The organism is Actinopolymorpha pittospori (assembly GCF_014873875.1).
Classification (GTDB): domain Bacteria; phylum Actinomycetota; class Actinomycetes; order Propionibacteriales; family Actinopolymorphaceae; genus Actinopolymorpha; species Actinopolymorpha pittospori.
On sequence record NZ_JADBEM010000001.1, the window covers coordinates 2343311 to 2398331 of the forward strand.

A 55021-nucleotide genomic window follows, 5' to 3' on the forward strand; every position below is an offset into this window, starting at 1 on the left:
CCGTCGCCGAGACCGGCCTGGACCCCGCGGGCAAGCTCGCCTTGCTCGCGATGGTCGACGACTACGTCCACGGCAACGCGCTGCGCTCGGCCGAGGTACGCGCCGGGAGCGCCTCACCCGACGACGAGGCCGTCAAGGCGGCCATGGCGTTCGGCGAGAGCCTGCTCGCCACCGGGGAGTTCCCGCACACCGAGGGGCTGTTCGGCGGCGCCCGCCCCCAGGACGCCTTCGGCGAACTGCTCGGCGGCCTGTCCGAACGCGACCGGTTCCTGAACGGACTGACCACCCTGCTGGACGGTGCCGCGGCTCGGATGGGGCTCGCCCTGCCACGACGCTGACCGCCGAGCGGGAGCGGCCGGCGGCCCTGATCGCCGCGCCGAGTCCGCCACTCTCCGCACACCACTGGGGCAGAATCGGCCGGATGAAGTACGTGCTACTGATCTGCGACGACGAGACAGCCTCACCGACCAACGAGGAACTCGCGGCGGACCCCGTGCACAAGGCCTGGCTGGCCGACCTGAACCAGCGGGGCGCCAGGATCCTCGGCGCGCGGTTGCGTCCCGTCGTGGACGCGACCACGGTCCGGGTCCGCGACGGCGAGACCCTGGTCTCGGACGGGCCGTTCGCCGAGACCAAGGACTTCGTTGGTGGCTTCGTGATCCTCGAGTGCGCGAACCTGGACGAGGCGATCGAGATCGCCGCCGGTCATCCGTACGCGCGGTGGGGCGGCATCGAGATCCGCCCGGTCTGGGAATGACGGCGTCCGACGACGAGGTCCGAGCGGCCGTCGACGCCGCGTTTCGGGACGAGTGGGGCCAGGTGGTCGCGACCCTGATCGGGGTGACCAGCGACTGGGACCTGGCCGAGGACTGCGCACAGGACGCCTTCGCCGCCGCCCTGGCGACGTGGCCGCGTGACGGCATCCCGCGCCGCCCGGGCGCCTGGCTCACCACCACCGCCCGCAACCGCGCGACCGACCGGCTGCGCCGCGACGCCGCCGGCGCGGCCAGGCTGCGCCAACTCGCCGTGCTGGCCCGCGACCCCGAAGAGCCGCCGGTGGAGGAGATCCCGGACGAGCGGCTGCGGCTGATCTTCACCTGCTGCCACCCAGCGCTGCCGTTCCCGGCCCGGGTCGCCCTCACCCTGCGTACGTTGGCCGGCCTGACGACCGCCGAGATCGCCCGCGCCTTCCTGACCGCCGAGCCCGCGATGGCGCAACGCCTGGTCCGGGCCAAACGCAAGATCGCCGAGGCCGGCATCCCGTACCGCGTACCGCCCGCCGAGCTCCTGCCGCAACGGCTGGCCGCCGTCCTCGCGGTCCTCTACCTCATCTTCAACGAGGGCTACGACGAGGAGGACGTACGCCGGGTGTTGACGGCCGAGGCGATCCGGCTGGCCCGGGTCCTGGTCCGACTGATGCCGCACGAACCCGAACCAGCAGGACTGCTCGCACTGATGCTGCTGCACGAGGCCCGTCGCACGACCCGGACCGACGACCAGGGCGTCCTGGTCACGCTGGAGAACCAGGACCGGTCCAGGTGGGACCAGGCGTTGATCGCCGAGGGCGTGGCCACGCTCGACGAGGCACTGACGATGCGGAGTGCCGGGCCCTACCAGGTGCAGGCCGCGATCGCCGCCTGCCATGCCACCGCGCCCGACATGGCGAGCACGGACTGGCCGCAGATCGCGCACCTCTACGCCGAGTTGGCCCGGCTGGCGCCGTCCCCCGTCGTCGACCTCAACCGCGCGGTGGCGGTCGCCATGACCGACGGTGTCCCGGCCGGACTGGCGCTGGTGGACGAGCTCACGGCGTCCGGCCGGCTCGAGGGTTACCACCTGCTGCCCGCCACTCGGGCCGACCTGCTCCGCCGAGCCGACCGGACCGACGAGGCCAGGCGAGCCTACGAGGAAGCCCTGGAACTCGCGCCGACCGAGGCCGAGCGCCGCTACCTGACCAGCCGCCTCCGCGAACTCTGAGCATCCGCAAGACGTCGCGAATCTTTCCGCGGCCGATGTCGATCTGAGCCGGCCGCCTTCGTCGGTGGGGCGAAAGTCCACCGCAGACGAGGGGAAGAGTTCTCGTGAACACCGAAACGACCGCATCGGCGCCCAAGGTCGTCGACCGAGCCACCTACCAGGCCGAACTGGACACCCTGCGGAACCGCGAGAAGGCGCACACCCGCGAAGGCGACGCCATCGCGGCGGCCCGCCGCCGACTGCCCATGTTCGAGGTGGACGCCACCAGCCCGCTGATCGGCCCGGACGGTCCCGTCACGCTGCTGGAGGTGTTCGAGGGCCGCCGACTGCTGATCGCGTACTACCAGATGTGGCACACCGGCCACCCCGCCGCCGAGCAGTGCCAGGGCTGCACGTTCTTCAACAGCCAGGTCCGCGAACTGTCCTACCTGCACGCCTGCGACGTCACCTACGCGACGTTGTGCCAGGGCCCCTACGAGGAGAGCGTCCGCTACCGCGACTTCATGGGCTGGGACGTGCCCTGGTACTCGGCTCGAGAGTCCATCGACCTCCTGATGGCCGGGCGTGGCCCGTTCATGCTGGCGTGCTACCTGCGCGAGGGCGACCGGGTGTTCGAGACGTACTGGACCACCGGCCGCGGCGTCGAGGTGATGGACCAGACGTACGGCCTGCTGGACCGGACCGCCTACGGGCGACAGGAGGAGTGGGAGGACTCGCCCGCCGGCTGGCCCCGGATCGCCGGCGGCTCCTCCCGCACCAACGGACGTCCCACCGCCCAGTGGTCCCGCCTGGAAGCCGGACACTCCGACGACCTCGGCACCGTCGGGCACTAGGTCGTCTCCGGCGGATCGCCGGATCACCGACGACCCCGAGGGGCTGGCCGAGGCTCAGACACGCGGGCCGTAGAGCGCGGCGATATCCTGGGAGCTTGCCCATCGGCTGTAGGTGGGCGACTGCGGCCAGCCCTCGGGCGAGTCCTGCCACTCCTCCTGCCGGCCGTAGGGCAGGAGGTCGATCAGCGCGAAGCTGTGGCTGATCTGCTCGGTGCCGCGCCCGTCGGTGTGCCAGGTGCGATAGACGGTGTCGCCGTCCCGCAGGAAGACGTTGACAGCGAATCCGGCGCGGGGCGGCGCGCCGACGTCGGTGCCGAACGGGCTGTTCGCCGTCGAGTACCAGGTCATCTTGTTCCCGACCTGTCGCTTGTAGGCGAGTGCCTCGTCGATCGGACCCTGGGTGACGATGACGAACCGGGCGTCGTAGTTGTCCAGGAAGTCGAGCCGGGTGAACTGTGAGGTGAAGCCGGTGCAGCCCGGGCACTGCCACTGCTTGTCCGGGAACCACATGTGGTTGTAGACGATCAGCTGTGACCTACCGTCGAACATGTCCACCAGCCGGACCGGTCCCTCCTCGCCCTCGAGGGTGTAGTCGGGCATCTCGACCATCGGCATCCGGCGGCGCTGCGCGGCGATCGCGTCGAGCTCCCGGGTCGCGGCCTTCTCCCGGTCCCGCAGCGCATCGAGCTGGCGCTGCCAGGTGTCGGCGTCGACGATCTGCGGTACTGCGTTGGACGGCATGGGCGCTCTCCAGAGGATCATCGTCGTGTCCACGGCACGTGGCTTGTCGATAGAGACCCTGCCCGGTCGAGGAAGTCATCGGTTGCCGAAGAACTTTTTGGTGGCACAGCCGTGACCTCGACGGCGAGGCCCGAGCGCGACGGTGACCTGATCCCGGTCGGCCGGGTGGCTACTCGAGCCACACGATGTTGAAGATCCGGACGAGCTCGGCGACGTCGTTGACGTGGACGGCAAGCAGACCATGCCCGTTGCCGAAGACCGCCTCACGGAACGCGGGGTTGTCACCCGGCGGGAGCACCGTGACCCCGTCCCAGGGACGCTCGGCGAGGTCCGCGGCCAGGTGCACGAGAGCGTCGCGCGCGCGTTCGGGAAGGTCGTGGAACTGAGCGGCCGCACCGATGGCGAAGGCGACGCGGTAGGTCACGCCGGCGGCCACTCCGCGATCAGCTGCTCGATGGGCACGTCGTCGAGGGTGTCGCCGCTGCGCACGGCCACAAGACGCTCGCGGAAGCCTGGGTCGGCATAGGCCGCGGCACGCAGCCGCCACAAACGAAGGAGCGCGGCGAGTGCGGCGAACCCCTCCGGACGCCGCGCCTTCTCCACCGCCTCGGCGTACTCGGCCAGGAACGCGGCGTGGTAGTCGGCCGGAAGGACACGCAGGATCCGCGCCGGATCGTTGGGACCCGGCCCGTCGAACACCGGCTGCGCTGTCACACAAATAACTCTAGACCGTGCCCGCAGCCGCAAGCCAGCACGCACGGCCGAGGAACGGGCCTTCCGCGCCGACCTCGGGAACGCGCTGACACCGCTCTCATCTCTCGCCTCGATCCGTCGCACTCAGTGACCGGGCGGGCGACCCTTTCATCAGTAGCCTTCGACGCCCAGGCAGAACGGGTGCCCGGCGGGGTCGGCATACACGTCCCATCCGCCACCTTCTGGCAGCGGAGTGGCACCGAGCTGCACGGCGACGGCCGGGTCGTCCACATAGATGTCGAGGTGGATCTGCTGCGGGAAGGCACGGTCCTTCCAGCGCGGCGGCTGGTAGCGCTCGACCTCGCGGAAGCCCAGACGTGGGAGTCGGCCTTCGCGACCGATCAGCCACGAGTCCCGGCCCGTCTGTTCACCCGGCACGCCCAGCAGCCCCATGTAGAAGCGTGCCAGCGCCGCGGCGTCGGGACAGTCGATCTGTACGACCTCGATCCGTCCACGATGCTCGGCGGCTGCGGCGCTGGCGTAGAGACAGAAAGGGTGCCCCGACGGGTCGGCGAAGACGGGATGGTCGCCGCCCATGTCGGGCAGCCGAGTTCCACCGTGTTCCAGGACCAGCCGCTCGGCGGCAGTGAAGTCGTGGACAGCGATGTCGAAGTGCATCTGTGGGGGACAGGTCGAATCCGGCCAGCGAGGCGGGCGATAGTCGTCGAGCCGGGAGAAGGCGATGCCCGGCGGCTGCTCGTGGCCGATGAGGACGGACCCGTCGTCCTCGCTGTCCACCTCGCGCATACCGAGCAGCGCGCCGTAGAAGGCTGCCAGCGGACGGGTTTCCGCCGCGTCGATCACAGGCTGTGCGATCCGGTTGACCATGCCGAGACGATCTCAGCCGCACGGGTTCACGCGCAAGCTGCGAGCCTGCTGGTGCTCATTCGTTCGACATCGGTTTGCCTTTTCGCGGCGCGCATCAAATGCGGGCGCCAGGTTTTGGTCGCATTTCAAGGTGCCCTTTCCTGAAAGTTGCATGACCTTTCCCCGTATGGCCCACAAGGGATTGCAGCTTCACTTGACGGGCAAGGATTTCTTTCGCCGACTATTGGTGTAACCCGATCGAGAGGAGACGGCCCATGAGCGGCCTTTCTCGTCGCAATCTGTTCAAGGCGACGGCCGCCGCCGGCGCTGGCGCTGTCGTTCTCCCGGGTACTGCGATGGCAGGTTCGGTAGCCATGGACGGAGGAGATCCCGCTGCTGGCTACCTTGACGACGCGGAGTCGAAGGGCGCGAAGGGCCCGCGGGCGAAGCTGACGGGCCGTATCGTCCGGCCGAACGACCCCGGGTATGAAGAGGCGAGCCTCGGCTGGGACGAGCTTTTCGTTCACTATCCGCTGGTCATCGTCTACGTCCAGGAGACCCAGGATGTGGTCAACGCCCTCACCTGGGCGCGGCAGAACAACGTCGCGCTGCGGGTGCGCGCCGGTGGCCACAGCCTCGAGGGCTGGTCGAACGTGGACAACGGCCTCGTGATCGACGTCAGCGAGTTGAAGTCGAGCCACATCGACTCCGACCGTCGCATCGCGAAGGTCGGCGCCGGGCTCAACCAGGGCGAGGCGGTGGCCGCGCTCGGTGAGCAGGACTTCGCGGCGACCACCGGAACGGAGGCCAGCGTTGGCCTGGCCGGGGCGACCCTCGGTGGCGGATTCGGCTTCCTCACCCGCTATCTCGGCATGGCGTGCGACAGCCTGATCGGTGCCGAGATCGTCGTACCGTCGGGTGTCGACGGAGCCAAGGTCCTGGAGGTGGACGAGAAGCACCACTCGGATCTGCTGTGGGCGCTGCGTGGGGCGGGAAACGGCAACTTCGGGATCGTCACCTCGCTCACCTACAAGGTGGCTCCGCTGAAGGAGGTCGCCTACCTGACGGCGACCTGGGCGGGCCTGGGGGATCTGCAGGGAGTGTTCGACGCGTGGCAGTCCACGGCGCCCTACGTCGACAACCGGCTCGGCACCCAACTGGAGGTTCACAAGCCGGAGATCCTGTTCTTCGCCGTCCTGGCGGACGGGACTGAGGCGCAGGCGAGGAAGTTGGTGGAGCCGATCCTGTCGGTCGGTAATCCCGAGGTCACGATCCAGACCGGGGCCTGGGCCGACATCTACGCGGGGTTCCAGGTTCCGACCGCGGTGGAGCCGGCGAACTGGAAGTTCTTCTCGCAGTTCACCAGAAAGCCGTTCCCGAAGAAGGCGATCAGCATCATCGGCGAGTTCATGAACGACGCACCCACCGATGACAGCAACTTCTTCACTCAGGCCTTCGGCGGGGCGGTGCAGAACAAACCCGCCGGTGGCACGTCCTTCCCGCACCGCGACGCGCTCTTCTACTCCGAACCCGGAGCCGGCTGGGGAACTCGCGGAGAACCCGACAGCGGCGACGCGCTCACCCCGACGGCGCAGGCCTGGATCGCGGAGTTCAGCCAGGCGCTGCGGCCCTACGTGGACGGCGCCTACGTCAACGTGCCGAACATCGGCATGCAGGAATGGGAGAGGGCCTACTGGGGACGCAACTTCGCCCGGCTGCGCAGGGTCAAGGCGAAGTACGACCCCCACAACGTCTTCCAGTACGAGCAGAGCATCCCGCCCGCAACCCCCTGCTGACAGCCAGCGGCGTGCGTGAGAACGTCCATGCGTGGCAGGAGAGTCGTCCTCATCCGGGCGCGACCCTCCTGTCACGAGGGGCACGCTCAGGCTCAGGAGGGCTCGTGGTGAGCCGACTCATGCGTGAACGCGTCCACGCTTGTCACCCTCACGAGCAGATGGCGCGGGACACCGAGCAGACCCTGCCGTGCATCGGAGCGGACGCGACGTTCGTGGGGGCGCTCACTCAGTGATTTCGGGAGCATAGAAGGCCGGGAGTGGTTCCGGCCCGGTGTACTTCTGGCAGCTACACGGAACGGACTCGGTCCCGACCCAGCTTCCCCCGTCCCATCGCGCCACCTGGTTGTCCGCGTGACAGCGGCCCTTCTCGTCGTGGAACGAAGACGCGTGTCCGCACCCGCACACCGGCTGGACCTGCGCCACGCTCCGCCGCTGCCGGCCCAGACCAGGCAGGAAGCGACCGATCAGGATCCCAACCAGGAGTATGACGGCGCCGATGATCAGCTCCATGAAACGCTCCCTTCAAACAGGAGCAGCTTACGTGCCCTGCGGGCCGACCCTAACCGGTCAGGACCGGTCGCTCTCATGTCGTCAGCGACCGGCGAGGTCGAGGGCGGCGACCTCGCGTACGGCCCCGGCGACGGCGCGGAAGTCCTTGCGCAGGATCGCACCGTGGTTGCTGGGGACCTTCGCGCTGAGCTTGATGTTCGACTTGCCCGCGAACACGGGGTCGAGGCCGGCGCGGATCCGTTCCTGCTCGTCCCCCTTGCTTCCGAAGGACGACCCTGAGGCGAGCACATACCGCACCGGGACGGTGATGGTGTCGAGTACGGGGCCCAGCTCGCGCTCGCGGGCGATCTTGCCGACCTCGATGTTGCTGTTCGCCATCTGCTCGGCACTCATCCGCGGGGTCAGGCCCGTCGGGCGCAGCAGCAGCGTCAACGGGCTCATCCGCTTGAACATCTTCAGCATCCCCTGCTCCAGCTCGTCGGTGAGCCAGTCGTAGGGCTGCGCGCCGTCGACCAGGACCGCGCCCAGGCAACGGTCTGGATTTCGGTTGGCCCAGTGCGCCCCGACGAACGCACCGTAGGACCAGCCCACCACCAGCGCCCGGTCCACGCCCCTGGCGGCCAGAACGGCATCGACATCCCGGATGGCGGCCTCGAAGGAGTAGTCCGCCGACGTCCTCGACTTCCTGCCGCGGGCCCGCTCGTCGTAGGTGATGTGCCGCCACCCCGGACCCAGGTCGGCAATGACCCGCCGCCAGTACCCCTGAGTGGCGAAGTGGCCGTTGAGGTAGACCACCGGAACGCCGAGACCGCCGGTGTCGGTGACGGCCAGGGCCGTATCGTCAACCTGCACCATGCCGGTCCACGCTGAGCTGGTCGAGGAAGTGCTGTTCTTCATCATGCAGCCACTGTCCGCGTCGGGCCTGACACCACTCTGACGGCACCCTGACATGGCCACGTCAGCGGTCAGCAGCTCGAGTGGCAGGTGATCGGGGTCTCACTCGACAGCCGGGTCGGGCAGGAACTCGCGGACGTCCTGCGCGCAGCGGCAGGAGACCGCGATCTTCGCGGCCCACTCCAGGGCCGCCTCCCGGGTGGGGACGTCGACGACCACCATGCCGCCGATGAACTCCTTGCTCTCCGGGTAGGGGCCGTCGGTGATCGTCCCGTCGGTGGCGACCACGTCGTACTCCGGGTCGAGGGGCAGTCCGCCGCCGAAGACGAACACGCCGGCGTCTTTGGTCTCCTGGACCACCGCGTGGGCGGCCCTGCCCACCTCGGGGAGGTCCTCCTCGGGGACGTCCATCGCACCGTTGTTGAACGAGATCAGGTACCGCGCCATCTCATGACTCCTTGTCCCGGCGACCTTCCTCCGGCCGCCGCTACCCCTGCTACGAACGCCTCGCCCCGGATCCGACAGCTGCCGGCAGAAATTCTTACCGACCTCCGCCGGCAGCGGTCGCCGGGGCGCGTCCAGACCACCGGCGGTCTTCCGTCGACGAGGCCGGAGGGTCCATCGGGCCGGGGCAGCTCACTGCTTTACGCCCATCCTTCTGGGGCGGCTCGGGGCCAGGCTTGCCCCAGGACGTCGGCGGCGAGAGGAGCCCCTGGTCCGGAGGAAATGCACATGTGCCGGTAATTCGTCAGCGATCCCTTTCGGGAGGGGCCAGGAAGGAGCTTCGATCATGACCGGAGACGACGATGCACGCAGTCTGGGGCGAGGCGAGCTGAAGCCGCTGGCAGACCTTGTCGACCTGCTGGGCCTGGCCGGGCGGTTTACCGGAGAGGCGACCGTCTTCGGGTCCGATCCGGTCATCTGCTCGCCACACCGTCTCGGCGAGGCCTCCTGCACCGCGCAGCTGCTCATCGGTGTCGCGGGCGCCGCGATCTGGGAAGCCCGCGGCGGCGCACGCACCGACTTCTCCATGGACATCATCCACGCGCTGCACCACATGCACCCGACCCACTACATCGAGCACTCCGGCTACCCCAGCAGCGTCGGGGTCGAGTTCGTCGAGGTCAACGGCATCTTCCCGACCCACGACGGCGGCTACATCATGCTCGAGGCCGGGCCGCCGTACCAGAAGCTGCTCAACGGATACCTCAACTTCTTCGACTGCGGCAACAACAAGCAGTCCTTTGCCCGCGAGGTCGCCAAGTGGAACGCGGAGGATCTCGAAGAGGCGCTGGCAGATGCCGGCCTTCCGGCCTGCCGTGCGTTCACGCGTGAGGAGTGGCTCACCCATCCTCAGGGCATGGCAGTCACCGGGACACCGCCGATCGAGATCGTCAAGGTTGCTGACGGCGACCCGGTTCCCTTCCAGGAGCACGGAGATTCGCCGCTGGACGGCGTTCGTGTGCTCGACTTCACGCACGTACTCGCCGGGCCGCGCAGCGCCCGCACGCTCGCCGAGTAGGGAGCCGAGGTGCTCCACATCAGTTCGCCGTGGTTCGCCGACACCCTCCCTCAGCACATCGGTGTCGACCCCGGCAAGTACGACGCCTATCTCGACCTGCGCTACGAGGAGGACATGGCGAGGATGTGGGAACTGGCCGCCACGGCCGACGTGTTCGCATCCACCTACCGTCCGGCGGTGAACGAGCGTTTCGGCCTCCTGCCCGAACAGCTTGCTGCCAAGAGCGAACGCGGCATCGTCTACATGTCTGCCAACGCCTACGGACATTCCGGTCCGTGGAAGGACCGGCCTGGATTCGACCAGAACGCGCAGGTCGCATCCGGATTCGCGATGGCCGAAGGCCAAGGCGGCACGCCGAGGTTCTCCCCGGTCTTCTACCTGGCCGATCTGATCACCGGGTACTTCGCGGCCGCCGGGATGATGGCGGCGCTGCATCGACGTGCCATCGACGGTGGTTCGTACCAGGTGAAGCTGTCGCTGACCCGCAGCGCCATGTGGGCGCAGGAACTCGGCCTGCTCGACGTCGCCGACCAGGTCGAGGTGCCCGCGACCGATACCTACCCTGCGGAGACGGTCTCGATCGACACCGCGTACGGCTCCGTGACCGCACTGGCGCCGCCGCTGAGGTTCACCAACCTGAACCTGCCGACCCACCCGCGCCTCGTACCCTACGGCGCCGACCCCGCGTCGTGGCCGTCGCAGACTTCATGAGGGCCAGCGAACGTTGGGTGTTCCCGCCCGACTCGGCACTCGTCTCGGGCCTGGTCGATCAGGCGGTTCACCGCATCAGTTCGTCCACCGCGATGCGCGCGGAGGACGGGCAGCCCTTGGTGAACCCGTAGAAGGGGCCGAAGTCGCGGGTCGAAGCGAAGCCGATCACGTGCAGACCCGCCAGCGATGTTTCGAAGCCTTCGCTCAGGTCGGGGAAGCCATCGGTCGTACTCACCCGATGCGAGACGTTGCGAAGATAGGAGATACGAGACAGGTCTGCCTTGTAGCCGCAGGCGAAGATCACATGGTCCGCGATCAGAGTTCTCTGATCCGAGAGCCGCAGTCGAACATCGTGATCACCAGGCGTCGCGTCGATGACCGCGGAGTCGGGATGGCTGGTGACAACCTCCGCGGCGAGGCGTGGGGCGAGCCAGTGCTCGAGGGTGAGGCGGCCGGCTCGCCATAGTTCGCCGGCGATCCTGTTTCGTTGCTCCGCGGAGAGTCGCCGCCACCATCCCCGCTGGGCCAGCGTGTGGGCGATGTAGGGGTCCATGAAGGACCAGTCGACCTTGGCGAACTCGGGAACGGGATGCCGATGCACGACGTGCACCTGCTCGGCGCCATGGTCACACAGCAGCGCCGCCCATTCGTAGGCGCTCTGCCGCCCTCCGATGATGACGACACGGGCAGCGGCGAGATCCTCGAAGCCGACAAGCTCGCTCGTGTGGGATCGGAGCGTCGGCGGCACGTCCGCGTGCCAGCGCGGGAGGTTGGCGAAGTAGCACATGCCCGGGACGGCGATGACCTTCTCCGCTGAGATCGTCGAGCCGTCGTCCAGGGTTGCGACGAAGACTCCGCTCGGTTTGGTGAGGTCGGTAACCAACCGTTCGTCGACGTCGAGCGACGTGCGCTCACGGAACCATTCGGCATAGTCGAGGAAGACGGCGATGGGGATCGGGTCGAAGTCCTCGGGTCGCAGTTCCCGGTCCTCGAAGAATGCCTCGAAGGTGAAGGTGCCGGCTGCGTCGATGTGCCAGTCAGGACCCGAGCGCAGCAACATGTCAGCCGGCATCTGTTGCCGCCAGAAGGCCATCGGATGGCCGACGACGTGAGTGTCGATCCCGTTGTCACGAGCTAGGGCGGCGGCCGAGTAAGCGTACGGTCCCGCACCGATGACCAGCAGGTCTGTCCGCTTCGGCATAGATTCTCCCGAAGACTGGGATGCTTCCACGCTACCTCGCGCCGATTCACCCCACGGCAAACTCCCGACGGGGAGCTCCCGACGTCAAGCTCGCGTACGTGCCGACTGCATTTCCCGGCAGCGGACCGACCGTCGTTGGGGGTGGGCGCCCCGCCCGCCGACGGATCGTTCTCCAAGGCCGGCAAGGAGGAGTTTCTAGAGGTCGAGGGTCTCCAGGTCTACGGCGTTGGCCATGGCCTGGGCACCTCGGTCATTGAGGTGCATGCCGTCTCCGCTGTCCAGGGCGGGGAGGATGTAGTCGGGAGCTTCGGGATTCTCGACCGCGCGGGCCACATCGAAGAAGGCGTCGAAAGTGTCGGTGGTACGGATCCAGTCGTTCACTTCGCGTCGGGCGGCGATGCCCTCGGGGGTACTGATCCCAGGGGGACGGCGCCCGCGAAGGGGCCGATGGTGGCGGCGAGGATCTTCAGGTCTGCCTTGTGGGCGCGGTGAGCCAGGGCCTTGAAGCCCTCGATGAGGGCGGGGGAGGTGGCGGGAGGCTCGCCGGTCATGCCGGGGAGGCCGAGGTCGTTGATGCCGAAGTGGACCAGCACGTGGGTCAGCCCGGGAATCGAGAGTACGTCGCGGTCGAAGCGCGCCAGCCCGTGCTCGGCGACCTCGTCCCGCAGGAGACGGTTTCCGGCGATGCCCTGGTTGACGACCCATCCCCGCTTGAGGCGCCGGTTGAGGAAGTCCACGGAGCGGTTGTTCGCGCCGATCGTGGAGCCGACGCCCTCGAACCAGGAGTCGCCGAACGCCACGGCGATCGCGGTGTCGTCCGGAGTGAGCACGTCGACGCCCGAGACGTAGAACCTACCTTCGACCTGTTCAGCCGCAGCGAGTGCGGCAGACGTGACGTGGTTCCCGTCGACGATGTGAGCGGTCTCCGCGGGCTTGTGGGAGTAGGTGGCCAGGCCGGTCTCCTCAGGCAGGTAGAGGCTGAGGACCAGGTCGGCGCCGAGGGCAACGGACAGATCCACCGGGTCGCCGACGGCCTCTCCTGCCGGTGGGATGACGATCCGCTCGGCACCGTCGAAGGTGAGGGTGGCCTGCCCGTGCTCGGTGGCTACCGTCGCGGCGGCGATGGTCAAGGGGGTGCGGCCGTAGCGGTTTGTCAGGCGTACGCGGAGGCGTTCTCCGCCGCCGGCCATGTGGAGCACCTGACGCACCGTCTGGTCGGCGAATCCGCGTGGTCCGGTGAGTTGGATCTGCTCATAGGGACTGATCACTGCAGTGCGGAAGCCGGCGCTCCACATCATGCTCGCTCCATTCGTTGCTGTGAGTGCCGTCGGGATGCGTGACCGTTGCTGTCCTCCACTATGGACGGGATCACTCTCCATCGGGGAGTATGTACTTTCAAGTGCGTAGGGCACCATCGGGTGCGTAGGTCACCATTGGGTAGGAAGGCGTGGTCCATGCCAACGACAACGGCGGCTCAGAAGCGGGCACAGGCGAAGGTGGACTACGACGCGTTCCTGGCCGGCTGCCCCAGCCGCCAACTGCTGGACCGGATCTCCGACAAGTGGGTCGCGCTGATCCTGGCCGCGCTCGGCAGCGACGGCCAGGTCGGCCAAGGAGCCGACTGCGACGGTGGGCCGCGGTCGATGCGCTACTCCGAGCTGTCCCGCCGGCTGACCGGGGTCAGCCAGAAGATGCTCACCCAGACGCTGCGCTCCCTCGAGCGCGACGGCCTGGTCACCCGCACCGTGACCCCAACCGTGCCGGTCACGGTCACCTACGAGCTCACCGACCTCGGTCTCTCGCTCCATACCTTGATGCGCGGCATCAAGGTATGGGCCGAGGCGCACATGGACGAGGTGCTCGCCAACTGCGAGGAGTACGACAACCGCACCGCCTGAACGGTAAGCACCATCGCGCAACTCCGGCGATGGCCCGTCCCTCGCGCCAAAGTTGTCCTGACCTTTTAGGCGGCGGTCAGGTGTATCAACTCTGCTGCGGCGGGCGGTGCTGATTGGTGGCGTAAAGCGGACACGGCCTAGACGTCGGCCAAGCCGTCTGGGAACTCTTTCAGTCGTACATCGGCACATGCACACGGCAGCCGATCCGTCGGGAACGCGAGGACCCACCACGTGACTGTCTACCCGCTGCCCGCCAGTTCGCCAGCCGCACAGGGAGTCGATGCCCGTGGCATTGGCATGTTCCTCGACGCCATCGAGGCTGCGCCGGACATCGAACCTCATGGGCTGATCGTCCTGCGACACGGCCACGTCGTTGCCTCGGGCTGGTGGGCTCCGTACTCGCCCGACCGGCTGCACCTGCTCTATTCCCTCAGCAAGAGCTTCACGTCCACGGCGGCCGGCTTCGCCGTCGCCGAGGGACTGGTGCGCCTCGACGACCCCGTGGTCTCGTACTTCCCCGAGTTCGAGGCCGACATCACCGATCCGCGCAGCCGCGCCATGCTCGTGCGGCACGTGGCGTCGATGGCCAGCGGTCACGTCGCCGAGACGTTCGAACGGGCAGTGGGTCTCGATCCGGATGAGATCGTGCGCGGCTTCCTCCTGCTTCCGCCGGATCGTGAACCTGGCACGGTCTTCGCCTACAACCAGCCCGCGACGTACTCCCTTGCCACGATCGTTCAGAAGGTGACCGGCCAGACGTTGACGGAGTATCTCCGGCCTCGGCTGTTCGATCCGCTCGGGATCGGCGAGGTTGTGTGGCTCCAGCACCCCGCCGGCCGCGACCTGGGCTTCTCTGGCCTGCACGCCACCACCGATGCGGTCGCGCGGCTCGGCCAGCTCTACCTGCAGGGCGGCGTGTGGGAAGGCAAGCAGGTGCTTCCGGCCGCGTGGGTTGCCGAGGCGACGCGATCGCACGTTTCGAACGTCGGCGAGTCGAGTCCGGACTGGCAACGGGGCTACGGCTTCCAGTTCTGGATGTCCCGGCACGGGTACCGAGGTGACGGGGCGTACGGCCAGTTCTGCGTCGTACTTCCCGAGCATGATGCGGTGGTTGCGATGACCGCGGCGACCGTGGAGATGCAGGCCCTCCTGGACGCGATGTGGGAGCACCTCGTGCCGGCGTTGGGCGCTGCACCGCTCGAGGGCCGGGACGGCGAGGACGCGGCACTGGCCCAGCGGCTGACCCGACTCGAGCTCCCGCCGGCTCCGGGCAAGCCCGCGCCGCCCGCGGATCCCGGCACCTGGTCGGGTGCGGAGTTCGCCCCGGACGGCGGTGCGTGTGCGGACCAGCCGACCCTGACTCGGGTGGTGGTGGCGCCCGGAGACGACGAGGGTTGGCGCCTTTCCCTGGTCGAGGACGGCGGGCCGCTCGAGCTGTCGCTGAGCGCGACTGGCGCGCCGGACTGGTGCCTGGATGCGGGCCCAGACGCACCCGTTCCGACGGCGTTGTCCGGTGGATGGACCGACCCCGACACGTTGACCGTCGAGGTGGTGTTCCTGGAGACGCCCCACCGCCTGGTCGTCACGTGTTCGCTTGTGAGCCGTACGTTCACCGCCCAATGGCGCACGAGTCCGCTGCACGGAGGCCCGCTCCGCCGGCTCGGCGCAGTGCGTACACCTGGACGTTGACGCGGAGACACTCACCACCGCGCACCTGCCGGGGCGCGCACTCGGCTACCGCACGACACAACAGGCAAGCAGCCCGACACACCTCCCGATGCATGCGAAAGCTCGCGATCGAGCATAAGAGGCGCGAGAACAACGTCGTGCGGACGCGGGGGATGTCATGCACATGCAGTACTGGCGTGGGCGGCGGCCTTGTGTCAACCACTCACCCCGCCGGTTGAGGGTCAGCGGTTCCGGCGTCGTCGGGCTGGTTCTTGTGCTGGTGGCCACGGTCTCACTGATCGGCGCTTCGCCCGCGGCGGCCCAGACCTCCGGCGAGGTCCTGGCCTGGGGGTCCAACGACGTCGGCCAGCTGGGCACCGGCACGTCGATAGCGTTCTCCTCTGTTCCCGTCCAGTCCCCGCTCCCCGCTGGCGCCACGGCGACCGCCGTTGCGCCGGCGGGTCGCACAGCCTTGTTCTGACGTTGGCCGGTGGTGTGGTCGCCTGGGGCGGCAACCAGTCCGGCCAGCTCGGCATCGGTAACAACCAGAACGTCCCGGTCGCCGAGGTGGTCCAGATCCCGGATGGAACGATCATCACCGCGATCGCGGCTGGCGACGCTCACAGCCTGGCCCTGACCTCGACCGGCAGAGTTCTCGCGTGGGGCTCCAACGGCGAGGGAGAGTTGGGCAACCCGACGGCCGGCCCGACCAGCGACCTGCCCGTCGAAGTAGCCCTTCCGCAAGGGGTCAACGTGATCGCCATCGCGGCCGGTGGGGAGCACAGTCTGGCAGTCACCTCCACCGGCGGGATGTTCGCGTGGGGCTCCAACGGCTTTGGTGAACTCGGCATCGGCACCAGCGGCAGTCCCCACAGCACGCCGGTCGCCGTCCACCTCCCAGCTGGAACAGCCGTCACGTCCGCGGCCGCGGGCGAGAGCCACAGCGTTGCGCGTACCGCGACCGGCAGGGTGCTCGCATGGGGCTCGAACGAGATGAACCAACTCGGCAACGGGACCAGCGACGACGCCGATGTGCCGGTCCCTGTGGCGTTGCCCGCCGGCACGACGGTGACCGCGGTGGCGAGCGGAGCCTTCGCGAACCACACGCTGGCAGTGACCTCGGCGGGCAACGTGCTCGCCTGGGGATCGAACACGAACGGTCAACTGGGCATCGGCAACACCATCAGTCCCGACTTTCCCACCCAGACCCTACTTCCCGCCGGGACCACGGCCACCACTGTCGCCGCGGGCGCTGACCACAGCGTGGCAGGGACGGCCACCGGTGGGGCGCTGGCCTGGGGAGACAACAGCGCCGGCGAGGCGGGCAACGGTACGACCAGTGACGCCGTTCAGACCCCGGTCCCGGTCTCCCTGCCTGGCAACACGATCCTGACGGATGTCGCCGCGGGCGGGAGTCATGACCTGGCTGTTGCCTCGCCGTCCGCCGTTCCGGGACCGGACACTGGCGATGGCACCGCCGCTGCGACCGGCGCGGGGCGTGGAACGATCCTGGGCGCCGGTCTGCTGGCGTTGGCCCTGGCTGTAGGGGTTGCCAGCGCCATCCGGTCCGGCCGTCGGCACCGAACAGCCCCCGCGCGGGCCCCGGGATCCCAGACGACGTGAGATGACGGTCTCCGTCCCCCGGCCGTAGGAAGCGGCGGCGACGGCGATGCGCTAGCCGCTCCTTCTGGAGGGCTGCATCAAGGACTGCGACAGGAGGCCTGCACCGGAACCGACCGCGGTCCCCAACACCCATCCAGCCAGGACATCGGTCGGCCAATGCACGCCGAGATACACCAGGCAGCATCCGATGAGCACGGTGCCTGCCGCAACCACTACCCCGCCGAGGAGCCTCCATCGAGGAGTGACGGACGTCGTGGCCACCACAACGGCAGCGGCTGCCGCGGCCGTAGCCGCTGCATACGTCGAGGGCATCGCAGCGCCGCCGAGGTGAACGAGCGCAAGGTCCGTCGGCGGCCGTGCCCGGTCGATGACCTGCTTGACCCCCGCGGCCACAACTGTCGAGGCGATCACCGCGACTGGCACAGCGACGGCCGGACGGTACTCCCGACGAGCCACCACAACGCCTATCGCAAGCAGGGCGAGTACAGCGAGCGCTACGGCGCTGGTACCGATCCCCATCAGGGCATTCGCGCCACCCGTCGCCCAGCTTGTCCGGTGCGCGTCCACAAACCGCAGCAGCCCCTCGTCCAGCCACTCACTGACACCCATGACGGCAACCTAGCTTGGTCTGGGAGGCCGGGGCCCTTAGCCTGTCCCGGCTTGGCTCCGTAGCCTGCTCGCCGGGTCGCGAGGGTGGGCAGCAGTACGGTCCTCAAACCGCGGGTGGGTTGCCCGCCGGAACCAGTCGGGAGGACCGCAGTTGCTGACATCCCTCTACCATGTGCAGATTCCCGTAGGTGATCTCGACGCCGCAGTCGCGTGGTACGAGAAGTACCTCGGCTTCACCACGGCAGCGCAGCCTGACGGGCGCCACGCGTTCCTTCATTCCGAGGACGGCCCGTTCCTCATGCTGTGGCAGACCGACGACCCCGGGCGAGCCAGCTTCACCGTTGCGGGGGAAGCTTTCCCGGTTCTTCTCTATCGGACCACCCAGATACACCAGCTCCATGACAGGCTCGCGTCGTCCGGCGTGAGGATCACGACCTACCAGGACGATGGTCACCACTGGGTCCTGAAGTTCCTCGACCCGGAGGGCAACATGTGGGGAGCCTTGCAGGACAACTGAGCGGTGGTGACGGCAGGTCAGGCGGTCAGGCGGCGCGCGATCGCTGGGACGACGATCGCGGCGGCGACGAGGTGGGTGAGCATCAAGAGTGCTTTGGTGGGCGAGCTGGCGTCTGCGATCGCGTCCGGGACGAGGGAGAGGGCGGTCAGCACGACGGTCGTGCGGAGGAACGTGCGCCGCGGGTGCCGGGCCCAGCGGGCCAGTGCGACGGCGAGGACCAGGCCGATCAGCGAGAAGCCGGCCGTCAGTACGCCGAAGCCTGTGACCGGGATCGGGGCGCCGCCCATGTCGAGGCTGATCCCGACAGCGTGTCCGGCGGCGGCGACGGTCATGGTGGCGGCGCTGGCGACCGTTGCGGCGGCGAGCCCGGTGATGGTCAGGGCGCCGAGGCGGGGGGTGGCGACGTGGGTCGTGTTCAGCGTGGCGGTCATTTCTGCCTCCGGTGGGCTTGTCCGGCGGGCACCGTGCCCGTCTCTTACTAGGGCTTCGAACGGGACCGGCGCGGATCGACAGGTCACTCGAAGAATTTCTGAGCTTTTTTCGAGCCGCCGCCTCGACCGGCCACTGGGCACGAGTCGGTGGTGCCGAGTCTGAGCACGCCCAGCTACTCCCGTGCCGCCGATGTCGAAGGGACCCCACTTGTCGACTCGACACCAGGGCCGGCCGGCCGGGCGCGGCGGCGGCTTCATGTGCCCCTCACCCCTGCACGGCCGAGCTCTACCGCTGCGGACTCTTCCCGCCGATCGTCTTCACCGGCGCGAACAGCGCGACCACCCTCGACCGCTTACCGCGCGGTGAGACAGTCCGCTACTGCGAGCACGCCATCAGCCTCGGCGTCCGCGCGGGCAAGCTGGGCGACCCACGGGAGAGGAACCCTCATCACTGATGCGTGCCGCGTCCGGCTCTCAAGCCGAGTCGGGTGGCGCAGGCATCGAGGAGATCGTTGACGACCTCGGTGACCGGCTGGGTCGCGTCTACCCGAAGCGCTCCGAACCGCTCATAACTTTCATCCGCTCCTGCGTGCCACTCAAGGATGAGAGCGAGTGCCTCCGCTGTACCACCAAAGGCGTCACGGGGACGTTGAGCCAGCCGGCGGCGAATCGTCTGCGAGTCGACGAAGGTAGATGACCACGGCGAAATGACACCAAATTTCGCCCTCGTTCTCGGTTGAGCCACAGACGAAGCCGAGCTCGTCGCCGACCTCGGCAGCGATCCGGCGCACGGTCTCCGGCGGCACCCGCTGAGTGTGGCGGCTGTGCCACCCATCGCTGCGTTCAACCGCAGCGATCGGATACGGGACCTCGAAGCCGGAGCACTTCTCGAAGTAGCGCGACAGGTGGTCCTCGTCGGTGTCATAGGCGACGTAGCCACGACGACGCAGCTCCGCACGAACCGTTGACTTGCCGGCACCGGAAGTGCCGGTGACCAGGACGAGAGGCATCCCGTGGTCATGGCACGACACCCACTCACGAGGAACCCGGCGGGTTGAGCTGCAACACGGGCGACGATGAACGAAGAAGGCTTTGATTCTCTGCCGGCAGCTTGTCGGATCTGGCGCGGGGCATTCGTTGTAGGAATGAGCGCGGCCGGAGGAGGCCGCGGAGACAAGGAGTCGTGAGATGGCGCTGTATCTGACCTCGTTCGAAGACGGTGCGATGGACTTCCCCGAGGAGGCCATGCCTGACGTGGCCAAGGCCGCCCAAGCGATGATCGCGGAGGCCAGGGACGCGGGCGTGTTCGTTTTCGCCGGCGGCCTGGACTACGAGGTGGCGCCCGCTGTGGTCGCCACTGACGGGATGGTCACCGACGGCCCGTACCCGGAGAGCAAGGAACTCCTCGGCGGCGTCACCATCGTCGACGTACCCAGTCGGGAGGCGGCCCTGGAGTGGGGCGCGAAGGTGGCGGCCGGCTGCCTGTGTGCGCAGAAGGTCCGTGCGTTCTTGCCGAGGCGAGGCCGTGACGAGATGGCGCGGTACCTGATCTCGTTCGACAACGGTGCGATGAACTTCCCCACCGAGGAGGACTGGGCCGCGGTGGGCGAGTCCTCCCACGCGGTGATCGAGGAGGCCAAGGACGCCGGCGTGTACGTCTTCTGCGGAGGGCTGGATTACGACCCAGAGGACCGCGACGATACGCCGGCGTGGGTCGCCACGGTGGCCACCGACGGGTCGGTTACCGACGGCCCGCGTCCGAAGACCAGGGAGCCCCTCGGCGGGTTCACCGTCGTCAACGTGCCCACCCGGGAGGTGGCCCTGGAGTGGGCCGCGAAGGTCGCGGCCGCCTGCCGCTGTGCGCAGGACGTCCGCATGTTCATGCCCGATCCGGCCGTCGAATGGGATACCGCTGATGGCGACGCCGCCACCGTGTCGTACACAGCGGTTCGTGGAAAATCCGGTGTCACATCTGTTGCTACGGAACCGGAAACACCCTGACCCGGGACTATGACAGTTCACACAACCTTCGACGAATCCCTGCCTGCAGCGGACTGCTTGTCCTGCTCACTCCAGCCGCGCGGAGGGTCCCGGACCGAGCGAGGTGGCTGAAGCCTCCGGCCACGCGGAGAGGGCCGTTGATGAGGGTCGCCAGTCTTCTGGCGGCCCTTCTTTTCGCGCCCGCGCCCAGCCGCGCGCATCGATCACAGGGAGCGGCAGCAACGTGAGCGGGAGCTGGTGGGCTCCGACGTCACCATGACGATCTACGCCCACGCCACGTTGGAGGAGAAGCGGGTGGCGTTGCGGAGGCTCGATGAGCGAGGAACCGCCGACCTTCGTTTTTCAGGGCCACGGGCCACCAGAGTGACTGCGCCGAGGTCTGGGTTGTCACCGCGACCGGGCGTGCCGTCGTAGCGCTCGGGTGTATCAACTCTGCGGACAAATCCGTTTCGAGCGCTCGAAGTCGACGTAGCTGTTGCCAGTGCGACGCGCCGGTGCTTGCTGTTCGGTGGTGGTGATGGCGGGTCAGGCGGTCAGGCGGCGTGCGATCGCTGGGACGACGATCGCGGCGGCGACGAGGTGGGTGAGCATCAAGAGTGCCTTGGTGGCCGAGTTGGCGTCTGCGATCGCGTCCGGGACCAGGGAGAGGGCGGTCAGCACCACGGTCGTGCGGAGGAACGTGCGCCGCGGGTGCCGGGCCCAGCGGGCCAGTGCGACGGCGAGGACCAGGCCGATCAGCGAGAAGCCGGCCGTCAGTACGCCGAAGCCTGTGACCGGGATCGGGGCGCCGCCCATGTCGAGGCTGATCCCGACAGCGTGTCCGGCGGCGGCGACGGTCATGGTGGCGGCGCTGGCGACCGTTGCGGCGGCGAGCCCGGTGATGGTCAGGGCGCCGAGGCGGGGGGTGGCGACGTGGGTCGTGTTCAGCGTGGCGGTCATTTCTGCCTCCGGTGGGCTTGTCCGGCGGGCACCGTGCCCGTCTCTTACTAGGGCTTCGAACGGGACCGGCGCGGATCGACAGGTCACTCGAAGAATTTCTGAGCTTTTTTCGAGCCGCCGCCTCGACCGGCCACTGGGCACGAGTTGGTGGTGCCGGGTCTGAGCACGCCCGGGTATCCGCTTCGCGGGCCGACCGCACAGTGCCACCTGCGTGCCAGCGGATCTCGCTGAGCGTCCGTCTCACGCGGGGCGCGCTGGTCATGCTCTCCTGGGTCGTGATATCCAGTCCGCCGCCCATCGCAGAAGTCGGCTGGCGAGCGTGAGGACGGCGCTCTGCCGCGACCCTCCCGGGCGACGCCGGGCGGAGGCACAACCCAATCGTCTCCCCGATGAACCTGGCGTGTCTCGTGACGCTCGGTGGAAAGGTGAGTGGCATGAAGCTCACAGCCGTCGGCGGTGCCGGTCTGATCGGCTTGCAGGTCGTCCAGAACCTGACCGCGGCCGACACCAGGCCGTCCCTGCGGCACTGTCCACCGGCGTCGACCTGCTCACAGGGCTACCGTGCCCAGGTCCTGTAGGAGGACCTGCTCCGTCAGGGGCGCACGCCGTACTCCATCGTGCGTGCGACCCAGTTCTTCGAACTCATGAATACGGTCGTGTTCGAGACCTCCGACGAAACCACCGTTCGCCTGCCATCCACGCGCATCCAGCCGATCGCCACGGACGTCGACGCCGCGGACGTCGACGCCGCGGTCGTCGAAGTCTCCACCGCCCGCCGCCGCAAGGCATCCGCACCATTGCCGGGCACGGACGGCCCGGAGGATGAGCGGGAGGTAGGCCCGTGACTGGGGCAACGGGCAGGGCTGCATTGGTGACGGGGGCGAGCAGCGGAATCGGTGCGGCCACCGCGCGCCTTCTGGCCGCGCGAGGGATGCGCGTGCTGGTCAACTATGTCCGCAGTAGAACGGCGGCCGAGGAGGTCGTGGCCGGCATCGAAGCCGCAGGCGGCCAAGCCATGGCCATTCAAGCCGACGTGCGCGATACCGCGGCTGTCGAACGCCTGATCGAGCAGGCCCAGGCGGCATGGGGTGGTATCGACGTGCTCGTGCACAACGCGCTCACCCCGTATGTGATCAAGCCGTTCCAGGACATGACGTGGGAAGAGCTGGGCGGCAAACTCGACGACGAGATGCGCGCGGCGTTCGCGGTCACCAAAGCCGTCCTGCCCGCCATGACCGAACAGGGCTGGGGACGCATCCTCTACCTCGGCACCGGCCTCAGCCGCCGGCCCCGCGAAGGCATGATCGCACTCGGCACGGCCAAGGCTGCACTGAACCAGTTCGCCCGGTACCTCGCCCAGGAACTGGGCCCGCGGGGCATCACGGTCAACATCGTCGAGCCCGGCCCGGTGGAAGGCACCCGCATGGCGAATGTGCTCGAGGAGGAGCTCAAGCAGCGGCAGGTGGCCGCCACCCCTCTGGGCCGCCTGGCACGCCCTGGCGACGTCGCCCAGGCGGTCGCCTTATACGCCAGCGAGGACAACGCCTTTATGACCGGTACCACGGCCGCGGTCAACGGTGGGATGTCCATGTCCTGACGCCCCGCTGTCCACCGCGCACGGTTATGCCATCCCGGTCCGTGGTGTAGTGGGCTCAGTTGTTTCGGCCCGCGATGTGCACGCGCCGACGAACCTCGCAAGCCGCTGACCTGGGGGAATGTGGTGGGCAGGGGCGGGGTCGAACCGCCGACCTTCCGCTTTTCAGTCTCGACGGGGGCGGGGCGGCGCCGCGGAGGCGGCCCGGCTGGGGCAACGCCGGCGTACTCAGGTGTCCAGGGCGATCCGGGGACGTTGATGTCACCGTTGATGTCAGTTGACTGTCAGCGACGCATTGCGAGTGGGTTCTGCTACGCAGGTCACCTCTCAATTCGGAGATCGCCGAGCGTGGGCTGGTCCTTGTTGGTGTGGGCTATTGAGGGCTGGTAATGGCCGCCCGCCAGCACGTCAGGGGCACGTTGGGTCAGGGAGCGGCGCGCAGTGCCAGCGCCAGTCGCTGCCGACCGTCGACAACCCAGGAACCACGATCCGCCCGGTCGCCCAGCGCAACGCCGTCCATGGATCGATATCAGCCGTGCGGAATGACTCGAGCTCGGCGTGCCGGTTCGGGAACATCCGGGCGAGGATCCAGGCACAGACGTCCGAGGGCGGTTCGAACGGTAGCCCGAGACCGGCCGCGATGTCATCGGCATGTACAAGCAACTCGATGCAGCCCATGCCCGCGGTGCCTTCGGCGTCGGCCATCCCGAAGGGGTGGAAGCCCAGGTCGGTCGGTTTCGCGGCTCGTACTGCGGCTGAGAGGAGACGGCCGCTTGCCTCGAGGAGTTCCAGCACGTCGGCAGGGGTGGCGGCTTCCAGCGCGCGGGAGTAGAAGGTCACGTAGTGCGTCGACGCTTGGCTGGCGAGCTGCATCGCGTACGCCTGCATGCAGTGCGCGGCATGCTCCGCAGTGAGCCGGCAGGTCCAGTCCAGAGTCCCTGCCGGGGTCTGCCAGTCCTGGTCTGTTCCCGGCCGGAGCGCGGTGATCACGCTGTCGACTGCTCTATCGAGATGTTCGGCTGGTCGCAAAGGGACTCCTCCATTGGTTGGTTGGCCCAGAGGGTAAGGAGCCTCACGCCTTTGCACAACGGCTTTAGTCCTGGCCGAGCCGCAGCGAACGGGATGAATGAGACGGGAACTGAGACGGAGCGTCGGTGCCTCCGGTCGCTGGCCCTCGCACGCAGAACCAGCTTGGAAGGCTGGCGCGGGCCCCTGGTCGTGGCTGCTGTCTCGCGTAGCAGCTACCTCTGACAGACCGCTCATGACCGGTGCGGACCCGCCCTAATGGCACGTGAATGGAACGGCGGCGCCGCCCGGGAAGGGCTGAACCCTTGGCTGTCGACCGGCGTTCGGTGGAGCTGATGTCAAACGCCCCGGGGGGAGATCACCTCCGGGGCGTTTCCGCAGGTGGGCAGGGGCGGGGTCGAACCGCCGACCTTCCGCTTTTCAGCGCCAAGGACCCACGTCCGCCGGCATCCGTTGACGTACGTCCGTGCACGTCAGCGCTGTCCGAGAACACCGACGGACGACGGCGAACGAGGACGAATGAGACCACGTCTGAGACCAGCCACGACGTCAGCGGCGGATCGCAAAGTCGGGAGCGCGGGCCTTCCGTCGTGGCGTGGGTAACCCCCGAAGACCAACTCGACTGGCCGGGATTAGCGCCGAGCGGTCGGGTGGCCGATTTTCCGCGGCTGGGCAGAACTGCCTCGCCTGGTCCGCTCCGACTTGACGCGGACGCCTTCGTGGTGCGTTATTGGCGGCGGACGCGGTAGCGCAGGTGGGTGACGCGCCGGGCGAGGTCCTCCTCGTCGGGGGTGGTCAGTACGCGGTCCAGGGTGAGCTCGATGTGCGCTGCCGGAAGGTTGTCGAACAGCCGTCGTCCCTGCCCGAGCAGGACGGGTACGACGTGCAGCTCCAGTTCGTCGAGCTCCCCTGCGCGCAGCAGTGCTTGGGCCGCGCCGGCACCGTGCACCATCACGTCACCATCTCCGGCCGCCGTCCGGGCCTGTGCGGCGCACTCCCGCACACCGGTGACGTAGCGGACGCTGCCCGGCGGCGGATCGGATGGGACGTCGTGAGTCAGGACGAAGACTGGTACGCCATCGTGGTGGTCACCCTGCCAGCGGCGCGCGTGTTCGTACGTGCGGCGCCCGGAGATCACGGCACGGGTGGCGTTCACCTCGCTCATCACCTGACCGCTCGGTCCGGGCTCGTTGCGCCGGTCGAGCCAGTTGAAGAGCCGGAACCCGCCGATGCCCATCGGCGCGTCCATGCTGTCCTGCGGCCCGACGACGTAGCCGTCCAACGACATGGTCATGTACAGCCGGATGATCCCCATCGCCTCAGTCTCCCGTCCGCACGCGGTGAAGCACGCCAGGTCCGTCCAGGGAACGCAGCAGTTCCAGCTCGACGTGGTCGGGCGGCAGGTCTTCGAAAAGCCGACGTCCCTGCCCGAGCAGGACGGGGATCAGCTGCAGCTCCAGCTCGTCCAGCAGGCCGGCACGAAGGCGCGCCTGCGCGGTCGCGGCGCCGTGCAGCATGATGTCGCGGCCGCCGGCCGCGGCCTTGGCCTGCGCGACGCAGGACTCGATGCCGTCGGTGACGTAGCGCGCCGATCCAGGCGCGGGATCGGCGGGTGCGGCATGGGTCAGCACGAAGATCGGGACTCCGTCGTGGTGGTCGCCGGCCCAGCCGCCCGCGTGGTCGAAGGTGCGCCGACCGGTGATCACCGCTCCCGTGGCCATCGCCTCGTCGAACACGGTGGCGTTGGTCTCGTCGACAGGTCGGTGCGAGCCTGGATCGACGCCGCCGGCGCGCAGCCAGTCGTGCAGCCGCTCACCGGTGACGCCGAGTCCGTGATCCATCCCGTCGTCCAAGCCGGTGATGAACCCGTCCACCGACATCGACATATGCAGCACGATCTTGCTCATGGGTCATCGGTCCTTTCGGGTAGGTCGAACGGGGTGACGCGTGCAGTTAGTGGTCGAGGAAGGCCTGGATGTCGAGTTCGACCAGCGCGGTGTCACCGACGACCACCTTGCTGCCTTCGACCGACGACGCGCCCACGTTGAAGTCGGAACGACGTACCGACGTGCGCCGGAAAGCCCGACGCGGGGCTCGCCCTGCAGGCCCGTCTCGTCGATCCCGAGGAACTCGCATGCGATGGTCACCGTCCGGGTTACGTCGCGAATGGTCAGGTCGCCTACGAGCGTGAACCTGGTGCCGTCCCCTGCAGCTGCGATCTGCGTACTCGTGAATCTCATGGCCGGGAATCTGGCGGACTCGAAGAAGCTCGAAGACCTCAGTCGTCATCACGCATCTGCGTGCCGGTGTCTATGGGGGGGGTACACCGTCGGCTGCCACCGCTCGACGGCGGTCGTGAACGCCTCGGCCGCTGCCTCCTCGGCGATGTCGAGATCGCCGAAGTGCCTGGTCAGGGTGGCGACCGCCCGGGCACACTCCTCGTGGTGCACCCGATGATCGCCTTCTCGACGTCGCTCACTGGAATGGCCGCACCTCGATCTTCCGATCGCAAATCTTCGACGCCTCGGTGGCGAGCTTGAGCGCCACATCCAGATCGGGGGCCTCCCACACCCAGACGCCGGCGAGGTACTCCTTCGACTCCACGAAAGGCCCGTCGCTGAACACCGCCTGCTCGCCCCGGTTGTCGATGACCGTGGCCACGGTGGTGTCTGCGAGTCCGCCCGCGAAAACCCAGTAGCCCTCGGCGATCAGTCGTTCGTTGAACGCGCTGATGGCAGGCTGCCTGTCGGTGCTGCCGGGATTGCTCTTGTCATCGATCACGGAAACCAGGTACTGCATCTGAAGATCCTCTCCTGGGGTGTCAAGGCAGCGTGGTTCGGTGGCCAGGGACTTCAGGCCGTTGCATACCGCGGGCGCCCGGCCGGCCGGAGACCTGGATCGTCACGCCCTTCGAGTCGACTCGCGACTCGACCAGGTCGAGCGCAAGATCCGGGCCGGTCTCCGGGAACAGTCTCGCGCCCTGGCCGAGGATTACCGGGATCACGATCAGAGTCAGCTCGTCGACCAGATCGTTCTCCAGCAGCCACCGGGTCAGGGCGCCACTGCCGTGTACCTGCAGCTCACCCCCCGACTCAGCCTTCAGCTCTCGGACGGCGGCCGCGACGTCTCCGGACAGGACGGTGGTGCCCGACCACGCCGGATCGGCGAGTGTGGTCGACGCCACGTACTTGGGCCGTGTGTTCAACGCCCGCATGACGGGCTCCCAGCCAGGGACATGCTGTTCCGTCAAGGACCCCCACGAGTCGGCGAACAGCTCGTAGGTCCGCCGGCCGAGCAGGAACGCGTCGGCGCGCTGGTAGGTCTGGTTGATGAGCGCGTGGGTCTCGTTGTCACCCTTCCCCCGGGCCCATCCGCCGCGCTCGAATCCGTTCCGGCGGTCCTCATCCGACGCGTGGCCGTTTCCCTGCATCACTCCGTTATGGTGACCTGGGTCATGGTTGTCAGCTTCATGTTCCGCTTCCTTTACTTGGTGCCGGCCCCTGTGGGGCGTCACCCCTGCTACGGACACCACCACCCCGATCCGACACCGCCTCCTGGATTTCTTTGAGGAACTTTCCGGGACGCCGGTCGTCAGCGATCCGACAGCACGAGTTTCGCGGCGACAGCGCTCCACTACCGCAAGCGCGCCCAGCGCGGACAAGCCCTGCGACCAGATCGACCGCGAAGACCCTGACCAGTGCTGGCCGGCGTCGAACGGCTCGGGCTGCTCGCAATAGCCGGTCCAGCGATGGTGGGCGGCGTCGTAGGCAAGGTGCCCTCCACCGTTGGTGCTTCCGTTGGTGCTGGGACCGAGCAGCGCGTCGGGGATGTGCCGGTGCGGGCACGTCGACGGCCCGGAGCCGTCATCCCGGACCGCCCGGGTGGGTGAGGTCGTAGGCGCGTGAGACCTTCTGGGGACCACCATCCGCCACGCGTCCACGACGAGCTCGCGGGCCTCGGTCGGGTCCAGTGCAGCGAGCTCCGTGTGGACCCAGTTGAACCGCATGTCCGAGTCCGACGGCAGCCGGAACTTCTCCGGCTGGCCGGCGACGAGCGCGCCGCGCTCCTCTTTCGGGAACGCGAACTCCATCACCGCTTCGTCGAGGGAGAACGCGACGTAGACGATCTGCTTGACCCGGAACTTCAACCGGCCGCGCACGTAGACCGGATAGGAGCGTTCGAGCTGCGAGCCCAGTGCGCGAACATCCTCGATCACCGCCATGACGCGCCTCCCCACCCGAGGGCGAGGGCTGCCAGGTCGTGCGGGGTGCGCGCGGGATGCCGGTCGTCCTGGGTCGCTACGTCGACCTCGACCGCGACGCCACGCGCATAGAAGAGGTGCTGACCAGCGGTGAGCAGTCGCTCACGCGGCCCCGGGCTCGGTCTCGTCATCGATCCGTCATACCCCGTTGACAGCAGATCGACCAGGCCATTCCGTCGAAATAGACCGATCATTCCACTTGAAGGAGCGAAGAGCGATGACCACGCGGAGCACCGCCGACACGATCGCCCGCTTCAACGAGGCCTTCCGTCGCCGCGACCCCGGGCCCTGGCCGCCGTCGTCCACGACGACTGCCTGATGGTGTCGGCACAGCCCGCGCCCGGCGGCACGGCGTACGCCGGCAAGGGCGCGTCCTTCCGCCTTTCAGGTCCAGGCAGGCCAGGTGCTGTGAGTGGCCGACGCTCAGGATGGTCATGCTGCGGTGGCTGATGCTTGCCGCTGAGTGGGTCGGTTGGCGTCACGGCTGGCGTCCCGTCCGGATCTCGATTCGGTCGCGATCGGCGCTCCAGCACGCTCGTGTCGGCGCGCAGGGTGCTCGGCCTTCCTGTGATCCTCGGCGTGGTTTCAGCCACTCGATCAGAAGCCTGGGCCCTGACAGGATGGCCGGCATGTCCGCGTACCCACTGATCGAGCCCTACGACAGCGGTCAGCTCGACGTCGGGGACGGCCACTCCATCTACTGGGAGACGGTCGGTTTGCCAGCGGGAACTCCGGCGGTGTGGCTCCACGGCGGGCCCGGAGGTGGGTCCGCGCCCGGCCATCGGCGCCACTTCGATCCGTCCCGCTACCGGGCGGTTATCTTCGATCAGCGCGGATGTGGCCGTAGCCGGCCCCTGGCGAGTGACCCCGACGCTGACCTATCGACCAACACCACCGATCACTTGGTCCGCGATCTCGAGCGGCTCCGCACCCACCTCGACATCGATCGGTGGGTAGTGGCTGGAGTCTCTTGGGGAGTGACCCTCGGCCTGGTCTACGCCGAACGGCATCCCGAACGCGTACTCGGCATGGCCTTCGCCGCGGTGAGCGCCGGTCGCTGGCAGACAATGCAGTGGATGACGCGTGACATGGGCCGAGTGTTTCCCCGCGAGTGGGAACGCTTCGCCGAGCTCGTTCCCGAAGCCGAACGCGGAGGTGACCTGGCCGCCGCCTACGCCCGGCTGCTGGCCAGTCCCGACCCCGCTCTGCGGGAGGAGGCAACCCGGCGCTGGTGCGCATGGGAGGACACCCATGTATCGCTAGCCCCCGGACACCGACCGGACGTCAGTGTGGCGGACGTGTCCTGGCAGCAGGTCTTCGCCCGGCTAGTAACCCACTACCGGGGGCACCGCCGCTTTCTGGCCGACAACGAGGTGATGGCCAACCTGCACCGCATTAACCACATCCCAGCCGTGCTGATCCACGGCCGCTACGACGTATCCGGACCACTCGACACAGCCTGGGAACTGCACAAGGCCTGGCCCGCCAGCCGCTTGGTCGTCGTTGACGATGCTGGGCACTTCACCGGAAGCATGGGTCGAGAGTTAACAGCAGCCCTCGACTCTATGAGCCGCGTCCAATCCCCGTCGCAGGCTCCTTGAGCGGTCGTCAGGGTCATGAGGGTCGGAGGGTTTGGCCGGTCTCCTGGCTAAAGCCTTAGCTTGTCGTTTAACCTCTGGTCCTTTCGTCATGAGGTTGGTTGGTGTGTTTGCCGACGTTGTGGCGTGGTGCTTGTTGGCGGTTTTTACGGCCTGGTGGGCGTCCTGGGCCTGGCCGGCTGGGTTTTGGTGCGCGGGCGGGGACGGGTAGTTTCCGGTGGATGTTCCGATAGCCGCGGTGTACTTGTGCCGGTGTGAGCGGGCGGCCTGCTGGTTGGCGGGGTTCCCAGGGGCGACGGATGTGGTCAGTGCGATCGCGGGCAAGTCGTAGCTGGGTGTAGGCGACGACGATGAGCCAGGTCCAGCGGTCGGCCGCTTCGGGGTGGCGGATCTTCGGTTTGGTCCAGCCGAGGGTTTGTTTGAGCATGCGGAAGGTGTGTTCGAGATCGAATCGGCGCAGGAATGCCCGCCAGGCTCGGTCAACGGTTTCAGCGCTCAGGTTGGTGGATGATGTCCATAGCCACAGCGGTTTCGGGTCACGCTCGCCGGGCAGATGGTCGACGGACAACCGGATCAAGCTGCCCTCGGTGACCGGGAGTTCGCCTTCGTGGCCGGTCCAGGCCGCGCGGCGGGTGAGCCGCGGGTGTAGCCGGTTCCAGCAGCTCGCGGTTGCGGTGCCATACCGGGGTGTGTCGTTGGCTGTTGCCACATCGGGGGGCGTCCAGGTGTCGGGGTCGGGCAGTGAGAACTCGGGTCCGTGTTTGGGTGGGCGGCCGCCAGCGCCTGGTGTGCGTGGTGGTTTCGGGTGTCGCAGTACGCGGTCTGAGCGCAGCCGGCCCACCAGCTGCACGGGCAGGTCGTCCAGCAGATAAGCCAAACGCGTCACGTCGTAGCCGGCGTCGAACACGATGAGAATGTCTGGATCACCGGGCTGCCACTGTCTGGCTTGCACGAGCCGGGTGACGACGTCACGGACCTGGCGTGCGGTGGCCTCGGTTTCATCGTCGGTAGGTCCAAGCCGCACCACATCGAGGATCTGTGTCCAGGAGCTGGGTCCGCTCTCCAACACTGCGACGAAGGAGTACGGCCAGCCCGGGATCATCTGTGCCTGGTTCTTGCCGCGGCCGTAGGTGTGGCAGAACAGTCGTTCCGCACTGGTGTCGGCGTCCGGGCGTAGCCAGTTACTGACATCGACGGCCAGCACGATCCGCCCATCCCGGTCACGGGGAAGCGGCAGCCCACTCAGCGAGTAGCTCAGCCTGGTGATGTCGATCCGTCCGGCATTCAACCCGTCATACAGCGCGCCATGCCCGCGCCGGTGCTGTGCAGCAAGGCACAACTCGACCAGCGTGTTCACCGGTCCCTGCTCACACAACACGGCGTCGGCCAGCTCGAACAAGGCATCCGCACGCGCGGTCAAACAGTCATAGAACACGACCCGGAACCGGGAAAGATCCACAACAGTGTTGGTGTCCTGCTCGCCTGGACACGGTACATGAGGCACACTGATCTGCGCGGCCATCGCTTGCCACCTTCGGACGTTCTTTGGTCGGAACCCGAAGAGCATCAGGCGATGGCCGTTCCATCACCACAACGACACGCCGAACAAGGTCAGACCCGCACCCCGAGCAGGACTCGGGAGGTTAAACGACAAGCTTAGGCCCGGGCTCAGCCCGCAACAGCTGGGTCCCGCGAAGCGCGTACCTACGGAGTGGTCACGCAACAACGCCATCGACGCCCTACAACGAACCATCGACTTCCTCGACACCCACCTGAAACTGAAGTTCCCCCCGCGGAGCGGACACTCAACTTCTACGCGGCAAGGGTTGTGTGTGGACTGTATCTGAGGCGTGCTTCGAGTGGTGTGACGTAGCCCAGTTCGGGGTCCTTGCGGAGCCTTCGGCGGTTGTAGTTCACCTCGATGAAGGTGAACACATCGGCGCGGGCGGCCTGTTTGCTGAGCCAGACCTCGGTCCCGATCTCTGCTTTCAGGATTGCGAAGAAGCTCTCGGCGGCAGCGTTGTCGTAGCACGTTCCGACTCGACCCATGCTCTGGCGCATCGTCAACTTGTGTATCTCGCTGCGGAACTCGCGTGAGGTGTACTCGCTGCCGCGATCGCTGTGGAAGATGCAGTCCTCCTCTAAGTCGCCGCGGGCGTGGGCCATGCGCAGGGCGTCGATGACCAGATCGGCGCGGTGGTGGTCAGCCATGGACCAGCCGAGCACCTCGCGGGTCGCCAGGTCGATGGCGGTGGCGAGGTAGTACCAGCCCTGGGCGGTGGGCAGGTAGGTGATATCGCCGACCAGTCTCGTGCCGGGCCGCTTCGCGGTGAAGTCGCGGGCGATCAGGTCCGGCGCCGGCGCAGCCGTGGTGTCGGCCTTGGTCAGGCTGCGGCGCCGACGCCGTGTGATGCCGCGGATCCGGCGTTCTCGCATGATCCGCTCCACCTTCTTGCGATTGACCGCCCGCCCGCTGCGGCGCAGGGTGGCGTGCACCCGCGGGACACCGTAGGCCCCCATGGAGTCGCGGTGGATCTCGGCGATCTCGCCGGCCAGGACGTCCTCCTCCCGGGCGCGGGCCTCGGCGGCAGGCCTACCCGCCCGCCAGGCATAGAAGGAGGAGCGGGAGATCTCCAGCACTCGACAGATCCGCTTGACGCCCCAGGCATCGTGGTGATCCTCAACGAAACGGAAGCGGATCACCGTATCGTCTCCGTGGCGAAATAGGCGGCCGCCTTGCGGAGGATCTCGATCGTCTTCTGCTGCTCGGCGGTCTGCTTGCGCAGTCGCTTCAGCTCCTCACGCTCGGTGCTGGTCAGTGCCCCAGGCCGGCCCTCACCCCGGTCGGCCCCATCGCGGTTGACCCAACCGCGCAGCCCTTCCGGGCTGACCCCGAGCTCCCGCGCGATCTCGGTGACGGTCCGCTCCGGCGAGGAGCGCACCAGCGCGACCGCGTCCCGCTTGAACTCCTCGGTATACCGCTTACTCATGTTGCTCTTGGTTCCCACCTGGCACTACTTCCTCTGGGCTCACACGTCCCAGTCTCCAGGTGTCCACTCCGCGGGGGGAACTTCAAACAGCCAGAAGCCGAGGCGAAACGATGAGGTGATCAGCTAGCACATCGACGGCGGGGTTGTCTGCGTCGAGGTGCGTCGTTCAGTGACCGCTCTAGTTCAACTGCTGCTGCAACGCAGCCGAAGCCCGTGTTGTCATCGCACATGGCCGGGGCGGCCGCGTCGTTGACCAACGTTGGCGCATCGGTTTGGCGTAGGCGGCCTCAGCGCCCGGGGTGCAGCCCAATCGGTCTCGTCAAGCCCGGCGCGCAGCAAGGGCTGCAACGGCACCGTCCTATGCGACGATGGCGATCATGCCTGACGAACAAACGCCTGTCTCGGCTCGTCGGTCTGCGGCGGAGGGCTTTGTCAGTGAGGTCAACGCGCAGACAGGCAGTGACCTGCGGCTGGTTGGGCTGCCGGATCTGGGCACGCCCAGTGGTGCTGCCTACGTGCGCTGGCCGGACGGGCGCCCTGGCGTACTCACCCGGTCGATCCTGAGCCCCGACACGTTGCATGTCTTCGCCGACATCCTCGCCATGGCCTCGGCCCGCGGTGTCCCGGTGCCGCGGTATGAGCTGATCACTGCGCTTTCCCAGGGTTCGGCCGTCGTTCAGCAACGGCTGCCTGGTTCACCGCCGCGGCACATCGATCCATCGATGGTCGATGCGATGGTCGCTGTCAACGAGTCGTTCGCCGGACTCCTCGCCGACTGGCCGCAGGTGGAGGTTCCACAGCTGCATCTACGCCAGAGCGGTGAGGGCACGTGCCTCCACGAAACACTGCAGCGCTACGACGATCGCAGCAGGAGACTGCTCGGCTGGATCCGGGACGTCGCAACCACAGGTCCGGACCAGCTGACAGGTGATGACCTCGTGCACTGGGACTTCGTACCAGGCAACCTCTTGTTCGACCCGATGGGAGCCGTGACGGGCGTCGTCGACTGGTTCACTATCGCACGCGGTGACCGCCACTTCGGACTGATGAAGGTGCGCTTCAACCTTGGACACTTCGCCGCCGACGGCACGGGCGGCTACCCAACGGTGACCGCCGCGGCGATCAGTCGCCTGGACGATCTCCTCGATCAACTGCTGGAACCAGCCACGTACGACCTGTACTGGGCGCACTGGAGCCTTGCACTCGTCGACTGGACGATCCGCCAAGGCCAACAGTCCAAGATCGACGCCTACCTCGACCTCGCCAACACCCGCATCCGCTGACCCACGTCGCTGACGGGCAGCTCAATGCGTGTCGTCAAGGGCGCCAGCATCCACGCGGCGCCGTCACGCCGCGGCGGAGTAGCCGGCATCGTAAAGCTGATGACTTCGGAGCATTGCGTATAGGACGTTGATGCGTCGTCTGGCGAGGGCGATGACGGCCTGCTGGTGGGTCTTGCCTTCTGATCGTTTGCGGGCGTAGAAGGTCTTGCTCGCTAGATCGCTGGTCAGGGCGCAGAACGCGGACTGGTAGAAGATGCGCTTGAGTCTGCGGTTGCCGCCGGCAGCTCGGCGCAGGTAGCGCAGCTTCCCGCCGCTACTCAGCCACCTTCCGCCAACTCCGCCAAGCCCGCATTGACTGGCGGAGAGCACACCACGAATCCGCCGACCACCTCGAAGAGCACCAGGTCCTGGCGGTCGTTGGTGAACTCGTCTACACCGGCACCGGCTGGCACACCACCGGTGACGCCCTCCTCGCCAACACCGCCGCAGCCCTCGCCCGCGAGCAACGCCAAACCGGACGACTGGAGATCGCAACCAACGGTTGACACATCCAAGTGTCAAGCCCCGGGTTTCGTGGAGACTGATTTAGTTGGTTCCTGCCGCGGCCAAGACCGGGTTGGTCTGGGCGTGTGATGCCGTGCCGGCATCGGTCTGGGACGCTTTGGTGGCGTCGTGGTGGTGGCCATGCTGGGCGTCGGGCTGCTCGTCGTGGTCGTCAGGGTCGGTGGCCTGACGGGCCCAGTAGGCGGCCTCGTACTCGGCGGGCGGGACGTGCCCGAGCTCGCCGTGCAGGCGTCGTTGGTTGTACCAGTCGGCCCACTCCGCGACCGCGATCTCAAGGTCGTCGATCCCGCGCCACGGTCCCTTCCGCCGACGCGCTGGACCGCGGACGAGCTCGGCTTTGAACAGCGAGTTCAGCGCCTCGGCCATGGCATTGGTGTGTCCTGAAGGGAGCTGAGGTTTTCTGTTGTAGAAGGCAGAATGATCGGCAGTGACCATGCTGTTGCAGAGATGAAGGTAGGTCCTTCGGTATCGGTATACAGGTACTGGTGCCAAACCGCCGCGAGCTGCTGTGGTGAATGAGCCATGGTGGTGAACGTCCGCGGAAAAGCCGTCGTGAGAGGCGGCAGGTATGAGCCAAGAAGGCGAACGAGAGTGAACCATCGACGACGTGTCGTTAAGCCAGGTGGCATCAAAACTAGGGCCTTAATGCTGTCCTGGGATAAGTCAGAGGGAAACCTGTCTACTGCTCTGGCGGTGCCCGGCATGAAGATGGCGCGAGTTTGGCTTCGGCTCTGCAGCGGAACAGGAGAACTCCTCGGCACGACACGGGTTCCAGTGGATTGGAGCAGGAACCCATCGGGAGATCGGCAAGCGGCTAATCCGCGAGCCGCAGAGTACCGGGCACGTGCCAGGAGGGCGGAACGTCTCGTAGTAGTGATGAAGCGCCCGTAATGGGCGCGGAGCGAAGGAGACGTGTCGTCGAGTGTCGTCCAGCGATCAACCAAGCACGGGAGGAATTGCGTGGGCGAGACAAGATCAGCAGGTAAGTCGTTTGACATTCCGAGAACGCTGATATGGAAGGCATACCTGAAAGTCAGTGACAACAAGGGTGCGGCAGGGGTCGACGGGCAGTCGTTGGCAGAGTTTGAAGAGGATCTTCAGAACAATCTGTTCAAGCTCTGGAACAGGATGTCGTCGGGGAGTTATTTCCCAGCGCCGGTAAAGGCCGTTCCCATCCCGAAGCCGGATGGTGGCACACGGATCCTCGGAGTGTCCACTATCGCCGACCGGATAGCGCAGACGGCCGTGGCGATGATCCTGGAGCCGGACGTGGACCCCGTGTTCCACTCCGATTCCTACGGTTATCGTCCAGGGAAGTCTGCGCTGGACGCGGTGGAGGTGTGCAAGCAGCGGTGCTGGAGACGCCCATGGGTGGTCGATCTGGACATCCAGGGTTTCTTCGACAACGTTCCGCACGCTCAGATCGTCGCCGCGGTGGAGAAACACACCGACCTGCCGTGGGTTGTGCTGTATGTGAAACGGTGGCTTGTCGCGCCGGTTCAGCAGCCAGACGGTAGTCGTGTCGTTCCCGTCAAGGGAACTCCACAAGGATCGGCAATCTCACCATTGTTGTCGAATCTCTTCCTGCACTACGCGTTGGACTCCTGGCTGGCCAGGAAGTATCCGGTGGTGCGGTTCGAGAGGTACTGCGACGACGTTGTCCTGCACTGTTACAGTCAGCGGCAAGCGAAGTTCATTCGCCATGTTGTTGCCGAACGGTTGCTGGAGTTCGGGTTGGTCTGTCACCCGGACAAGACCCGCATCGTCTACTGCAAGCAGGAGGGGCGAGATGAGGAGTACCCGGTGACGAGCTTCACGTTCCTGGGCTTCGATTTTCGTCGCGCCCCTATCCGTCGCCGTGACGGCGTGCTGATGTGCGGGTTCGTCCCGCTCGTCGGCAAGGCTGCGTTGAAGTCGATGGCGCGGGTCATCCGGCAGTGGAAGCTGGGTCGCAGGACCAGTCTGAGTTTTCGGGGCCTCGCCGCGATGGTCAATCCCATCGTATCGGGGTGGATCAACTACTATGGGCGCTTCTACAAGTCCAGGTTGATGCACTTTCTAGAGCAGCAGATCAATCCCTTCCTGGTGAAGTGGGCGATGCGGAAATACAAGCGACTGCGCCGTGCCAAGGGAAAGACGCGCCGGAAACTGGCCGAGATAGCGTCAGCGTTTCCAGCGATGTTCGCTCACTGGAAACACGGCGCGATGCCTACTGGTTCGACGGTGGGAGCCCGGTGACGGGAGACTGTCACGCCGGGTTCTGAGAGCAGCGGCGGGTGAAATTCCCGCCGCTGACTCACCTCGTAGCTGTCTCCTCTACTTCCAACCGACGCGACCGCGTCGGCCTCCTCCAGCCGCTGGGTGTAGCGCAACGCGCGGTATTGCACGCCTCTGTCGCTGTGATGGACCAGGCCGGCCACGTCCTGACTGGCGTGTTCACGCCGCCAGATACCCATCTGCAGTGCATCCAGTGCGAGCTCGGTATACAGGCTGATCGACACCTGCCACCCGAGGATCATGCGGGAGTAGACGTCGAGCACGAAGGCCACATAGACCCACCCGTCCGCGGTGCGCACATAGGTCAGATCGGCCACCCACAACTGGTTCGGACGTGACGCGGTGAAGTCGCGTCTGACCAGGTCACAGGGTCGCTCGGTCTCAGCGGCCGGCTTGGTGGTCCGGGGGTGCTTGTCCCGGGTGACGCCACGGACACCTTCGGCGCGCATCAGCCGTTCGACCGTGCACTTGGCCACCTGATGGCCCTGACGGCGCATCTCGTGACACACCTTCCTCGCGCCGTAGACCTCCAGGTTCTTCACATGCACCTCCTTGATCTGCTCGACCAGGATCTGGTCACGGACAGACCGAGCCGACGGCGGCCGGGACTTCTGCGCGTAGTAGGTCGACGGCGCGATCTCAGCAGGCGTTCCCTTCAACGCCGTCAGGACCGGCTGGACGCCACCGTGCTCCGCTTCCACGGAGTCCACGAACTCGACCTTCAACGCCGTGTCTATCGACTCGGACGGTCCAACTCCGCCGCGAAGAAAGACGCCGCCGACTTCAGAATCGAGTTCGCCCGGCGCAGCTCACGGTTCTCCCGCTCCAGCTCCGCGATCTTGGCCGCGTCCGATGTCGTCGTCCCCGGCACCACCCCAGCGTCAACCTCAACCTGCTTCACCCACGTCCGCAACGCTTCCGGATGCACCCCGAGTTGGTCCGCGATCCGCTTCACCGCGCCCATCCGAGACCCCGGATCCTGCCGAGCCTCCACCGCCAACCGCGTGGCCCGCTCCCTCAACTCATCCGGGTACTTACGCTGCGCTGCCATCGTCCTCGTTCCTCCAGGCTTCGATGTCTCCATCTAACCCGGGGCGAGACAAAGTGCAGGAGACAGGAGAAAGGCTGATGGAACACCTGTTACTGACCACTGCCGAGGCGGCAGAGCGGCTGCGGATCGGCAAGAGCACGCTGTACGACCTCATCCGGTCCCGTCGTCTTCGAACTGTAAAGATCGGCAAGCGTCGTCTCGTGCCGGTCGATGCTCTGCCAGAGGTGATCGCTCTCCTGGTGGAGGAGGAGTCCGCGGCATGACCGAAAAGCTGCGAGAGGCGCGGAGACGTCGTCCGAACGGCAATGGCACCGTCTACCAACGCAAGGACGGTCGATGGGTTGCCCGCGCGTACCTGCTCATGCCAGATGGCACCACGGCCCGCCGGGACTACTACGCCGCGAGCGAGAATGCTGCGAACCGCAAACTCGTCGCAGCGCTCTCGAAGTCGCACCAGAGGATACCCGCGGAGGCGACGGGCTGGACGATCGAACGGTTCCTGCTCTACTGGCTGGAGCACGTCGTGCGGCCGGCTCGTAAGCCCAAGACGTATCAAGGCTACGACGTGGTGGTTCGCGTACACCTGATTCCGCAGCTGGGCCGCAAGAAGCTCCACCGGCTGACCGGGGCGGACGTACGCCTTTACCTGACCAGGCTCCGCAACACCTGCCTGTGCTGCCTGCACCGCGTCGACGCTCGACGGCCGAAAGAAGAGCGGAAGTGCTGTGCGGTCGGACGCTGCTGTCAGAAGCTCCCATCGGCTCGGCTCGTTCAACAGGTCCACGCCGTGGTCAGGAACGCACTGCAGGCGGCCGTACGAGAGGAGCTGATCGCCAGGAACGTCGCCAAGCTGGTCCAGGTCTCCGCCCCGACCTACGAGGTGAACCGCGGGATCGATGCCGACGAAGCGAGGACCCTTCGCGTCGTCGCCAAGAACGATCGCTTCTACGCGCTGTACATGCTCGCCCTCTACGTCGGTCTTCGGCGCGGCGAACTGCTCGGGCTGCGATGGGAGGACATCGATCTTGCGGACGGGACGCTCGAGGTACGGCGGAGCCTGCAACGGGTCGGTGGCCGCCTCCAACCAGTCACGCCCAAGACTCGGAGCTCGCGGCGAACCGTTCCCCCGGTCGGCATCTGTGTGGATGCCCTCACCGACCACAGAACGCGGCAGGAACGCGAACGGGAGGCGGCAGGCTCCGCTTGGGCCGACTCCGGCTACGTGTTCACCACGACCACTGGAACACCGGTCGAACCAGACAACCTGCGCCGCAGCTGGTATCCGATCCGAGAGGCGGCCGGCCTGGATGAGGCCCGGTTCCATGATCTGCGGCACAGCTGCGTGACGTTGCTGCTGGAGCTGGGGACGCCGCCGCACATTGTGCGGGACATCGTGGGTCACTCGGACATCGACGTCACGATGACGATCTACGCCCACGCCTCGCTGGAGGAGAAGCGGGCGGCGTTGCGGAGGCTCGATGAGCGGCTTCGGTAGATCCGCACCGGACCACCGTTGGCGTCACGGCTGGCGTCATCGCAGGTTCTGCGGTACACCCTGGATCGGGTTTCCGCAGGTGAGAGGTGGTGGGCAGGGGCGGGGTCGAACCGCCGACCTTCCGCTTTTCAGGGCCACGGAGCCACGTTCACCGGCCTCCGCCTGGGTACGTCTGCGCAGGTCAGCGCCATCCGCGGCCGTCGCCGAACGGTCCCGGACGCGAGTGAATGAGACCACGTCTGAGACCAGTACGGACCGCGGCGAGACCGCTACGTTCAGCACCGACGGCTCATGCCGTCTGGTGTGAACCTGCCGGATCGCCAGAAAGGCTGCGGGAACCGATGTGAGAACCCGCATCGGGGTCCTCGCCTTGCACGCACGTGGCCGGCAGGAGTGTGGCCAGCACGAGGACGCCGATACGCCGGCCAGCAGTTTGCGCGTTGTGGGGAGCGCTGCGACGGCCCTGTCCGTAGGCCAAGCGTTGTTACTCTGCTGTCGTGCATCGCAGCCGATTCTCGACACTCTTGATCGATGTACCACGTGACGAAGCGCCTGCAGCCACCAGCTTCTGGTCGGCGACGTTGGGAGTTCTGGCACGGCCGGTACCAAATGAGGAGCAGTTCACCGGCCTCCCCGGGTCGTTCCCAGGACTTGTGATGGCGATCCAGGCGGTTGGTGACCAGGCCCGCTACCACCTGGACATCGAGACCGACGACGTGGATGCCGAGACTGCGCGGCTGGTCGGCCTCGGGGCTGTCGAGATCAGCCGGTGGCTCGACTGCCGAACCCTGCGGGTCCCCGGCGGTCACCTCTTGTGTGTGATCCCTCAGCACAGTGATCCGGAGACCTTCGAGAAGTACTCACAGGTCTGGGACTAACTGCTCCCGATCATCGCGGTCAGGCCATCTGTACACCGGGGATCCATCGTCGCCCCCGCCGGGTACCGGACCTGCCTGTTGCTTGAATCTCCTCAATGTCCGTCGCCGCTCCAGTCTGACGTACGGAAAACGTCCGCCATCTCACGCCGGGTGGAGATGCGACCGGGATGCGACCAGGAGAAGCAGACGCCGCTGTCGCGAGCCCGGGCTCACGCCGGACTCTTCGTACCGGTGAAGAAATCCAGATGTCGGGAGAGCCAATCGGCAAAACTCGTGGCCGGCCGCCCGAGAATCTCCGCAACGGTTGGCAGAGCCGGCTGCGGGTCCCATTCGGACCGCTCCAGCAGGTCGAGATACCAGTCGACGCGTTCCGGTGAACCATTCCCGCGCATGTGTGACCGGGCCTCTTCGCGCGACATCTCCTCGAAGGTGATGTCGCGACCGATGGCGTCGGCGATCTTCCGGACAAGCGCTTTTCTTTCGAAGGTCTCCGGACCGGTCAGCAGGTACCGCCGACCAGCATGACCGTCGGCCAGCAGCGCGACAGCCGCGACGGCCGCGATATCGCGCTGGTCGATCGACGCGTGCGCGGTCTTGGCGAACGGAGCGCGGACGACTCCCTCGGCTCGGATCGAGTCAGCCCATTCCAGGGTGCTCGCCATGAACTCGCCGGGACGTAGCATCGTCCATTCCGCGCCGGTTTTCTCGACCGCGTGTTCGACCGCGTACCACCACCAGCCCCCCGGGTCGCTCGCGGCCTCTTCGGCCGCGTTGAACTGCGATAGGGCGACGATGCGACCGACTCCGGCGGCGCGAGCCATGTCGGCAACCGTCCGCGCGGTGCGGGGATAGGGCGCGAGGTACATCGCGTCGACACCGGCGAGAGCGTCGCGTACGGTGTGTGGCCGCCCGATGAACCCTTCGTAAACCTCGACATCGGGCGGCAGGGCAGCCGCGGCCGGGCGGCTTGTGAGCGCACGGACGTCGACTCCCGCAGGCAACAGTTCGTCGACGACCATCCGGCCGACGTTCCGGGTCGCTCCGGTCACGAGCACTCTCATCGCGGCACCTCCTACACCGCGGCCATCCTCTCAGCCCGGACCGGCTGCGCCGACGACACCCACGCCAGTCGCTGGTGTACGTATGCACCTGCCGGTCGCATGCACGCGGCCGACGACAGCGACGAGGTCGGGTCCTGGACAGCGCGGCGGTAACAGTTCGGGTGGGAGTCCGGGGTCGCGGATTATGTCCACCAGCGGGGTCGTCGATAGCTCGACGAACCGCCAGAGATCCCACGCGTCAGCCGCGCGGGCGGCGTCAACACGGGTTGCTCCGGGCCGACAAGTCGGCCCGGAGCGGAGCCTCTGACTTAGGTCCGAGTCGACCTCCAGCCTGACCCAAACGAGCTGCAACACCGGGCGACAACGAGCACGTAGTCGAGGGCGTTCGGAGCGAACGAGTAGATCACGATCAGGCTGCCCGCCTCTACGGATATGAAGGTTTCGCGGGTGATCACCTCGTACGCCTCGCTCACTCGCCGGTCGCAGACAAACAGACCCGTGCCGAACGAGGACTGCTCAGAAGGAAGGGTCCGCTCCGATCAGGGACACATTGGACGCATGTCCCTAACCCGCGCCGACCTTCCGCTTCAGCGTCAGACGCTGACAGGCCGCTGAAGAGGCACGATGCCGTCGGTGGTCTCAGTTTCCGTGCCCTGCTGGTCTCAGTTGTTTGGGACCCGATGGGCACTCACTGCAGGCGATGCAAGCCGCTGACCTGTGCGAATGTGGTGGGCAGGGGCGGGGTCGAACCGCCGACCTTCCGCTTTTCAGGCGGACGCTCGTACCAACTGAGCTACCTGCCCATGCAACAAGGTGATCGGCAATGTGCCGATCACCCCAGCGACCCCGACGGGACTCGAACCCGCGGCCTCCGCCGTGACAGGGCGGCGCGCTAACCAACTGCGCTACGGGGCCATCTTTTGCTTGCGACCGGAATGCTATCGCATGTCGGTTGCCGTGCCCCCAACGGGATTCGAACCCGTGCTACCGCCTTGAAAGGGCGGCGTCCTAGGCCTCTAGACGATGAGGGCAGTCCAGCCGGATCTCTCCGCCGTCAGGGACTGCACAAGTGTATGGGTAGGCCGCTGGGCGGTCCAAACCGGGCGGACCCCTACCAGCCCGAGCGTCGCGCTGCCCCGTTTGACCTGGTCGTTTCCGCCCAATCCGGGCAGCCCCTCGGCACAGCGGCGGCCAGAGCCAGCCAGTCGTCGACCTACGGCGGGTTCGGTACGACCGACGCCGGCGGCGAGGTCAACGTCCCTTCGGGCACCCCCGGCGGCAGCGCGGGCGGCAATCCCGGTGGTGAACCAGTCGGCGAACCTGGCAGCGTTCCCGACGGCGAGGACGTGGATGTCGGCTCCTCCGTCGGGAGCCGGGTGATCGTCGGTGTCGGGATCGGGCTGTCCGGGACTGGCCCGGATGGTGTCGGGATCGGGCTCGGCGTCGTCGCGCGTTCGGGCTTGACCTGGTGGCGCTCGATCTGGGCGGAGGTGAGACCGAGCCCGCCCAGGGTGATCTCGTCCCAGGCCTCGAGGGCGCGGGTACCCCGGTCGAGGTAGAGCACCGACATCTCGATGGGCGCCGGTGTCGGCTTCTCCAGCGCCCGCAGTCCCGCGCCTCCGGTCGTACCCTCCTGCATCAGTCGGCTGCCCTTGGGGAGGGTGATGTTCAGCCGCTTGTGCGCGTGCCCGGTGAGCAGCAGAGACGCCCTCCCGTCGAAGAACGCCGCGCCCGCACTGTCGTGGTAGACGATCGCGTCCACCTCGGGCTCGGAGTTGTCCGCCACCTTCGCGAGGGAGATGGCCTGCCGCGCGACCGCCTCGGTCTCCGACGGAATGTCGCGGTTGCTCCGGTCCGGAGTGAAGCGCGGGTCGCCGGCGCCGAGGAACCGGATGCCCTTCACGGTCTGGACCTTGCCGTCGAGCACGACGACGTTGGGGAGGCTGCGCATGGCCTGTTCGGTGATGACCGAGTCGTGGTTGCCGCGTACCCAGACGTACGGCACCTTCAGCGAGGGGATCCGCTGCAGGAAGTAGTTCTCCGCGGGGAGGCCGTGGTCGGTGATGTCGCCGGAGTCGACGATGACGTCGACGGAGTACTGCTGGACGACGGACGCGATGACGTCCCAGGCGTGCTCGCCCAGGTGCAGGTCGGAGACGTGCAGGACCCGGATGACGTTCGCGTCGGGCTGGTAGGCCGGGAGGGCGGCGGTGACGTCGTAGAGCTTGGTGACGTTGGTGACCAGCCGGACGAGTTCCTTGGAGTACGCGTTGAAGTTCTGGGCGAGGTCCTCCGCGTCACCGATGAGGGACGGTGCGCTGGTGAGCAGCCCGGTGTACTTCGGCTCGGTGATCGCGCGCGGGTTGAGGCTGAGTCCGGCGTAGGAATAGATCGCGGTGATCGCCACCGCGGCGGCACCGCCGACGGCGAGCGTCGGACGTGGCCGGCGTACGGCGATCAGCGTGACCAGCATCGCGCACGCGGTCCCGGCGACCAGGCCACGGCCGGCGGTGGCGTAGACGCCCTTGCGGACGTCGGTGATGACGTCCTCCTCGAGGTGAGACAACACGCTCGGGTCGTCGAAGATCTGCTCCGCGGCGTCCTGGTTGATCCGGTCGACGTCGACCTCGAGCCGCAGCGGGCCGTCATGGGTGTCCAGGGCGAGCGTGCCGAGCGGGGGCAGGGAGAGGACGGACTCGCCGTGCGTCGCGGGTACGAGGCGCATCGTCGTCTCGACCGGCCCGATCGGGCGTGAGGTGGCGCCGAGCAACGACATGCCGAAGCCCGCGCCACCCGCGGCGAGGATCACGACGCCGGTGACCAGTGCGGGCCGGCGCAGGTAGATCGCCACCAGAGCGAGGAGTCGCACAAGTACCCGCGCGAAGTGTCCGAGCTTCGAGGCGAACCTGGTCGCGCGGGGGAGGAGTTCGGATACCTGTCGTGGGGCGGGCATCCCCACCGTTGTACCCCACTCTGGCGACTTGTGCTGGCTCGCCGATCATGCGGCGGGTCGAGGCCCCCTGCCAACCCAGACCGATTTGCCCAGCCCAGAATGGTTATGTGCTCGACATCAACCGGGAGCAGTTCGAGGAACTCGTGGGCCTCGCCCTCGACGAGATCCCGGGCGAGCTTGCCAGCCTCATCGACAACGTGGCGGTCTTCGTCGAAGACGACCCGCCTCCGGAGGAGCCGAGGGACCTGCTCGGGCTCTACGACGGGACCCCGCTCACCGACCGGGACCACAGCTACGGAGGCGTGCTCCCGGACCGGATCACCATCTTCATGAACCCGACTCTGCGGATCTGCGACTCGTACGAAGAGGTCGTGGAAGAGGTGCACGTGACCGTCGTCCACGAGATCGCGCACCACTTCGGCATCGACGACGACCGCCTGCACGAACTCGGCTACGACTGACCGTTGGTGTGCTGAGGGGCCGGCCGGTCAGGTCACGGCCGGCCCACTCAGCCGTTGAGAGCCGGGGCCGCTCGGGGCGCGGCGCGTCTGGTCGCCCGCCCGCCGGCGCGTGCGGTCCGGCGTGATGGTTCGGTCGGACCGGAGTCGATCCAGCCGCGCTCGGCGGCGCGGATGCCCGCCTCGAACCTGCTGCGGGCCCCGAGCCGCGCCATGAGTTCGGCCATCATGCGGCGTACGGTCCGAAGCGACACCCCGAGATGACGCGCCGCCGAGGCGTCGGTCATGCCCTGACCGAGGAGCCGCAGCAGATCGCGTTCCTGCGGGGTGGGCGGCTCGCCCGGCTGGACGGCCTCAGCCGGTGCCCCGTCGTCGCAGGCTCCGCGCGCGTCACCCCACACATGGTCGAACAGCGATGCCAGGGCCGTGGCGAGCGCGCGGTTGTGCACGACCGACGCCGTTGCCGTGCCCGAGTCACCGGCCACCAGGGCGGTCTCCCGGTCGACGACCAACATGGTCGGCGGGAGCGCGGGCAGGGTGCGAGCGCCGCCTCCGATCGAGGCCAGCCAGCGGGCATGGGCACGGACCGTCTCCTCCGCGAGGATCCCGCTGGTGTAGACGGCACGGACGGCGACGCCACGCCGGACGGCGTGTTCGACGGGGGAGCGGATGTCGGACGCGATCGGCCAGGACTCCTCGGCGACGAAGCACATCACCGCCGACCGGGACGACGCGAGCATGTCCTGCACCCGGGCCCGGACGGCGAGCTGCCCCCGCGACACCTCGGTGGGGGAGTCGTCGGGTCGACCATGGGCGGAGTACGCGCTCGCGAGCTGGCCGAGCGCCGACTGGGTGCGGGCGAACTCCTGCTGCCGGGCGATCAGGCGGGCCTGTCGACGGGCGAGCAGCGGGGCGAGGCTGTGTCGTGGATCGAGCGGCACCCACCGTCGGGGTGCCCTGGCGGGTTGCGGTGCGGCGCGCGGTGGGTGTGGCGTACCGGCGGCGACTGTGGTGACCAGCCCGGCCGCCATCAGCCGGTCGAGGGCGGCACCAGCGCGAACGGGCGACATTCCGAGCCGCTCGCACAGGTCGGCCGCCGTGCAGGCGCGCTCACGCAGGAGCGCGTGGTAGGCCTCGTGCATGTCCCGATCGAGGCCGAGCACGTCTGACATGCCCAGGCTCCTTCGGTGTAACCCCCGGAACTTTCCTCGATTGTGCGCCATTGTGGGTGACGCTTGCCGATCATGAGGCCTGACTCTGTGGAAAAGTTCCGAGAACGGTCCGTGCGAAGCCCGCGTACGGCCCGCGGCCGGTCCGTGAGCCGCCCAGGGGACAGCACGGCACCCGTTGGCCGGGACCTCGGAAGGTCTCGATCAACGGGTGCCGTGGGAACGCCTAGGCCGTGTTTCTCACATCGAGCCGGTGCGGGTCAGCTGCCGGCCACCTTGACGATCTCGACGGTCAACTCGCCGACAGGCGCGGCGTAGGTGACCTTGTCGCCGACCTTCTGCCCAAGAAGGGCGCGGCCGAGCGGGCTGGTCGGAGTCAGCGCGACCACATCGTCGACTTGCTCCTCGATCAAGCCCACCTGGTAGCTCTCGGTGCTGCCGTCGTCGAAGCGAAGCGTGACGACAGAACCGACGGCGACCGTGTCTTCGGGTGCGTCGGTGGCCACTGTCGTCGCTGACAGCAGCTCACGGATGCGGCTCAACCGCCGATCGATGGACTCGATCTCGATCTGCTGCGTGGCGAACGATGCCTGGTCGACGAGATCGCCGCCCGTCTCACTGCCCTGCTCCGCTACGAGCTCGGCTCGCCGCGCAGTGAGATCGATCTCGTCCTTCTCCAGACGCTTACGCGCAGATGCGGAGAGCTGGTGAATCTGATGGTCGATGAGACTCACGGCGACCACACTCCCTCTTGCCCCCAGACGTGGACCGAAACCGCGTAACGCACACGAAGAGCCCCGGTCCCCGTCGTCGATGAAGGCACCCATCCTCTCACGGCACCTTCCGTTACGCCGCCGCGTATCAATGCCTGGACGCCCTAAGTAAGTACGCCGTTACGTAACGCTGGTACCGATTTGGAGTCGGTTCGGCCACGATGTGGCGTACGGCCTTGATGTCCGGTCCGGGAGCCCTTCCACGGAAGCGATTCCGGGGCATGTGCGAGGTGCGCTTGAGGCGCGCGGCCGGCACCACCCGACCGACCGGCCCAGGCCCTTGGTCGACCCGCCCTCGTGAAGCGGGCAGAGTGAGGGCGTGTCTGACTTTCCGCCGCGCGACGCCGCGAGCGACACGGGTCCCCACTCCGCCGACGGATCCGGTGGGGAGATCCACACCGAGCACCCCTTCCTCCCGCCGCCGCACGAGCGCAACCCGGTACGCCGGCTGCGCGGACGGTTGACCGCGCCCGTCACGCTCTGGACGGCCGCGGTGGGTTCGCGCCGGGCCGGGCTGCCGGTGTCCGGGCTCGTCGTCGCCGACGGCGAACCCGGCAAGGTGCTCGGCCTGGTCGACGAGGACGCCGAACTGTGGCCGGTGGTCCAGTCCGCCGGGACGTTCGCGGTGTCCGTACTCCGCTGGGGTCACCGCTCGCTCGCCGACGCGTTCGCGGGCCTGATGCCGGCTCCGGGCGGGCCGTTCCGGCTGACCGAATGGCGCGACACCGAATGGGGGCCCGTACCCGAGTCCGTGCACACCTGGGCAGGCTGCCGCCTCCTCGACGCCCGACCCATCGGCTGGGCGCTCGCCGTCGAGGCCGAACTCGAGCACATCGAACTCGGCGAGGAGGGTGACCCGCTGCTGCACCGGCGCGGCCGCTACTTCACCGCGCCGGGGGAGTGAACGCCGGCGGAGCGGACGCCGGCCGAGCGAAGGCCGGCGCTGCGGTCACAAGCCGTAGGTCTCCAGCAGCCGCAGCCAGACCTCGTTCATCGTGGGGTACGCCGGAACCGCGTGCCAGAGCCGGTCCAGCGGCACCTCGCCGACGATCGCGACCGTGGCGGCCTGCAGGATCTCGCCCACACCCGGACCAATGGCGGTGAAGCCGACGATGACGAGGCGTTCCTGGTCGACGACGATCTTCGCGTGTCCGGTGTAGCCGTCGGCGCGCAGCGAGGCACCGGCGACGTTCCCGATCTCGTACTCCGCGACCTTCACCGTCATGCCCTGTTCGCGGGCACGCTGCTCGGTCAGTCCGACGATCGCCACCTCGGGGTCGGTGAACACGACCGCGGGCAGAGCCTGGTGGTCGGCGGTGGCGGCGAAGGGCGACCAGGCCACCGGCGCGGCGTGCTCGCCACGGGCGCGCGCGGCGATCGCGTCGCCGGCGATCCGCGCCTGGTACTTGCCCTGGTGGGTGAACAGCGCGCGGTGGTTGGCGTCGCCCGCGGAGTAGAGCCAACCGCCCTCGACCCCGTTGACGCGCAGGCTGTCGTCGACGTCGAGCCAGCTACCCGGCTCGAGTCCGATGGTCTCCAGCCCGAGGTCCTGGGTCTGCGGCTCACGGCCGCACGCGCAGAGCACCACGTCGGCGACGACCTCGCCGAGGTTGGTGGCGATGTGGATCGGCCCGTCGCCCTCCTTGGTCACCGACTGGACCGTCGTTCCGGTGCGGACCGTGACGCCCGCCTCGGTCAGTGACTTCGCGACGTACTTGCCGACGAACGGCTCGAGCGCGCTGAGCAGGCGGTCTCGCATCTCGATCAGCGTGACCTCCGAGCCGAGGTCGCTCCAGGCCTGCGCCATCTCGCAGCCGACGGGTCCGGCGCCGAGGATGGCGAGCCGTCGGGGCGCCTCCTTGGCGCTGGTGGCCTCGCGGCTGGTCCACGGGCCGGCCTCGCGGAGTCCAGGGACCGGGGGGATCCGGGCGGCCGATCCCACGCAGGCCGCGACCGCGTGCCGCGCCTCCAGGACCTGCTCGCCGGCACCGTCGGACTGGCGGACGACGACCCGGCGAGGTCCGTCGATCCGAGCCCGCCCGCGGACGACCGTGATGCCGGCGCCCTCGGCCCACTTCACCTGGCCGGAGTCGTCCCACCCGGAGGTGAAGCTGTTCCGGCGTTCGAGGACGGCCTGGACGTCGAGGCTGCCGGTCACCGCCTCGGCGGCGCCCTTCACGGTCTTGGCGGCGCGCAGGGCCTCACCACTGCGCAGGAGCGCCTTGCTCGGCATGCAGGCCCAGTAGGAACACTCGCCACCGAGGAGCGCGTCCTCGACGATGGCCGCGCTGAGGCCCCGTTTGACGACGCGTTCGGCGAGTACCTCACCCACCGCTCCGCCGCCGATGACGATGACGTCGTACGTGTTGTCGGTCAACGGTCGCGACCTTCCTCTGCGGGAACCATCGCCGACGGGGCGGCGAACGTTCGGGATGGGCCCTTCGAAACTAACAGGGACGCCGGGGCCGCACCGCTCCAGGCGCTTCGACCCTCATGACCGTTTTCCCCGCGTTCGCGGCGACGCCACCTCCCGATGACGGGTCGCTCGACGGACCTCGGTGACCCTCCGAAGTCGATCTCCACGCGGTCGGTCGGCCTGCCGGAAGCGCGGACTGGCGATCACCTGGAAGGCTTGGGCCCGTGCGTGTGCGCGTTCTGGGTCCGCTCGAGTTGCGGGACGAGCAAGGCCGGTCCGTCGAGGTCGGCGGATCGCGGCTGCGCGCACTCCTGATCCGGCTGGCCCTCCAGGCCCACGCGGTGGTCACGGTCGAGGCGCTGATCGACGGGCTCTGGGGTGACGAGGCGCCGAGCGGGGCGGTGAACGCACTGCAGTCGCTCGTGTCGCGGTTGCGAAGGGCGCTGCCGTCGGACGGTTCGGTCCAGGTCCAGTCCCATCCGTCGGGTTACCGGCTGCTCGTCGACCCGGACCAGGTGGACGTGCACCGGTTCGAGCGGCTCGCCGCCGACGGCCGGGCGACGCTCGCGGCCGGTCGGCCCGAGGAGGCGTCGGCCGTACTCCACGAGGCGGAGGCGCTCTGGCGAGGTCCTGCCCTGGCCGACGCCACCGACGCGCCGTTCGCCGAGGCGGCCGGTGTCCGTCTCGACGGGCTCCGACTGGCCGCCACCGAGGACCGGCTCGAGGCCGACCTCGCCTGCGGCCGGCAGGCCGAGGTCCTTCCGGTGCTCGAACGCCTCGCCGCCGCCCATCCGCTCCGCGAACGTCTCCAGGGCCAGCTGATGCGGGCGCTGTACGCGGCGGGTCGGCAGGCCGACGCGCTGGTGGCGTACGAACGCGTCCGTACGGCACTCGCGGACCAGCTCGGCGTCGACCCGGGCACCGAACTCGCCGAGGTCCACCTCGCGCTCCTGCGCCAGGACCCGGACCTGCGCCCGGCGGTTCTCGCCGCCGCGTCGCAGGAGCCCCGCAGCAACCTGCGCACCCCGCTCACGAGCTTCGTCGGGCGGGAAGCCGAACTCCGCAGCCTCGGCAAGATCCTCGCCGAGGAACGCCTGGTCACCGTGGTCGGACCCGGCGGTGCGGGCAAGACCCGGCTCGCGTCCGAGCTCGCCGGAGGGTCGGAGAGCCGGCGTACCCACGAGACCTGGTTCGTCGAACTCGCCGCGATCGCCGACCCCGCCCAGGTGCCCCAGGCGGTGCTGTCCGCGGTCGGCGTCCGCGACGTCGCCCTGCTGGAGACCAACCAGCTGGAGTCCCCCTCGCTTCGCGACCCGATCACCCGGCTGGTCGAGACGTTCGGCTCCAGGAAGACCCTGCTGATCCTGGACAACTGCGAGCACCTGGTCGCCGCCGCCGCCGACCTCGCCGACCAGCTGCTCGGCGCCTGCCCGGAACTACGCGTGCTGGCGACCAGCCGGGAACTGCTCGGCGTCCCTGGCGAGCGGCTGTACCCGATTCCGCCGCTGGGTCTGCCACCTGATCCGAGCGGCGAAGGCGAGCCGGCACCAGATCCGCACGTGGGCGCGCCCGCGAGCGGTCCGACCTGCTTCGACCCGTCCGCGGCACTGGCGTACCCCGCGGTCCGGCTCTTCGCCGACCGTGCCGTCGCCGTACGCCCCGACTTCAAGGTCTCGGCCGAGAACGTCGACGCCGTGGTCGAGATCTGCCGCCGACTCGACGGCCTCCCCCTCGCGATCGAACTCGCCGCCGCCCGACTCCGGTCCCTGTCGGTCACCCAGATCGCCGACCGTCTCGACGACAGGTTCCGGCTGCTCACCGCGGGCCGGCGTACGGTCCTGCCGCGGCACCAGACGCTGCGGGCGGTGGTGGAGTGGAGCTGGGACCTGCTGGAGGAACCCGAACGCGTCCTGCTCCGGCGGCTGTCGGTCTTCCACGGCGGCGCGACCCTCGAACTCGCCGAGGAGATCTGCTCCGACGACCAGCTCCCGCGCGAGGGAGTGCTCGACGTCCTCGCCGCGCTGGTCGACAAGTCGTTGGTCGAGGCGGTGGTCGACGACGCGGGCGAGGCGAGGTACCGGCTGCTGGAGACGGTGCGCGCGTACGGGCAGGAACGCATCGCCGAGGCCGGCGAGCGGGTCGCGGTGATGACGGCGCACGCTCGGTGCTTCACGCGCTACGCCGAGACGGCCTCCGTCCAACTGCGCGGCCCCAACCAGCTGGTCTGGCTGGCCCGGCTGCGCGCCGAGCACCAGAACGTCGTCGCGGCCATCCGTACCTCCGTGGAGATCCAGAGCGCCGACCTCGCGGTTCGCCTGGTGGCGGCGTTCTCGTGGTTCTGGTTCCTGCAGGGGCACCGCAGCGAGAGCGCCAGCTGGACGCGGGTCGCGCTCGCCGTACCCGGTGAGTCGCCGCCGGCCCAGCGGGCCCTGGTGATGATGCTCGCCGGCATGGGGTCCTTCGCGTTGGGGGAGTACGAAGAGGGCGGGAAGCTGCTCGGCGAAGCGGGCAGCCTGGCCCAGGCCGAGGGCACCCGCATCCGGCAGGACTACCCCGATCTCGCCCTGCTCGAGGCGATGACACCGGCGTTCCGCAACGACCCCGCGGCCGCCCGCGAGCGCCTCGCCGAGATCTTTCCGACCCTGACCCCGTGGGCGCAGGCGGTGGCGATGATGTTCCGCGGCCACATCGAGGAGAACGCCGGGAACGCCGAAGGGCACGAGAAGGACATCGCGGGTGCGCTCGAACGGTTCGCCGTGGTCGGCGACCGGTGGGGACGCGCCGCCGCGCTGCGCAGCCTGTCCGGGATCCGCTCCCTCGCCGGCGACCACGCCGCGGCGATCGCCGCGCAGGAGGAGGCACTGACCCTGGTGCAGGAGCTCGGCTCCCAGGACGACGTGCCCCAGATGCTCACCCACATCGCGTCCGAACGTGCCCGTTCGGGCGATCTCGACGGCGCGCGTGCCGACCTCGACCGGGCGCAGGCGATGGTCGACCAGGGGCGGGCGCCGGAGATGTCGGCCTGGGTCCAGCTGGGTCGCTCGGAGGTCGCCGCCCGCTCCGGCGACCTCCGCGAGGCCCGCCGGCTTCTCGACCTCGCACAGGACGCGGTCCAGTTCGCCCGGCCACCACAACTGCGGGCCCTGCTCCTCGCTGTGGTGGCCTCCGCCGCCGTCGCGGACAACGATCCTCAGGCGGCGCGCACGGCGTTGACCGAGGCGATCCGGATCGGTCCGACGACCCAGGACATGCCGATCCTGGCACTGATCGTCCAGAGCCTGGCCGGGCTGGTACTCACCGAGGGCGACCCCGAGCGCGCCGCAGTGCTGAACGGCGCGGCGACGGCACTCCGTGGCGCACCGGACCGGAGCGGGTCCGACGTCGTGGTGCGGACGGAGGCGCGGGCTCGGGAGGCACTAGGCGATCCGGCGTACGAGGAGGCCTACGCCCGCGGCCTCGCCCTCTCCCGCGACGAGGCCGTCGCGCTGCTCCGGGAGTTCGCGGAACCGGAGTCCTGACGCGGGTCAGCCGGCTGCGAGGACTTCTCGCAGCCTGTCCGCGAACGCACGCGGCCGGCCCAGGTAGCCCGCATGGTCTCCCGGGAAGTCCACGAACTCCGCTCCCAGCAGGTCGGCCAGCGCGGCGCCCGAGCGGGAGGGGTAGTGGGCCTTGGACAGGACCCCGCCGCCGAACAGGAGCCGGGTGCCCGAGGTCGCCGCCGCCTTCAGCGCGTCCAGGTCGGGCTCGAACTCCACGAACGTCAGGAGTTCCCGGCCGAGCAGGACGTCCACGTTCCCCATGAACCGCGTCCCGATGGCCGGGTCCGCCGGCAGCTCCGGATCGAACACGAAGTCCTGCTCGTCGCCGCCCGCGTAGCTGGCCTGGAACGCCTCCATCGCCTGCTCCGCGCCCTCGGTCCGGTAGATCGCGTGCACCTCCTCCAACTCCGCATGCAGGGCTGCGCCGTCCGGGAGCAACGCCACCACCGGCGGCTCGTGGGAGACCATCGTGGCGACCCGATCGGGGTACCTCGCGGCGACGTCCAGCGCGATGACGGCCCCGCCGCTGCCCCCGAAGACGTCCGCCCGGTCGATCCCGAGGGCGTCCAGCAGCGCGATCGCGTCGTCGGCGTTGCGCGGAACGCTCAGGTCGGCGTTCTCGCTGGTCAGGATGCTGCGGGAGTTGCCGCGCCGGTCGTAGGCGACGACGAGCCGGTCGGTCCCGAGCGCCGGGCCGGCCGAGCTGAAGAACGCCGCGTCCCCGAGCCCGCCCGGGATCATCAGCAGGGGCCGCGTGGTGTCGGTTGGTTCGCCGTACAGCTCGTAGTACAGGCGTGCGCCCGGAACGTCGATCATGTCTGTCTTCTTGGAGGTCATGCGAGCGGTCCTCTCCCGTGCTGTGCCCTGGTGTACGTCGACCACCTTGGCTGGGAGGGCTGAGACGGGACGTACAGGTCGCTGACAGGGCCCGGTGGGGTGGGTGTCAGCCGTGTCAGCGGAGCGGGCTCCGACCGGGGAGGGCGTCAGGGGGCGGCTCATGATCGTCCGGTGAACGCGGGATGGTCGGCAACTGTCGTACGACGCCCGCCCTTGACGCCTCTAGGCGTGGGGAGCCCGGTAGGCTGCCGGATCACCGGGCCGTTAGCTCAACTGGCAGAGCAGCGGACTTTTAATCCGCGGGTTCTGGGTTCGATCCCCAGGCGGCCCACCGCACCTGACCTGGGCATATGCCGAGGTTGGCGGCTGGGCGCTCAAGGCTCTGTCAATGGTTCTGTCAATGAGTAGACTGTCGCCATGGCGGCGAAGGGTGCCTCAATGCGGCGTATGCGGGGCTTCGTCCGCAAGCGCGGCAACTCGTTTCAGGTCCTCGTCTATGCCGGACCCGACCCGCTGACCGGCAAGGACACCTACATCAGCGAGTCCACTCGCGACCGTCGCCAGGTCGAGAAGGTCCGGACGCGTCTGCTCGCGAAGGTCGACCAGCAGCGGACGGGCTCGACGAAGGTGACCCTCGGCTACACCATCGACGCGTGGCTGCAGGTGCACGAGGCTGACGAGCGGACCCTCGAGGGATACCGCGGCTACGCCGAACGCACCATCAAGCCGGCCCTGGGTGAGGTCCCGATCGCGAAGGTCAGCGCTCGCGTGCTGGAGCAGTTCTATGCGCAGCTGCGTCGTTGTCGAACCCGGTGTAACGGCAAGGCTTACCTCGAGCACTTCACGGATGAGCCACACGAGTGCGATCAGGTTGTCCACCGCCGGGTGCGAGACCACGACTGTGCGGCGGCGAAGTGCCGGGTGCTGGCCTGCAATCCGCATCAGTGCAAACCGATGAGCGCCTCGACCGTGCGGCAGATCCATTTCATCATCAGCGGTGCTCTGAGTACGGCGGTGCGATGGGAGTGGATCCCGACCAATCCCGCTGCGACGACGAAGAAGCCTCGTCAGCCGCGGCCGCAACCGAAGCCGCCGACTCCTGGCGAGGCGGGCCTGATCGTGGCTGCCGCATGGGAGCAGGACGAGGATTGGGGAATGCTCGTCTGGCTGGTCATGGTGACCGGCATGCGCCGCGGTGAGCTGGCCGCACTGCGCTGGCACGACGTCCACCTGGACACCGGCACGGTAGAGATCCGCCGGTCCTTCACCCAACGCGCCGGCAAAGCAGTTGAGAAGGACACCAAGACCCACCAGATGCGCCGCATCGCCCTCGACCAGACCACGCTCGAGCTACTTGCCGCGCATCG

At 68.0% G+C, this 55021-nt stretch carries 61 protein-coding genes, 4 tRNA genes and 1 pseudogene (2 of these 66 cut by a window edge); 28 read left to right on the plus strand and 38 right to left on the minus strand.

Features of this window, described 5'->3' with window-relative positions; translation table 11 throughout:
* From HEB94_RS11065 to HEB94_RS11080, 4 genes are all read left to right on the plus strand, one after another.
* Window positions 1-338: the 3' portion of a TetR/AcrR family transcriptional regulator gene (locus HEB94_RS11065; RefSeq protein ID WP_192749816.1), read on the plus strand. It extends 409 nt beyond the left edge of the window; only the last 338 of its 747 coding nucleotides appear in the window; the start codon falls outside the window, past its left edge; its stop codon occupies window positions 336-338.
* A gap of 83 nt (window positions 339-421) precedes the next feature.
* Window positions 422-757, plus strand: a complete 336-nt coding sequence (locus tag HEB94_RS11070) for a YciI family protein (protein WP_192749817.1) — start codon at window positions 422-424, stop codon at window positions 755-757.
* Window positions 754-1977, plus strand: coding sequence for an RNA polymerase sigma factor (locus tag HEB94_RS11075; protein WP_192749818.1), 1224 nt, complete (start codon window positions 754-756; stop codon window positions 1975-1977). Before HEB94_RS11070 ends, HEB94_RS11075 begins: the two co-directional genes overlap by 4 nt.
* 104 nt (window positions 1978-2081) lie before the next feature.
* A complete protein-coding gene (locus HEB94_RS11080; protein WP_192749819.1) occupies window positions 2082-2810 on the plus strand; it encodes a DUF899 family protein in 729 nt (242 codons plus the stop codon).
* A gap of 54 nt (window positions 2811-2864) precedes the next feature.
* Here the strand turns inward: HEB94_RS11080 and HEB94_RS11085 are convergent, their stop codons facing one another.
* From HEB94_RS11085 to HEB94_RS11100, 4 genes are all read right to left on the minus strand, one after another.
* Window positions 2865-3551 (minus strand): DUF899 domain-containing protein, encoded by a 687-nt coding sequence (locus HEB94_RS11085; RefSeq protein ID WP_192749820.1) that lies wholly within the window; start codon window positions 3549-3551, stop codon window positions 2865-2867.
* A 169-nt stretch (window positions 3552-3720) separates the two neighbouring features.
* Window positions 3721-3975, minus strand: coding sequence for a hypothetical protein (locus tag HEB94_RS11090; RefSeq protein WP_192749821.1), 255 nt, complete (start codon window positions 3973-3975; stop codon window positions 3721-3723).
* Window positions 3972-4265: a DUF6247 family protein gene (locus HEB94_RS11095; protein WP_192749822.1), complete on the minus strand. Its 294-nt coding sequence runs from the start codon at window positions 4263-4265 to the stop codon at window positions 3972-3974. The genes HEB94_RS11090 and HEB94_RS11095 overlap by 4 nt, the downstream gene beginning before the upstream one ends.
* Window positions 4266-4415: 150 nt before the next feature.
* A complete protein-coding gene (locus HEB94_RS11100) occupies window positions 4416-5132 on the minus strand; it encodes a VOC family protein (RefSeq protein WP_192749823.1) in 717 nt (238 codons plus the stop codon).
* A 254-nt stretch (window positions 5133-5386) separates the two neighbouring features.
* On the opposite strand from HEB94_RS11100, the gene HEB94_RS11105 reads away from it, so the two are divergent.
* On the plus strand, window positions 5387-6907 hold the full coding sequence (locus HEB94_RS11105; protein ID WP_192749824.1) for an FAD-binding oxidoreductase: 1521 nt from the start codon (window positions 5387-5389) through the stop codon (window positions 6905-6907).
* Window positions 6908-7129: 222 nt separating this feature from the next.
* On the opposite strand, the gene HEB94_RS11110 is transcribed toward HEB94_RS11105, so the two are convergent.
* The 3 genes from HEB94_RS11110 to HEB94_RS11120 form a co-directional block, all read right to left on the minus strand.
* Window positions 7130-7417 carry a hypothetical protein gene (locus HEB94_RS11110; protein ID WP_192749825.1) on the minus strand — a complete coding sequence of 96 codons (288 nt, stop codon included), beginning with the start codon at window positions 7415-7417 and terminating at the stop codon, window positions 7130-7132.
* A gap of 81 nt (window positions 7418-7498) precedes the next feature.
* On the minus strand, window positions 7499-8317 hold the full coding sequence (locus HEB94_RS11115; protein WP_192749826.1) for an alpha/beta fold hydrolase: 819 nt from the start codon (window positions 8315-8317) through the stop codon (window positions 7499-7501).
* Between the two features lie 96 nt (window positions 8318-8413).
* Window positions 8414-8758, minus strand: a complete 345-nt coding sequence (locus HEB94_RS11120; RefSeq protein ID WP_192749827.1) for a YciI family protein — start codon at window positions 8756-8758, stop codon at window positions 8414-8416.
* Between the two features lie 343 nt (window positions 8759-9101).
* Here HEB94_RS11120 and HEB94_RS11125 point away from each other — a divergent pair, with 343 nt between their 5' ends.
* On the plus strand, window positions 9102-9833 hold the full coding sequence (locus HEB94_RS11125) for a hypothetical protein (protein WP_192749828.1): 732 nt from the start codon (window positions 9102-9104) through the stop codon (window positions 9831-9833).
* 9 nt (window positions 9834-9842) lie between these two features.
* Window positions 9843-10544, plus strand: coding sequence for a CoA transferase (locus HEB94_RS11130; RefSeq protein ID WP_192749829.1), 702 nt, complete (start codon window positions 9843-9845; stop codon window positions 10542-10544).
* Window positions 10545-10611: 67 nt separating this feature from the next.
* Here the strand turns inward: HEB94_RS11130 and HEB94_RS11135 are convergent, their stop codons facing one another.
* The 3 genes from HEB94_RS11135 to HEB94_RS11140 form a co-directional block, all read right to left on the minus strand.
* A complete protein-coding gene (locus tag HEB94_RS11135) occupies window positions 10612-11745 on the minus strand; it encodes an NAD(P)-binding domain-containing protein (RefSeq protein WP_192749830.1) in 1134 nt (377 codons plus the stop codon).
* A 195-nt stretch (window positions 11746-11940) separates the two neighbouring features.
* Complete coding sequence (locus HEB94_RS49145) at window positions 11941-12126, minus strand: SGNH/GDSL hydrolase family protein (RefSeq protein WP_202896269.1); 186 nt, start codon at window positions 12124-12126, stop codon at window positions 11941-11943.
* Window positions 12123-13043, minus strand: a complete 921-nt coding sequence (locus tag HEB94_RS11140) for a GDSL-type esterase/lipase family protein (RefSeq protein WP_202896270.1) — start codon at window positions 13041-13043, stop codon at window positions 12123-12125. The genes HEB94_RS49145 and HEB94_RS11140 overlap by 4 nt, the downstream gene beginning before the upstream one ends.
* A 156-nt stretch (window positions 13044-13199) precedes the next feature.
* On the opposite strand from HEB94_RS11140, the gene HEB94_RS11145 reads away from it, so the two are divergent.
* From HEB94_RS11145 to HEB94_RS11160, 4 genes are all read left to right on the plus strand, one after another.
* Window positions 13200-13643, plus strand: coding sequence for a winged helix-turn-helix transcriptional regulator (locus HEB94_RS11145; RefSeq protein WP_192749831.1), 444 nt, complete (start codon window positions 13200-13202; stop codon window positions 13641-13643).
* A gap of 231 nt (window positions 13644-13874) precedes the next feature.
* Window positions 13875-15332, plus strand: a complete 1458-nt coding sequence (locus HEB94_RS11150) for a serine hydrolase (RefSeq protein ID WP_192749832.1) — start codon at window positions 13875-13877, stop codon at window positions 15330-15332.
* 163 nt (window positions 15333-15495) lie between these two features.
* Entirely contained in the window at window positions 15496-15792 is a 297-nt protein-coding gene (locus HEB94_RS11155) for an RCC1-like domain-containing protein (protein WP_202896271.1), read from the plus strand.
* A 2-nt stretch (window positions 15793-15794) separates the two neighbouring features.
* Entirely contained in the window at window positions 15795-16934 is a 1140-nt protein-coding gene (locus HEB94_RS11160; RefSeq protein WP_192749834.1) for an RCC1 domain-containing protein, read from the plus strand.
* A 51-nt stretch (window positions 16935-16985) separates the two neighbouring features.
* Here the strand turns inward: HEB94_RS11160 and HEB94_RS11165 are convergent, their stop codons facing one another.
* Window positions 16986-17543 carry a phosphatase PAP2 family protein gene (locus tag HEB94_RS11165; RefSeq protein WP_192749835.1) on the minus strand — a complete coding sequence of 186 codons (558 nt, stop codon included), beginning with the start codon at window positions 17541-17543 and terminating at the stop codon, window positions 16986-16988.
* A gap of 172 nt (window positions 17544-17715) precedes the next feature.
* Here HEB94_RS11165 and HEB94_RS11170 point away from each other — a divergent pair, with 172 nt between their 5' ends.
* Window positions 17716-18060 (plus strand): VOC family protein, encoded by a 345-nt coding sequence (locus tag HEB94_RS11170; RefSeq protein WP_202896272.1) that lies wholly within the window; start codon window positions 17716-17718, stop codon window positions 18058-18060.
* Between the two features lie 17 nt (window positions 18061-18077).
* On the opposite strand, the gene HEB94_RS11175 is transcribed toward HEB94_RS11170, so the two are convergent.
* Both HEB94_RS11175 and HEB94_RS11180 read right to left on the minus strand, forming a co-directional pair.
* On the minus strand, window positions 18078-18491 hold the full coding sequence (locus HEB94_RS11175; RefSeq protein WP_192749837.1) for a DUF6069 family protein: 414 nt from the start codon (window positions 18489-18491) through the stop codon (window positions 18078-18080).
* A 638-nt stretch (window positions 18492-19129) separates the two neighbouring features.
* The gene (locus HEB94_RS11180) at window positions 19130-19501 is read right to left on the minus strand and encodes a hypothetical protein (protein WP_192749838.1); all 372 of its coding nucleotides are present in this window, start codon (window positions 19499-19501) and stop codon (window positions 19130-19132) included.
* 178 nt (window positions 19502-19679) lie between these two features.
* On the opposite strand from HEB94_RS11180, the gene HEB94_RS50470 reads away from it, so the two are divergent.
* Window positions 19680-20492 carry a YciI family protein gene (locus HEB94_RS50470; protein WP_238361487.1) on the plus strand — a complete coding sequence of 271 codons (813 nt, stop codon included), beginning with the start codon at window positions 19680-19682 and terminating at the stop codon, window positions 20490-20492.
* Window positions 20493-21017: 525 nt separating this feature from the next.
* On the opposite strand, the gene HEB94_RS11195 is transcribed toward HEB94_RS50470, so the two are convergent.
* Window positions 21018-21431, minus strand: coding sequence for a DUF6069 family protein (locus HEB94_RS11195; protein WP_192749839.1), 414 nt, complete (start codon window positions 21429-21431; stop codon window positions 21018-21020).
* A 434-nt stretch (window positions 21432-21865) separates the two neighbouring features.
* On the opposite strand from HEB94_RS11195, the gene HEB94_RS11200 reads away from it, so the two are divergent.
* Genes HEB94_RS11200 through HEB94_RS11210 form a run of 3 tightly spaced genes read left to right on the plus strand, consistent with a single transcriptional unit; the run spans window position 21866 to window position 23028 of the window.
* Window positions 21866-22009 (plus strand): hypothetical protein, encoded by a 144-nt coding sequence (locus HEB94_RS11200; RefSeq protein WP_192749840.1) that lies wholly within the window; start codon window positions 21866-21868, stop codon window positions 22007-22009.
* 39 nt (window positions 22010-22048) lie between these two features.
* Window positions 22049-22276, plus strand: a complete 228-nt coding sequence (locus tag HEB94_RS11205; protein ID WP_192749841.1) for a hypothetical protein — start codon at window positions 22049-22051, stop codon at window positions 22274-22276.
* 26 nt (window positions 22277-22302) lie between these two features.
* Window positions 22303-23028, plus strand: coding sequence for an SDR family NAD(P)-dependent oxidoreductase (locus HEB94_RS11210; protein ID WP_337918521.1), 726 nt, complete (start codon window positions 22303-22305; stop codon window positions 23026-23028).
* A gap of 405 nt (window positions 23029-23433) precedes the next feature.
* Here the strand turns inward: HEB94_RS11210 and HEB94_RS11215 are convergent, their stop codons facing one another.
* The 8 genes and pseudogenes from HEB94_RS11215 to HEB94_RS11250 form a co-directional block, all read right to left on the minus strand.
* A complete protein-coding gene (locus HEB94_RS11215) occupies window positions 23434-24288 on the minus strand; it encodes a maleylpyruvate isomerase family mycothiol-dependent enzyme (protein ID WP_192749843.1) in 855 nt (284 codons plus the stop codon).
* Between the two features lie 490 nt (window positions 24289-24778).
* Window positions 24779-25366, minus strand: coding sequence for a dihydrofolate reductase family protein (locus HEB94_RS11220; RefSeq protein ID WP_192749844.1), 588 nt, complete (start codon window positions 25364-25366; stop codon window positions 24779-24781).
* Window positions 25367-25370: 4 nt separating this feature from the next.
* Window positions 25371-25958: a dihydrofolate reductase family protein gene (locus HEB94_RS11225; RefSeq protein WP_192749845.1), complete on the minus strand. Its 588-nt coding sequence runs from the start codon at window positions 25956-25958 to the stop codon at window positions 25371-25373.
* Window positions 25959-26168: 210 nt separating this feature from the next.
* Window positions 26169-26333, minus strand: a pseudogene (locus tag HEB94_RS54470) (YceI family protein); the annotation flags it as partial.
* A gap of 6 nt (window positions 26334-26339) precedes the next feature.
* Window positions 26340-26501 (minus strand): hypothetical protein, encoded by a 162-nt coding sequence (locus HEB94_RS11235; RefSeq protein ID WP_420481524.1) that lies wholly within the window; start codon window positions 26499-26501, stop codon window positions 26340-26342.
* A 25-nt stretch (window positions 26502-26526) separates the two neighbouring features.
* Entirely contained in the window at window positions 26527-26850 is a 324-nt protein-coding gene (locus HEB94_RS11240; protein WP_192749846.1) for a YciI family protein, read from the minus strand.
* Window positions 26851-26872: 22 nt separating this feature from the next.
* A complete protein-coding gene (locus HEB94_RS50475; protein WP_238361488.1) occupies window positions 26873-28273 on the minus strand; it encodes a dihydrofolate reductase family protein in 1401 nt (466 codons plus the stop codon).
* Window positions 28264-28443, minus strand: coding sequence for a hypothetical protein (locus HEB94_RS11250; RefSeq protein ID WP_192749847.1), 180 nt, complete (start codon window positions 28441-28443; stop codon window positions 28264-28266). The genes HEB94_RS50475 and HEB94_RS11250 overlap by 10 nt, the downstream gene beginning before the upstream one ends.
* 498 nt (window positions 28444-28941) lie before the next feature.
* Between HEB94_RS11250 and pip the strand changes: the two genes are divergently transcribed.
* Window positions 28942-29913, plus strand: coding sequence for a prolyl aminopeptidase (pip, locus tag HEB94_RS11255; RefSeq protein WP_192749848.1), 972 nt, complete (start codon window positions 28942-28944; stop codon window positions 29911-29913).
* Window positions 29914-29980: 67 nt separating this feature from the next.
* On the opposite strand, the gene HEB94_RS11260 is transcribed toward pip, so the two are convergent.
* The 3 genes from HEB94_RS11260 to HEB94_RS54475 all read right to left on the minus strand — a co-directional run bounded on the left by HEB94_RS11260 (window position 29981) and on the right by HEB94_RS54475 (window position 32900).
* Window positions 29981-31369 carry an NF041680 family putative transposase gene (locus HEB94_RS11260; RefSeq protein ID WP_337917608.1) on the minus strand — a complete coding sequence of 463 codons (1389 nt, stop codon included), beginning with the start codon at window positions 31367-31369 and terminating at the stop codon, window positions 29981-29983.
* 353 nt (window positions 31370-31722) lie between these two features.
* Window positions 31723-32613 (minus strand): IS3 family transposase, encoded by an 891-nt coding sequence (locus tag HEB94_RS11265; RefSeq protein ID WP_420481525.1) that lies wholly within the window; start codon window positions 32611-32613, stop codon window positions 31723-31725.
* A complete protein-coding gene (locus HEB94_RS54475) occupies window positions 32610-32900 on the minus strand; it encodes a transposase (RefSeq protein ID WP_345483072.1) in 291 nt (96 codons plus the stop codon). Before HEB94_RS54475 ends, HEB94_RS11265 begins: the two co-directional genes overlap by 4 nt.
* 377 nt (window positions 32901-33277) lie before the next feature.
* On the opposite strand from HEB94_RS54475, the gene HEB94_RS11270 reads away from it, so the two are divergent.
* On the plus strand, window positions 33278-34183 hold the full coding sequence (locus HEB94_RS11270) for an aminoglycoside phosphotransferase family protein (protein ID WP_192749851.1): 906 nt from the start codon (window positions 33278-33280) through the stop codon (window positions 34181-34183).
* A 63-nt stretch (window positions 34184-34246) separates the two neighbouring features.
* On the opposite strand, the gene HEB94_RS11275 is transcribed toward HEB94_RS11270, so the two are convergent.
* Window positions 34247-34552: a hypothetical protein gene (locus HEB94_RS11275; protein WP_192749852.1), complete on the minus strand. Its 306-nt coding sequence runs from the start codon at window positions 34550-34552 to the stop codon at window positions 34247-34249.
* Between HEB94_RS11275 and HEB94_RS54480 the strand changes: the two genes are divergently transcribed.
* Entirely contained in the window at window positions 34534-34728 is a 195-nt protein-coding gene (locus tag HEB94_RS54480) for a hypothetical protein (protein ID WP_420481583.1), read from the plus strand. The genes HEB94_RS11275 and HEB94_RS54480 overlap by 19 nt on opposite strands.
* A gap of 40 nt (window positions 34729-34768) precedes the next feature.
* Here HEB94_RS54480 and HEB94_RS55090 read toward each other — a convergent pair whose 3' ends face one another.
* On the minus strand, window positions 34769-35113 hold the full coding sequence (locus tag HEB94_RS55090) for an integrase core domain-containing protein (protein WP_202896274.1): 345 nt from the start codon (window positions 35111-35113) through the stop codon (window positions 34769-34771).
* Window positions 35114-35707: 594 nt separating this feature from the next.
* On the opposite strand from HEB94_RS55090, the gene ltrA reads away from it, so the two are divergent.
* Window positions 35708-36985: a group II intron reverse transcriptase/maturase gene (gene ltrA / locus HEB94_RS11285; RefSeq protein WP_192749853.1), complete on the plus strand. Its 1278-nt coding sequence runs from the start codon at window positions 35708-35710 to the stop codon at window positions 36983-36985.
* Here ltrA and HEB94_RS11290 read toward each other — a convergent pair.
* Together HEB94_RS11290 and HEB94_RS11295 are read right to left on the minus strand one after the other, a co-directional pair.
* Complete coding sequence (locus HEB94_RS11290; protein WP_238361489.1) at window positions 36934-37749, minus strand: IS3 family transposase; 816 nt, start codon at window positions 37747-37749, stop codon at window positions 36934-36936. The two genes, ltrA and HEB94_RS11290, sit on opposite strands and share 52 nt — an antisense overlap.
* An 8-nt stretch (window positions 37750-37757) precedes the next feature.
* Window positions 37758-38075 (minus strand): transposase, encoded by a 318-nt coding sequence (locus tag HEB94_RS11295; RefSeq protein ID WP_192749855.1) that lies wholly within the window; start codon window positions 38073-38075, stop codon window positions 37758-37760.
* A gap of 77 nt (window positions 38076-38152) precedes the next feature.
* Here HEB94_RS11295 and HEB94_RS11300 point away from each other — a divergent pair, with 77 nt between their 5' ends.
* The 3 genes from HEB94_RS11300 to HEB94_RS11310 all read left to right on the plus strand — a co-directional run bounded on the left by HEB94_RS11300 (window position 38153) and on the right by HEB94_RS11310 (window position 40448).
* Window positions 38153-38338 (plus strand): helix-turn-helix domain-containing protein, encoded by a 186-nt coding sequence (locus HEB94_RS11300; protein ID WP_192749856.1) that lies wholly within the window; start codon window positions 38153-38155, stop codon window positions 38336-38338.
* Window positions 38335-39570, plus strand: coding sequence for a tyrosine-type recombinase/integrase (locus tag HEB94_RS11305; protein ID WP_192749857.1), 1236 nt, complete (start codon window positions 38335-38337; stop codon window positions 39568-39570). The genes HEB94_RS11300 and HEB94_RS11305 overlap by 4 nt, the downstream gene beginning before the upstream one ends.
* A gap of 497 nt (window positions 39571-40067) precedes the next feature.
* Window positions 40068-40448, plus strand: coding sequence for a VOC family protein (locus HEB94_RS11310; protein WP_192749858.1), 381 nt, complete (start codon window positions 40068-40070; stop codon window positions 40446-40448).
* 209 nt (window positions 40449-40657) lie between these two features.
* Here HEB94_RS11310 and HEB94_RS11315 read toward each other — a convergent pair whose 3' ends face one another.
* From HEB94_RS11315 to HEB94_RS11335, 5 genes are all read right to left on the minus strand, one after another.
* Window positions 40658-41509, minus strand: coding sequence for an NAD(P)H-binding protein (locus HEB94_RS11315; protein ID WP_192749859.1), 852 nt, complete (start codon window positions 41507-41509; stop codon window positions 40658-40660).
* A gap of 726 nt (window positions 41510-42235) precedes the next feature.
* A tRNA-Phe gene (locus HEB94_RS11320) sits at window positions 42236-42312 on the minus strand.
* 38 nt (window positions 42313-42350) lie between these two features.
* A tRNA-Asp gene (locus HEB94_RS11325) sits at window positions 42351-42424 on the minus strand.
* A 43-nt stretch (window positions 42425-42467) separates the two neighbouring features.
* Window positions 42468-42540: transfer RNA gene (locus HEB94_RS11330), tRNA-Glu, on the minus strand.
* Between the two features lie 182 nt (window positions 42541-42722).
* A complete protein-coding gene (locus HEB94_RS11335) occupies window positions 42723-44462 on the minus strand; it encodes a metallophosphoesterase (protein WP_192749860.1) in 1740 nt (579 codons plus the stop codon).
* A gap of 107 nt (window positions 44463-44569) precedes the next feature.
* On the opposite strand from HEB94_RS11335, the gene HEB94_RS11340 reads away from it, so the two are divergent.
* Window positions 44570-44923 (plus strand): metallopeptidase family protein, encoded by a 354-nt coding sequence (locus HEB94_RS11340; protein WP_337917610.1) that lies wholly within the window; start codon window positions 44570-44572, stop codon window positions 44921-44923.
* A gap of 47 nt (window positions 44924-44970) precedes the next feature.
* On the opposite strand, the gene HEB94_RS11345 is transcribed toward HEB94_RS11340, so the two are convergent.
* Both HEB94_RS11345 and HEB94_RS11350 read right to left on the minus strand, forming a co-directional pair.
* On the minus strand, window positions 44971-46092 hold the full coding sequence (locus HEB94_RS11345; protein ID WP_192749862.1) for a helix-turn-helix transcriptional regulator: 1122 nt from the start codon (window positions 46090-46092) through the stop codon (window positions 44971-44973).
* A gap of 257 nt (window positions 46093-46349) precedes the next feature.
* Window positions 46350-46823 (minus strand): GreA/GreB family elongation factor, encoded by a 474-nt coding sequence (locus HEB94_RS11350; protein WP_192749863.1) that lies wholly within the window; start codon window positions 46821-46823, stop codon window positions 46350-46352.
* 358 nt (window positions 46824-47181) lie between these two features.
* Between HEB94_RS11350 and HEB94_RS11355 the strand changes: the two genes are divergently transcribed.
* Window positions 47182-47766: a flavin reductase family protein gene (locus HEB94_RS11355; RefSeq protein ID WP_337917611.1), complete on the plus strand. Its 585-nt coding sequence runs from the start codon at window positions 47182-47184 to the stop codon at window positions 47764-47766.
* A 45-nt stretch (window positions 47767-47811) separates the two neighbouring features.
* On the opposite strand, the gene HEB94_RS11360 is transcribed toward HEB94_RS11355, so the two are convergent.
* On the minus strand, window positions 47812-49239 hold the full coding sequence (locus HEB94_RS11360; protein WP_192749864.1) for a dihydrolipoyl dehydrogenase family protein: 1428 nt from the start codon (window positions 49237-49239) through the stop codon (window positions 47812-47814).
* A gap of 263 nt (window positions 49240-49502) precedes the next feature.
* On the opposite strand from HEB94_RS11360, the gene HEB94_RS11365 reads away from it, so the two are divergent.
* Window positions 49503-52796, plus strand: a complete 3294-nt coding sequence (locus HEB94_RS11365; RefSeq protein ID WP_192749865.1) for a BTAD domain-containing putative transcriptional regulator — start codon at window positions 49503-49505, stop codon at window positions 52794-52796.
* A 6-nt stretch (window positions 52797-52802) separates the two neighbouring features.
* Here the strand turns inward: HEB94_RS11365 and HEB94_RS11370 are convergent, their stop codons facing one another.
* Window positions 52803-53654 (minus strand): alpha/beta fold hydrolase, encoded by an 852-nt coding sequence (locus HEB94_RS11370; protein WP_192749866.1) that lies wholly within the window; start codon window positions 53652-53654, stop codon window positions 52803-52805.
* Between the two features lie 258 nt (window positions 53655-53912).
* Here HEB94_RS11370 and HEB94_RS11375 point away from each other — a divergent pair.
* Together HEB94_RS11375 and HEB94_RS11380 are read left to right on the plus strand one after the other, a co-directional pair.
* Window positions 53913-53985 (plus strand) — tRNA-Lys (locus tag HEB94_RS11375).
* Between the two features lie 86 nt (window positions 53986-54071).
* A protein-coding gene (locus HEB94_RS11380; RefSeq protein ID WP_192749867.1) for a tyrosine-type recombinase/integrase crosses the window boundary here: on the plus strand, window positions 54072-55021 show its 5' portion. 355 nt of this gene lie beyond the right edge of the window; the window shows 950 of its 1305 coding nt (coding positions 1-950); the start codon lies at window positions 54072-54074; the stop codon falls past the right edge of the window.

Coding starts and splice junctions, on each gene's coding strand:
- HEB94_RS11345 (WP_192749862.1), bottom strand. CDS start 46,092: ATGTCAGACGTGCTCGGCCTCGATCGGGACATGCACGAGGCCTACCAC.
- HEB94_RS11140 (WP_202896270.1), bottom strand. CDS start 13,043: ATGATGTGGAGCGCCGGCTTCCGCACTGCAGTGATCAGTCCCTATGAG.
- HEB94_RS11180 (WP_192749838.1), bottom strand. CDS start 19,501: ATGCCTCTCGTCCTGGTCACCGGCACTTCCGGTGCCGGCAAGTCAACG.
- HEB94_RS50475 (WP_238361488.1), bottom strand. CDS start 28,273: ATGGCGGTGATCGAGGATGTTCGCGCACTGGGCTCGCAGCTCGAACGC.
- HEB94_RS11075 (WP_192749818.1), top strand. CDS start 754: ATGACGGCGTCCGACGACGAGGTCCGAGCGGCCGTCGACGCCGCGTTT.
- HEB94_RS11370 (WP_192749866.1), bottom strand. CDS start 53,654: ATGACCTCCAAGAAGACAGACATGATCGACGTTCCGGGCGCACGCCTG.
- HEB94_RS11300 (WP_192749856.1), top strand. CDS start 38,153: ATGGAACACCTGTTACTGACCACTGCCGAGGCGGCAGAGCGGCTGCGG.
- HEB94_RS11085 (WP_192749820.1), bottom strand. CDS start 3,551: ATGCCGTCCAACGCAGTACCGCAGATCGTCGACGCCGACACCTGGCAG.
- HEB94_RS11120 (WP_192749827.1), bottom strand. CDS start 8,758: ATGGCGCGGTACCTGATCTCGTTCAACAACGGTGCGATGGACGTCCCC.
- HEB94_RS50470 (WP_238361487.1), top strand. CDS start 19,680: ATGGCGCTGTATCTGACCTCGTTCGAAGACGGTGCGATGGACTTCCCC.
- HEB94_RS11315 (WP_192749859.1), bottom strand. CDS start 41,509: ATGAGAGTGCTCGTGACCGGAGCGACCCGGAACGTCGGCCGGATGGTC.
- HEB94_RS11240 (WP_192749846.1), bottom strand. CDS start 26,850: ATGCAGTACCTGGTTTCCGTGATCGATGACAAGAGCAATCCCGGCAGC.
- HEB94_RS11070 (WP_192749817.1), top strand. CDS start 422: ATGAAGTACGTGCTACTGATCTGCGACGACGAGACAGCCTCACCGACC.
- HEB94_RS11215 (WP_192749843.1), bottom strand. CDS start 24,288: ATGAGCGGTCTGTCAGAGGTAGCTGCTACGCGAGACAGCAGCCACGAC.
- HEB94_RS11250 (WP_192749847.1), bottom strand. CDS start 28,443: ATGACGAGACCGAGCCCGGGGCCGCGTGAGCGACTGCTCACCGCTGGT.
- HEB94_RS11225 (WP_192749845.1), bottom strand. CDS start 25,958: ATGAGCAAGATCGTGCTGCATATGTCGATGTCGGTGGACGGGTTCATC.
- HEB94_RS11165 (WP_192749835.1), bottom strand. CDS start 17,543: ATGGGTGTCAGTGAGTGGCTGGACGAGGGGCTGCTGCGGTTTGTGGAC.
- HEB94_RS11295 (WP_192749855.1), bottom strand. CDS start 38,075: ATGGCAGCGCAGCGTAAGTACCCGGATGAGTTGAGGGAGCGGGCCACG.
- HEB94_RS11135 (WP_192749830.1), bottom strand. CDS start 11,745: ATGCCGAAGCGGACAGACCTGCTGGTCATCGGTGCGGGACCGTACGCT.
- HEB94_RS11100 (WP_192749823.1), bottom strand. CDS start 5,132: ATGGTCAACCGGATCGCACAGCCTGTGATCGACGCGGCGGAAACCCGT.
- HEB94_RS11115 (WP_192749826.1), bottom strand. CDS start 8,317: ATGATGAAGAACAGCACTTCCTCGACCAGCTCAGCGTGGACCGGCATG.
- HEB94_RS54475 (WP_345483072.1), bottom strand. CDS start 32,900: ATGAGTAAGCGGTATACCGAGGAGTTCAAGCGGGACGCGGTCGCGCTG.
- HEB94_RS11270 (WP_192749851.1), top strand. CDS start 33,278: ATGCCTGACGAACAAACGCCTGTCTCGGCTCGTCGGTCTGCGGCGGAG.
- HEB94_RS11105 (WP_192749824.1), top strand. CDS start 5,387: ATGAGCGGCCTTTCTCGTCGCAATCTGTTCAAGGCGACGGCCGCCGCC.
- HEB94_RS11110 (WP_192749825.1), bottom strand. CDS start 7,417: ATGGAGCTGATCATCGGCGCCGTCATACTCCTGGTTGGGATCCTGATC.
- pip (WP_192749848.1), top strand. CDS start 28,942: ATGTCCGCGTACCCACTGATCGAGCCCTACGACAGCGGTCAGCTCGAC.
- HEB94_RS11155 (WP_202896271.1), top strand. CDS start 15,496: ATGCAGTACTGGCGTGGGCGGCGGCCTTGTGTCAACCACTCACCCCGC.
- HEB94_RS11305 (WP_192749857.1), top strand. CDS start 38,335: ATGACCGAAAAGCTGCGAGAGGCGCGGAGACGTCGTCCGAACGGCAAT.
- HEB94_RS11335 (WP_192749860.1), bottom strand. CDS start 44,462: ATGCCCGCCCCACGACAGGTATCCGAACTCCTCCCCCGCGCGACCAGG.
- HEB94_RS11200 (WP_192749840.1), top strand. CDS start 21,866: ATGAAGCTCACAGCCGTCGGCGGTGCCGGTCTGATCGGCTTGCAGGTC.
- HEB94_RS11145 (WP_192749831.1), top strand. CDS start 13,200: ATGCCAACGACAACGGCGGCTCAGAAGCGGGCACAGGCGAAGGTGGAC.
- HEB94_RS11195 (WP_192749839.1), bottom strand. CDS start 21,431: ATGACCGCCACGCTGAACACGACCCACGTCGCCACCCCCCGCCTCGGC.
- HEB94_RS55090 (WP_202896274.1), bottom strand. CDS start 35,113: ATGGCCGAGGCGCTGAACTCGCTGTTCAAAGCCGAGCTCGTCCGCGGT.
- HEB94_RS11125 (WP_192749828.1), top strand. CDS start 9,102: ATGACCGGAGACGACGATGCACGCAGTCTGGGGCGAGGCGAGCTGAAG.
- HEB94_RS11175 (WP_192749837.1), bottom strand. CDS start 18,491: ATGACCGCCACGCTGAACACGACCCACGTCGCCACCCCCCGCCTCGGC.
- HEB94_RS11220 (WP_192749844.1), bottom strand. CDS start 25,366: ATGGGGATCATCCGGCTGTACATGACCATGTCGTTGGACGGCTACGTC.